The sequence below is a fragment of the Tateyamaria sp. LSS28 genome (assembly GCF_059611725.1).
Window position 1 is genome coordinate 1 of the sequence record NZ_JCAPFI010000012.1, and the last position, 56111, is coordinate 56111.

Annotated in this window: 59 protein-coding genes and 1 tRNA gene (1 of these 60 running past the window's edge); 28 read left to right on the forward strand and 32 right to left on the reverse strand. The window is 58.0% G+C overall.

What is annotated here, in order from left to right; translation table 11 throughout:
* Positions 1-219: 219 nt before the first annotated feature.
* Entirely contained in the window at positions 220-558 is a 339-nt protein-coding gene (locus AC53L6_RS23230; protein ID WP_496909563.1) for a RidA family protein, read from the reverse strand.
* A gap of 16 nt (positions 559-574) precedes the next feature.
* Between AC53L6_RS23230 and AC53L6_RS23235 the strand changes: the two genes are divergently transcribed.
* The 3 genes from AC53L6_RS23235 to AC53L6_RS23245 are packed head-to-tail and all read left to right on the forward strand — an operon-like array spanning position 575 to position 2176.
* Entirely contained in the window at positions 575-1243 is a 669-nt protein-coding gene (locus AC53L6_RS23235) for a type 1 glutamine amidotransferase domain-containing protein (protein ID WP_496909564.1), read from the forward strand.
* Positions 1244-1258: 15 nt separating this feature from the next.
* Complete coding sequence (locus AC53L6_RS23240; RefSeq protein ID WP_496909565.1) at positions 1259-1819, forward strand: EamA family transporter; 561 nt, start codon at positions 1259-1261, stop codon at positions 1817-1819.
* Between the two features lie 9 nt (positions 1820-1828).
* Positions 1829-2176 (forward strand): EamA family transporter, encoded by a 348-nt coding sequence (locus AC53L6_RS23245; RefSeq protein WP_496909566.1) that lies wholly within the window; start codon positions 1829-1831, stop codon positions 2174-2176.
* A gap of 429 nt (positions 2177-2605) precedes the next feature.
* Here AC53L6_RS23245 and AC53L6_RS23250 read toward each other — a convergent pair whose 3' ends face one another.
* Both AC53L6_RS23250 and AC53L6_RS23255 read right to left on the reverse strand, forming a co-directional pair.
* Entirely contained in the window at positions 2606-3625 is a 1020-nt protein-coding gene (locus AC53L6_RS23250; RefSeq protein ID WP_496909567.1) for an IS110 family RNA-guided transposase, read from the reverse strand.
* 591 nt (positions 3626-4216) lie between these two features.
* Positions 4217-4837, reverse strand: coding sequence for a TetR/AcrR family transcriptional regulator (locus tag AC53L6_RS23255; protein WP_496909568.1), 621 nt, complete (start codon positions 4835-4837; stop codon positions 4217-4219).
* Positions 4838-5548: 711 nt separating this feature from the next.
* On the opposite strand from AC53L6_RS23255, the gene AC53L6_RS23260 reads away from it, so the two are divergent.
* Complete coding sequence (locus AC53L6_RS23260) at positions 5549-6841, forward strand: regulator of G-protein signaling domain-containing protein (RefSeq protein WP_496909569.1); 1293 nt, start codon at positions 5549-5551, stop codon at positions 6839-6841.
* Between the two features lie 264 nt (positions 6842-7105).
* On the opposite strand, the gene AC53L6_RS23265 is transcribed toward AC53L6_RS23260, so the two are convergent.
* Both AC53L6_RS23265 and AC53L6_RS23270 read right to left on the reverse strand, forming a co-directional pair.
* Positions 7106-9412: a TRAP transporter fused permease subunit gene (locus tag AC53L6_RS23265; protein WP_496909570.1), complete on the reverse strand. Its 2307-nt coding sequence runs from the start codon at positions 9410-9412 to the stop codon at positions 7106-7108.
* Positions 9413-9443: 31 nt separating this feature from the next.
* Positions 9444-10499, reverse strand: a complete 1056-nt coding sequence (locus tag AC53L6_RS23270) for a TAXI family TRAP transporter solute-binding subunit (RefSeq protein WP_496909571.1) — start codon at positions 10497-10499, stop codon at positions 9444-9446.
* Positions 10500-10634: 135 nt separating this feature from the next.
* Here AC53L6_RS23270 and AC53L6_RS23275 point away from each other — a divergent pair, with 135 nt between their 5' ends.
* From AC53L6_RS23275 to AC53L6_RS23310, 8 genes are all read left to right on the forward strand, one after another.
* Complete coding sequence (locus tag AC53L6_RS23275) at positions 10635-11144, forward strand: MarR family winged helix-turn-helix transcriptional regulator (RefSeq protein ID WP_299606117.1); 510 nt, start codon at positions 10635-10637, stop codon at positions 11142-11144.
* Positions 11141-12787, forward strand: coding sequence for a sulfatase-like hydrolase/transferase (locus AC53L6_RS23280; protein WP_496909572.1), 1647 nt, complete (start codon positions 11141-11143; stop codon positions 12785-12787). Before AC53L6_RS23275 ends, AC53L6_RS23280 begins: the two co-directional genes overlap by 4 nt.
* A gap of 842 nt (positions 12788-13629) precedes the next feature.
* Positions 13630-14496, forward strand: a complete 867-nt coding sequence (locus tag AC53L6_RS23285; protein ID WP_299212072.1) for a DUF2189 domain-containing protein — start codon at positions 13630-13632, stop codon at positions 14494-14496.
* A 233-nt stretch (positions 14497-14729) separates the two neighbouring features.
* Complete coding sequence (locus AC53L6_RS23290; RefSeq protein ID WP_496909573.1) at positions 14730-15560, forward strand: cytochrome c oxidase subunit II; 831 nt, start codon at positions 14730-14732, stop codon at positions 15558-15560.
* Between the two features lie 61 nt (positions 15561-15621).
* Complete coding sequence (locus AC53L6_RS23295; RefSeq protein ID WP_496909574.1) at positions 15622-17388, forward strand: cbb3-type cytochrome c oxidase subunit I; 1767 nt, start codon at positions 15622-15624, stop codon at positions 17386-17388.
* Positions 17385-18068, forward strand: coding sequence for a cytochrome c oxidase subunit 3 (locus tag AC53L6_RS23300; protein ID WP_299601813.1), 684 nt, complete (start codon positions 17385-17387; stop codon positions 18066-18068). The genes AC53L6_RS23295 and AC53L6_RS23300 overlap by 4 nt, the downstream gene beginning before the upstream one ends.
* 9 nt (positions 18069-18077) lie before the next feature.
* Positions 18078-18785: a heme-copper oxidase subunit III family protein gene (locus AC53L6_RS23305; RefSeq protein WP_299702180.1), complete on the forward strand. Its 708-nt coding sequence runs from the start codon at positions 18078-18080 to the stop codon at positions 18783-18785.
* A gap of 9 nt (positions 18786-18794) precedes the next feature.
* Positions 18795-19145, forward strand: a complete 351-nt coding sequence (locus tag AC53L6_RS23310; RefSeq protein WP_496909575.1) for a cytochrome C oxidase subunit IV family protein — start codon at positions 18795-18797, stop codon at positions 19143-19145.
* 44 nt (positions 19146-19189) lie between these two features.
* Here the strand turns inward: AC53L6_RS23310 and AC53L6_RS23315 are convergent, their stop codons facing one another.
* The 5 genes from AC53L6_RS23315 to AC53L6_RS23335 all read right to left on the reverse strand — a co-directional run bounded on the left by AC53L6_RS23315 (position 19190) and on the right by AC53L6_RS23335 (position 24342).
* Positions 19190-20128, reverse strand: coding sequence for a heme o synthase (locus AC53L6_RS23315; RefSeq protein WP_496909576.1), 939 nt, complete (start codon positions 20126-20128; stop codon positions 19190-19192).
* A 518-nt stretch (positions 20129-20646) separates the two neighbouring features.
* Positions 20647-20723 (reverse strand) — tRNA-Arg (locus AC53L6_RS23320).
* Between the two features lie 69 nt (positions 20724-20792).
* Positions 20793-22175: a sensor histidine kinase gene (locus AC53L6_RS23325; RefSeq protein WP_496909577.1), complete on the reverse strand. Its 1383-nt coding sequence runs from the start codon at positions 22173-22175 to the stop codon at positions 20793-20795.
* Between the two features lie 12 nt (positions 22176-22187).
* Positions 22188-23606: a dihydrolipoyl dehydrogenase family protein gene (locus AC53L6_RS23330; RefSeq protein ID WP_496909578.1), complete on the reverse strand. Its 1419-nt coding sequence runs from the start codon at positions 23604-23606 to the stop codon at positions 22188-22190.
* 4 nt (positions 23607-23610) lie between these two features.
* Positions 23611-24342 carry a TVP38/TMEM64 family protein gene (locus tag AC53L6_RS23335; RefSeq protein ID WP_496909579.1) on the reverse strand — a complete coding sequence of 244 codons (732 nt, stop codon included), beginning with the start codon at positions 24340-24342 and terminating at the stop codon, positions 23611-23613.
* Between the two features lie 318 nt (positions 24343-24660).
* On the opposite strand from AC53L6_RS23335, the gene rpmH reads away from it, so the two are divergent.
* Genes rpmH through yidD form a run of 3 tightly spaced genes read left to right on the forward strand, consistent with a single transcriptional unit; the run spans position 24661 to position 25445 of the window.
* Positions 24661-24795, forward strand: coding sequence for a 50S ribosomal protein L34 (gene rpmH / locus AC53L6_RS23340; protein ID WP_005980833.1), 135 nt, complete (start codon positions 24661-24663; stop codon positions 24793-24795).
* A 24-nt stretch (positions 24796-24819) separates the two neighbouring features.
* Positions 24820-25215 carry a ribonuclease P protein component gene (rnpA, locus tag AC53L6_RS23345; RefSeq protein ID WP_496909580.1) on the forward strand — a complete coding sequence of 132 codons (396 nt, stop codon included), beginning with the start codon at positions 24820-24822 and terminating at the stop codon, positions 25213-25215.
* Positions 25212-25445 carry a membrane protein insertion efficiency factor YidD gene (gene yidD / locus AC53L6_RS23350; protein ID WP_299210951.1) on the forward strand — a complete coding sequence of 78 codons (234 nt, stop codon included), beginning with the start codon at positions 25212-25214 and terminating at the stop codon, positions 25443-25445. The genes rnpA and yidD overlap by 4 nt, the downstream gene beginning before the upstream one ends.
* A gap of 145 nt (positions 25446-25590) precedes the next feature.
* On the opposite strand, the gene AC53L6_RS23355 is transcribed toward yidD, so the two are convergent.
* The gene (locus AC53L6_RS23355) at positions 25591-26115 is read right to left on the reverse strand and encodes a DUF3833 domain-containing protein (RefSeq protein ID WP_496909581.1); all 525 of its coding nucleotides are present in this window, start codon (positions 26113-26115) and stop codon (positions 25591-25593) included.
* Positions 26116-26219: 104 nt separating this feature from the next.
* Between AC53L6_RS23355 and ttcA the strand changes: the two genes are divergently transcribed.
* From ttcA to AC53L6_RS23400, 9 genes are all read left to right on the forward strand, one after another.
* Entirely contained in the window at positions 26220-27089 is an 870-nt protein-coding gene (gene ttcA, locus AC53L6_RS23360) for a tRNA 2-thiocytidine(32) synthetase TtcA (RefSeq protein WP_496909582.1), read from the forward strand.
* Between the two features lie 57 nt (positions 27090-27146).
* Positions 27147-28712, forward strand: coding sequence for a putative bifunctional diguanylate cyclase/phosphodiesterase (locus tag AC53L6_RS23365; RefSeq protein WP_496909583.1), 1566 nt, complete (start codon positions 27147-27149; stop codon positions 28710-28712).
* A 177-nt stretch (positions 28713-28889) separates the two neighbouring features.
* Positions 28890-30704 (forward strand): membrane protein insertase YidC, encoded by a 1815-nt coding sequence (gene yidC / locus AC53L6_RS23370; RefSeq protein WP_496909584.1) that lies wholly within the window; start codon positions 28890-28892, stop codon positions 30702-30704.
* Positions 30701-31432, forward strand: a complete 732-nt coding sequence (locus tag AC53L6_RS23375; protein WP_496909585.1) for an MOSC domain-containing protein — start codon at positions 30701-30703, stop codon at positions 31430-31432. Before yidC ends, AC53L6_RS23375 begins: the two co-directional genes overlap by 4 nt.
* Positions 31429-32082 carry a ribosome biogenesis GTP-binding protein YihA/YsxC gene (gene yihA / locus AC53L6_RS23380; RefSeq protein ID WP_299210937.1) on the forward strand — a complete coding sequence of 218 codons (654 nt, stop codon included), beginning with the start codon at positions 31429-31431 and terminating at the stop codon, positions 32080-32082. The genes AC53L6_RS23375 and yihA overlap by 4 nt, the downstream gene beginning before the upstream one ends.
* 86 nt (positions 32083-32168) lie before the next feature.
* Positions 32169-33032, forward strand: coding sequence for an acetylglutamate kinase (gene argB, locus AC53L6_RS23385; protein WP_496909586.1), 864 nt, complete (start codon positions 32169-32171; stop codon positions 33030-33032).
* 57 nt (positions 33033-33089) lie between these two features.
* Positions 33090-33884: a sterol desaturase family protein gene (locus AC53L6_RS23390; protein ID WP_496909587.1), complete on the forward strand. Its 795-nt coding sequence runs from the start codon at positions 33090-33092 to the stop codon at positions 33882-33884.
* On the forward strand, positions 33881-34495 hold the full coding sequence (locus AC53L6_RS23395; RefSeq protein WP_496909588.1) for a ferredoxin: 615 nt from the start codon (positions 33881-33883) through the stop codon (positions 34493-34495). Before AC53L6_RS23390 ends, AC53L6_RS23395 begins: the two co-directional genes overlap by 4 nt.
* Positions 34492-34989, forward strand: coding sequence for a SixA phosphatase family protein (locus AC53L6_RS23400; RefSeq protein ID WP_496909589.1), 498 nt, complete (start codon positions 34492-34494; stop codon positions 34987-34989). Before AC53L6_RS23395 ends, AC53L6_RS23400 begins: the two co-directional genes overlap by 4 nt.
* Positions 34990-35408: 419 nt before the next feature.
* Here AC53L6_RS23400 and AC53L6_RS23405 read toward each other — a convergent pair whose 3' ends face one another.
* The 10 genes from AC53L6_RS23405 to AC53L6_RS23450 form a co-directional block, all read right to left on the reverse strand.
* Complete coding sequence (locus AC53L6_RS23405; protein ID WP_299210922.1) at positions 35409-36176, reverse strand: amino acid ABC transporter ATP-binding protein; 768 nt, start codon at positions 36174-36176, stop codon at positions 35409-35411.
* Between the two features lie 12 nt (positions 36177-36188).
* Entirely contained in the window at positions 36189-37478 is a 1290-nt protein-coding gene (locus AC53L6_RS23410) for an amino acid ABC transporter permease (protein ID WP_299210919.1), read from the reverse strand.
* A gap of 3 nt (positions 37479-37481) precedes the next feature.
* A complete protein-coding gene (locus AC53L6_RS23415; protein ID WP_299548604.1) occupies positions 37482-38696 on the reverse strand; it encodes an amino acid ABC transporter permease in 1215 nt (404 codons plus the stop codon).
* Positions 38697-38863: 167 nt separating this feature from the next.
* Positions 38864-39880, reverse strand: coding sequence for an amino acid ABC transporter substrate-binding protein (locus AC53L6_RS23420; protein ID WP_299751095.1), 1017 nt, complete (start codon positions 39878-39880; stop codon positions 38864-38866).
* 206 nt (positions 39881-40086) lie between these two features.
* Positions 40087-40800: an ATP12 family chaperone protein gene (locus tag AC53L6_RS23425; protein ID WP_299210910.1), complete on the reverse strand. Its 714-nt coding sequence runs from the start codon at positions 40798-40800 to the stop codon at positions 40087-40089.
* Between the two features lies 1 nt (position 40801).
* The gene (locus AC53L6_RS23430) at positions 40802-41455 is read right to left on the reverse strand and encodes an HAD-IA family hydrolase (RefSeq protein ID WP_496909590.1); all 654 of its coding nucleotides are present in this window, start codon (positions 41453-41455) and stop codon (positions 40802-40804) included.
* Complete coding sequence (locus AC53L6_RS23435) at positions 41456-42493, reverse strand: RluA family pseudouridine synthase (protein ID WP_496909591.1); 1038 nt, start codon at positions 42491-42493, stop codon at positions 41456-41458.
* A complete protein-coding gene (gene crcB, locus AC53L6_RS23440) occupies positions 42490-42870 on the reverse strand; it encodes a fluoride efflux transporter CrcB (protein WP_496909592.1) in 381 nt (126 codons plus the stop codon). Before crcB ends, AC53L6_RS23435 begins: the two co-directional genes overlap by 4 nt.
* A 45-nt stretch (positions 42871-42915) precedes the next feature.
* The gene (locus AC53L6_RS23445) at positions 42916-44223 is read right to left on the reverse strand and encodes a replication-associated recombination protein A (protein WP_299606046.1); all 1308 of its coding nucleotides are present in this window, start codon (positions 44221-44223) and stop codon (positions 42916-42918) included.
* 2 nt (positions 44224-44225) lie between these two features.
* Positions 44226-45605, reverse strand: a complete 1380-nt coding sequence (locus AC53L6_RS23450) for a trypsin-like peptidase domain-containing protein (protein ID WP_496909593.1) — start codon at positions 45603-45605, stop codon at positions 44226-44228.
* 145 nt (positions 45606-45750) lie between these two features.
* Between AC53L6_RS23450 and AC53L6_RS23455 the strand changes: the two genes are divergently transcribed.
* Positions 45751-46206: a host attachment family protein gene (locus AC53L6_RS23455; protein WP_299707136.1), complete on the forward strand. Its 456-nt coding sequence runs from the start codon at positions 45751-45753 to the stop codon at positions 46204-46206.
* A gap of 59 nt (positions 46207-46265) precedes the next feature.
* On the opposite strand, the gene rplQ is transcribed toward AC53L6_RS23455, so the two are convergent.
* The 8 genes from rplQ to rplO all read right to left on the reverse strand — a co-directional run bounded on the left by rplQ (position 46266) and on the right by rplO (position 52317).
* The gene (rplQ, locus tag AC53L6_RS23460) at positions 46266-46685 is read right to left on the reverse strand and encodes a 50S ribosomal protein L17 (protein WP_299210888.1); all 420 of its coding nucleotides are present in this window, start codon (positions 46683-46685) and stop codon (positions 46266-46268) included.
* A gap of 128 nt (positions 46686-46813) precedes the next feature.
* Positions 46814-47830, reverse strand: a complete 1017-nt coding sequence (locus AC53L6_RS23465) for a DNA-directed RNA polymerase subunit alpha (RefSeq protein ID WP_039688716.1) — start codon at positions 47828-47830, stop codon at positions 46814-46816.
* 112 nt (positions 47831-47942) lie between these two features.
* Positions 47943-48335 (reverse strand): 30S ribosomal protein S11, encoded by a 393-nt coding sequence (gene rpsK, locus AC53L6_RS23470; protein WP_299210882.1) that lies wholly within the window; start codon positions 48333-48335, stop codon positions 47943-47945.
* 12 nt (positions 48336-48347) lie between these two features.
* Positions 48348-48716, reverse strand: a complete 369-nt coding sequence (gene rpsM / locus AC53L6_RS23475) for a 30S ribosomal protein S13 (RefSeq protein ID WP_299210879.1) — start codon at positions 48714-48716, stop codon at positions 48348-48350.
* A gap of 249 nt (positions 48717-48965) precedes the next feature.
* Complete coding sequence (locus tag AC53L6_RS23480; protein WP_496909594.1) at positions 48966-49595, reverse strand: TylF/MycF/NovP-related O-methyltransferase; 630 nt, start codon at positions 49593-49595, stop codon at positions 48966-48968.
* Positions 49596-49696: 101 nt separating this feature from the next.
* The gene (locus AC53L6_RS23485) at positions 49697-50341 is read right to left on the reverse strand and encodes an adenylate kinase (protein WP_496909595.1); all 645 of its coding nucleotides are present in this window, start codon (positions 50339-50341) and stop codon (positions 49697-49699) included.
* 24 nt (positions 50342-50365) lie between these two features.
* Positions 50366-51730: a preprotein translocase subunit SecY gene (secY, locus tag AC53L6_RS23490; protein WP_299210873.1), complete on the reverse strand. Its 1365-nt coding sequence runs from the start codon at positions 51728-51730 to the stop codon at positions 50366-50368.
* A gap of 116 nt (positions 51731-51846) precedes the next feature.
* Positions 51847-52317 (reverse strand): 50S ribosomal protein L15, encoded by a 471-nt coding sequence (gene rplO, locus AC53L6_RS23495; RefSeq protein ID WP_299210870.1) that lies wholly within the window; start codon positions 52315-52317, stop codon positions 51847-51849.
* Between the two features lie 325 nt (positions 52318-52642).
* Here rplO and AC53L6_RS23500 point away from each other — a divergent pair, with 325 nt between their 5' ends.
* Positions 52643-53338 carry a hypothetical protein gene (locus AC53L6_RS23500; RefSeq protein ID WP_496909596.1) on the forward strand — a complete coding sequence of 232 codons (696 nt, stop codon included), beginning with the start codon at positions 52643-52645 and terminating at the stop codon, positions 53336-53338.
* Here the strand turns inward: AC53L6_RS23500 and AC53L6_RS23505 are convergent.
* On the reverse strand, positions 53295-53939 hold the full coding sequence (locus tag AC53L6_RS23505) for a 2-hydroxychromene-2-carboxylate isomerase (RefSeq protein ID WP_299751074.1): 645 nt from the start codon (positions 53937-53939) through the stop codon (positions 53295-53297). The genes AC53L6_RS23500 and AC53L6_RS23505 overlap by 44 nt on opposite strands.
* 105 nt (positions 53940-54044) lie before the next feature.
* Here AC53L6_RS23505 and AC53L6_RS23510 point away from each other — a divergent pair, with 105 nt between their 5' ends.
* The gene (locus tag AC53L6_RS23510) at positions 54045-54791 is read left to right on the forward strand and encodes a vWA domain-containing protein (RefSeq protein ID WP_496909597.1); all 747 of its coding nucleotides are present in this window, start codon (positions 54045-54047) and stop codon (positions 54789-54791) included.
* A gap of 253 nt (positions 54792-55044) precedes the next feature.
* Positions 55045-55707, forward strand: a complete 663-nt coding sequence (locus AC53L6_RS23515) for a hypothetical protein (protein WP_496909598.1) — start codon at positions 55045-55047, stop codon at positions 55705-55707.
* Positions 55708-55740: 33 nt separating this feature from the next.
* Here AC53L6_RS23515 and rpmD read toward each other — a convergent pair whose 3' ends face one another.
* Together rpmD and rpsE are read right to left on the reverse strand one after the other, a co-directional pair.
* Positions 55741-55929, reverse strand: coding sequence for a 50S ribosomal protein L30 (rpmD, locus tag AC53L6_RS23520; RefSeq protein WP_290557777.1), 189 nt, complete (start codon positions 55927-55929; stop codon positions 55741-55743).
* Positions 55930-55934: 5 nt separating this feature from the next.
* Positions 55935-56111, reverse strand: the 3' end of a protein-coding gene (gene rpsE, locus AC53L6_RS23525; RefSeq protein WP_299210855.1) for a 30S ribosomal protein S5. The gene runs 399 nt beyond the window's last position; the window shows 177 of its 576 coding nt (coding positions 400-576); its start codon lies beyond the right edge, outside the window; it ends in the stop codon at positions 55935-55937.

The window sequence follows — 56111 nt, forward strand, 5'->3', positions numbered from 1 at the left end:
AAGACGCGTCATCTGCGCATCCGTGAGCCAGAAAAGGTCAGACATATTCACCGCTCGTTTTCGAACCGTGAATCACGCCACTAGGCGAAAATCAATGGGTCCTGACCCTAGTCCAAACTTCGCATCACGCACTGCATATCTTCTTCCAATTTCCAATTCCGCATCCAGCTCCGGGTTTGGGCAGCGCCGGGGCAGTGAAACCGGAGCTGCCTCTAGCTGCTATTCGCTCTTGTAGGCTACCATCGAAACTTCAACCAAGACTGGCGCACCGGGCTTACCACCTGGCAGTTCCTTGACGGCGACTGCAGCACGTGAAGGTGGCATATCAGTCTCGCCCCAGTAAGTGCCATAGACCTCATTGAAACCACCATAAAGCGAAATGTCGGACATATAAACGGTTGCTCTGACCGCGTCGTCAAAGTCATAATCTGCTTCGGCAAGAACTGCCCTCAGGTTCTCCATAACAATTTTGGACTGATCCTGAATGTCATTCACGCCATCGTTGGCATGATCCGGAATGGCTACATTCACGTACGGGATCTGGCCTGAGACGTACAAAAAGCCGTTGGCGGTCTTGACCCCTGGGGTATACGGGCAGCAATACCGGCTTCTGGCTGGAAGAGTTCGCTGCCCCTTACTACGTTTTCCCGACGCAGGCGCAGGTGTAACGCTTGCCTCACCGGCAGGCGGGCATCCTCCCATCGACCCCAAAAGTGCCGAGCCCGAGTGGCAGACTGATGCCACCCACCGCTTTGAGGCGGACGACGTAAGTAAGGCTGCTCTGGCAAACACTCTCAAACTGTCAGACGTCGATGCCGGCGATTATGACGCCGTGTTCTTCCCAGGAGGGCATGGACCAATGTGGGAATACCCGGATGACACAACGCTGGCTGGGTTGATCGAGGCCTTCGATGAAGAGGGCAAGCCGATTGGCGCTGTATGCCATGGACCCGCGGCCCTGGTCGGCGCACGCAAGGCGGATGGCCTGCCGTTCGTGGCTGGCCGCCGGGTGACCGGGTTCACCAATGGAGAGGAGGATGCCGTTGATCTCAGTGACGTTGTGCCCTTCCTGCTCGAAGACCGGCTGCGCGACCTTGGCGCGACAATCGACAATGCCACCGACTTCACGGAGCACGCGGTCACGGACGGCAACCTTGTCACCGGCCAGAACCCGCAATCCTCCGAAGCAGGTGCCAAAGCGGTCCTGGCCCTTCTGGCCACCCTCTCCGGCGCTGCGGCTTGAGAGAGAGATGTAAAGATGTCGCTTGTCTTGTCGCCAACCGCCGCGCACAGATCCACCGGTACACGGCTTGGGCTCGTCGCGGGTTTGAGTGCTGCCGCCATCTGGGGGGCCTATCTTGCCCTGTCTCGTGCGGGTGTGGCGGCGGGGCTAGACGGGTTAGATGTTGCCGCGTTGCGCTATCTGGTGGCCGGTCCTGTGATGATCGCGATCGTGTTGGCCCGACATGATGGGCTGCGCCCGCGTATGACTGTCGGACAGGCCATCAGCGTCGCAGTCTTGCTCGGTACACCGTTCGTACTGCTGAGTGTGGGCGGCTATGCGTTCACTCCGCTCGCCCACGGCTCTGTTCTTGTGCCAGCGTCATTGACCTTGGGCGGTCTCGCTTTGTCCCGCCTGGTACTTAAGGAAAAGCTCGGGTCTCAACGTATGATTGGCGTGGTCATCATACTGTTGGGTCTCGCCCTGATCATCAGTTTGGAGTGGGGCCTGTCCGGCACATCCGTGGTCGGTGACGCGATGTTTATCCTCGCCGGCCTATCGTGGGCTACGTTTGCGAACCTTCAGCAACGCTGGTAGCTTCCTGCTATGGATGTCACCGCTGTGGTCGGCATTGCGGGGCTTGTCGCTCCTGTCCCGGCTTATCTTATTGTTCGCGGACCCGATGCGCTGATGAAGTTGTCTCCGGCTATGCTGGTGGCTCAGGTCAGCGTGCAGGGGCTGCTGTCCGGCGTCATTGCGATGATCGCTTTTGCGACCTCCGTGCGTCTGCTCGGGGCCGCTCAAGCGGCGACCTTCCCTGCACTGGTACCGGGCTTTGCCCTCCTGATCGGACTGCCCCTGACGGGCGAAGCTCTTTCTATGCCACAGATCTTCGGTCTGATGGCGCTTGGTCTGGGATTGCTGACCGTTCTCCGTGCGGCGCGAACGCAATGAGGCCAATGTTGGAAGAATCGCCGCGAATGTCTTTGTGGAGCCGCCCTTTGGAGGACCGCAGCGAGAGAGTGAATTGTCGGCGATCTGCTAGTTCGCCAATCATTTGATTTAGCAAGCGCAGCGAATGTCTCCCTGGACGGACCGCACCGCAGCGATGAGGAGACTCGGTCAATGGCATCTGTGGGTGGCTCCTGCATTGCAAGAGTTTTCTCGCGATTTTTTGCGGTCGTTTTCGTCAGTACCGTCGTCTGTCTGGCCTGTTTGTGCGGTGGTGTTCCGCTGGCCATGATGAATTCCGCGAGCGAGGTTCCAATCGGGTTATCGGCCTTAGAAGAGGGCCACTGCCATTCCCGGAGTGTCCTTGCTCTTGGTTGACTTACTTCCGCATCATCACTTCAACGTCTTGCATCTCGTGGGCAGTCGGCGCGGTTAGAACGCAGGCTGCCGGTATTCCTGTTTCTTCGTGAGCATCGCCCAGATGATCCTTGCTGCCTTGTTTGCCATCGCAGTGGTTGCTAGCCGGAACGGCTTGTCCGCGATTATCTTTGCGGTCCAAAGATCGACCTTCTCGGGCGAGCGCTTCGCCATAACTGCCCGCGAAGTCATGCTCACGACCAGCAGCTTTCGTATGTACCGGTCGCCTTTCTTGGTGATCTTGCCCAGTTTCTCCTTGCCGCCGCTCGACTTGTTGAGCGGCGTGAGGCCCGGCCAGGCAGCCAGGTCACGTCCTGTCCGGAACTGATGCGCGTCACCGATCGTCGCGACAATTGCTGAGGCGGTGACCGGTCCGATGCCAGGCATGCGCATCAACCTGCGCGCATCCGTATTGAGTAGCGCGTGTTGCTCGATCATCTTGGAATAGCCTTCGATGCGCTCGTTCAAACCGATGAACTGATAGCATTCGATGCCGAGCATACCATTGGCGATCTCAGGCATGTCCGGGCGATCGCCACTCAAGTGGCGCTTTGCGAAAGCCGTCACCGCTTCGATCCCAATTCGCAAGATGTGCCCGAACTCGCGCAACAGGCTGCGGATCATGTTTGCGATCTGGGTGCGTTGCCGAACGGCTAGGTCTCGAGTGCGGTGAATAGATAGAATGGCTTGCTGTTCCTCTGTCTTGATCTCGACAAACCGCATGGTTGGTCGTCGAACCGCTTCACAGATTGCTTCGGCATCGACAGCGTCATTCTTACCACGCTTCACGTATGGCTTGACGTAACCGGCAGGCATGAGCTTCACATCATGACCCAGCTTGCGCAGCTGGCGGCCCCAGTGATGGGACGACCCACAAGCCTCCATGCCGACCCTGCAGGGCGGGAGTGTCTCAAAGAAGGTCAGCAACTTTGCGCGCTTTATGGCCTTGTTGAAGATCACTCGACCGTTCTCCGAAATGCCGTGCACTTGAAAAACATCCTTGGCCAGATCGAGGCCGACTGTCTTAACTGTCATTGGGTGGCTCCTTTCCTAGCAGTCGTTGACAACTGCACTTTGGCACGTTCGATGCCGGTCGAGCAGGAGCCATCCACCTCATCCGGTTTGGGCCCTGCGCGAGATCCGTTTGAGATGGGGCAAGGGGCAATGCTGTGCCGACTCCGATGGCAGCAGAGAGCCGAACTTGTACATCGCATGATCTCGCTGCGCGCGCGCAGCACGAAATTCGCTGCATCTGACTGCTTAAGGACGCCGCAAGGAGACAGGAAACTCGGACAATCGTGCATGTTTCCAAGGAATATGGTTTTCTCCAAGCCAACCCGGTGAAGCAAACTAGAGTAGAGAGAATGACGTCACTGTTAACTTAAGCACAAGCATCGGCATGTCCCCAACAGACACCGTTTCCGACGCAGATAGATTTATGTGTCTGCATTCCGCTTCAAAACTGAGTAGTCAAGGCGGCAGCGAGAAGTGAATTGTGTACGGCGCGGAAGTGCTCTTTCAACCAAGGTGAAAGATCGGCCGTTGTGGTCAGTTTGAAAGCCAGTTCTCTATTTTAGATTTCAAGAGTGCCCGAGAAGAATTGTATCTTTTTCCTTAAATCGGATTTCAATTGCTCTTGCGAACGTACCCATTCACCAGATTGACGAGTTGGCTCTTTAGCGCGTCAGCGTCAAAGTCATGGGGTGAATACTTCACCGCAGCATTTATTATGCCACTCCATCCGCCCAACATTGCGTGACGTTGGGCATCATCGAGTATGCGATAGGCGTTCGGCTGGTGTTCGACCAGCTTGTTTTCGAGACGAAGCGATATGCGATATCTGAGTGCATGAAGCTCACGCGCAAATCTGTCTTTTTCCTGCAAATGCTTGTGTAAGGACCCCCTGACCCATCTGCGTCCGTGAAAGCTATGGACACCGATTGCGGCGACTTGCCGGATCAGATCGTCACCATCATGCCCAGACCAGTTGTCGATTACGTAGCTTGTGCGGTTTTCCTGTCGTTCAGCTTCTCGCCGCACCACAGCGGTCAGGATGCCTTGCTTGTCCGCAAAGTACCGATAGAGCGACCCTATCGAAACACCCGCCCGCTCTGCGATGTGATTCGTGGTAACAGACGCCTCACGTGGGGTGTCCAAAACCTGAGTAGAGGCTTCGAGTATGACATGAACAGTATCCTCTGAGCGCTTCTGTGCCGGTCTTTTTCTCATAGCCCTGTTGGCTTTCATCTATCTTGCTCCTTGTTTTGGTCACTCATCAAGACGCGAGTAGTCGGTTTCCGTAGAGCGGTGTAGCTCAGCGTGGCTACAACTAAACCGAGTTTTATGTCGTGAAAAACCTAGCAACTCTCTTGCACCACCACAAACGCGCAAAGACGACACCTTCTGTTATCTTTGCCGCGCTCCCCCAGTCCTGGCCTCCGCTTGCTAGGCTTGCCAATACAAGGTTTCGTGATGGTCACACTGGCGTTGGATTCGCCTCGGTCAGAGGCCTGACAGGTTATCCGGACGTTGTGAACCATAGTACTTCTGCACCGCCACACTCAAGGATTCGGAAGCATGCAGAGATAGTGGAATTGGCATTCGGCGCTCGCTTGGAGCTGACGTTTCTGGCTGTGCGCTCGACGTACCTGGAAATTCTTGTCTTGCACGTCTGGAACAAGCTGGTCTGCAGAACCGACTCAATACCGCCGATGAGCCAGCCTGATGTGCCCCATGCCGCGGAGCGCGTGCCTGAAGCAGGACGGACCGAGCACTCTGACATGTCAACGCGTTCCATGCGTCCGGTCTCACCAGATCATCAAACACATTCAGCATCCCTGTCTGTTTTGCGTTCACTCCAACGTTAGAACACATGGGCGAAAAAGCGCACAGGGCGGGATTATTCTCCTGATCTGGGGCGTATCAACTAAGAAGCGATCTCAAATAGGAGAACAGTAAATGATCGGTTTTGGAGAAAAGACCTATCCTGACACCATAGAAACGATTGTCCGGGACAAGGCACTTCTGGGCGTTTTTCAAGACTTCCTTAAAGGCGTGATGGCTGACGAAAACATTAACATGTACTTGGCGCCACACGAGCCAAAGGTCGTATACGAAAGATTCATTAGGGAGGGAAGTGCAGAGCAGGTAAATGTTCCCGGCGGCCTTTTCGCGACAGCGCATGCCCTTGCAGGGCAAGCGGAAGAAGACCCTCAATACTGGCAGCATCCCGATTGGGTAGACATCCTCGAATCGTTTAGGTCCATGTGCGCCGGAAATTTGACAAGTGAAAAGCTGACTCAATTCTGGGGCTCAAAGCAATTCAAAAAGCATCATGTTGCGAACGGCGGCAAACCCGAGGATCTTTCGAGCCCAACGTATAATTTGGTGGATCCCACTGCGCCGCCACTTTGGCAACAGGCCGCAGAGCATTTTCAATTCAAAAATGCTGAAGTAATGAAAGCTTACATTACCGCCTTCGAACGCTACGGCGAGGATAGGACGAGGACCGCAGCAGTCAAAATATTGAAGGCCGAAGGCAGCAAGCTCACGCCTAACATCTTCAACAAGGTTCTTGTCAAATATGGGTTTGCGAAAGGGCCCGCCTCGAGCGATACAAAAAACGAGAAGCCCAAACTTGTCGACGACGGAATTGCTGTAAAAGACTGGCAGAAGAAGATGTGGGCGAATGGGTCCTTCACGATCGCTGTGAAGCAGTTTATTGAGGCGAAACTACAGGGCGATAAGCAAAAAATGGTCTCTGCGCTGGATACTGCTCAGAGCATCGCAGCTGTAACCGTCGATAAAGGCATAACCAAAAAAATGGTTGCCACAGAAATCGCTGCTTATGCCAAGCGCAAGGCGCAAGCCGAGAAACCTCAAAAAAATGAGGCGATCGATGCTGCTGCACAGGGAGATACGCCAGTTCAAGCCGACGGCGGCACGCGTACAGACTTGGATATTTCTCTGGTTCCCAAGGTAGATTGGCAGACGTTTGTTAAACTCCATGACATCGATAATGAAGACACAGAAGATCTCAAGGCGATTGCGCTGCTTCTGATCAAAAAAGGCGAAGATCACGCATTGATGTCGTCAAAGAAGTTGCACCAAAAGCTGAAGAAACAGAAAAGTAAGTCCAAGTTTCAGAGCGCGAGTCATATTTTAGGGGCAATCAGAGATACGATGATCCGTAAGAAAGACGGTAAAAAGCCTAGGAAAGTGTCTAAGGCACCAGAGGCCGCCGACGGCTGAACCCCGCGGGGTATTGCCAAGTGATCTTTTGCGTGCTGGCACTTTCGAACGAAAGCCGAAAGGCTGGCCCGCATCTCTATTTCTACAGAATTTGGAGGTACAATAGCCAAAATGCGGCGAACGGCCGGATTGCCCCGCGACTCGCCCGCTCGAGCATCCCTACCTAATGCCGGCTTTGGGCTGGGGGGTGCCCTTGGTGTCACACGCGGCAGAGGTCGGCAATGAGCCCAATTTACCGGATGCTGCAATTTGTACGAACCTCAGCTAAGCGCTGTTCCGTGCCTTCTTGTCGGCTTTCGAGGTCGCAAAAACATGTACTGAGACCAGCAGAATGGAGAGCGCAACACCCACACCAATCACAACAGGTGCTTTCCAGAGAATGAGGATGGCTGCGACAATACGTAGGAACACTTCCCACGACCTGAGAGCCGCTTGGTCAAAACGCGCCAGCGCAGAGGCGAGCAGATAGAGCGCTGCCAGCAGGCGACAAAGTAGTATTGAAAGCGCGCCGAAATCGGTGTTTTCCGTATACCCATCCATAAGGACGCGCCGCCCGTTCTCGTCTGTGATCGTGACGGCCTCAGGGATGAGCAGCAGTTCGGGATACCACGCAAACACAAAGGGGATTGTGAACATCACGATGCCGACCCGAACGGCAGACAAGGCTGTACGCATCGGCTCGGTCCGGGTAATCGACGCTGCCGCGAAGGCGGCCACCGCAACTGGCGGCGTGATGGCGGAGGCGACGGCAAAATAGAATACAAACATATTGGCGGTGAAGAAGCTGACGCCAAGCTGGGCAAGAAGCGGGCCAAGCAACAACGCCACGTTTACATAGGCCGGGACCGTCGGCATCCCCATGCCGAGGAGGATCGCGCAGAGCATGGCACAAAGCAGCGCCAGCATAAGGTAGACGCCGCCCGTGATGGGTATCTCAAATCCGAACACGCTAACCGACGTGACCTGGGCCAACCAGGATGTCACGGCGCGGGTCAGTTCGCCCGTCAGGCCGCTTTCATTCAGGAATGCCGCGATGATTGAAACCGCGAACAGGAGCAGGAAAAGGCGCGAGATCAGAATGCCGCCCTCCCCGAGCGCGGTCAGAACCTTGCTTGGTTGTGCTCGGGTCTCGGGATCTATGAACATCAGCGGGAGTAGGAAGGCGACGGCCCACCATCCCGCCGAGACAGCATCGCCGGCTGCATTTACAATCGTTTGCACCACCACCTGTGGCAGCAGCGAGGTCATCCAACCCTGACTGATCGTGTCTTTGTTGCCCAGAAGCAGGAACAGGATTGTCAGGATCGGCAGGAAGATGATCCAAAGGTTGCGCCAATCCTGTCGTCCCATGATCAAGTCGCCTGGAATGTCCCGCATCGGCGCAACGTTTTCGCGTCGAGCCTGAAACATCACGGCGAGAAAGATCGAAACAAAGAATGCAATTGCAGGGATGAAGGCCGCAGTGATCACCTTGGTGTAGGGCACAGCCGTCAGCGCCACCAGTACGAAGGCCGCAATGCCCATGACCGGCGGCATGATCTGTCCGCCCGAGGACGCTGCCGCCTCGACCCCTCCCGCAAATTGAGGAGAGAACCCGTTGCGTCGCATCATCGGAATGGTGAGCCGACCCGTAGAGAGCACATTGGTTACAGGGCCGCCAGTGATGGTGCCAAACATCGCCGATGAGACGATGGCAGCATGCGCGGGGCCACCTCTTAAACTGCGCGTCACCCGTACCGCCAGCTTAATCAGCGAAGTGCCGCCTGCTGACGCGCCAAACAGTGCGCCCAGCACCACATAGGGAAAGACCTGGTTTATGATTATGTCCATGAAGCGGCCCATAAACCCATCCGGCGTTATGAAAACATTCGTCGCCTTTTGCACCGCTGCAGCCAAGGCGTCGCCGCCATCCGCCCCCAACTTGGTCAGCAAGAAATTATTGTCGCTCAGGTCAAACACCCATACCAGCGCGGTGACAACGGTATAAAGCACGACCATGCTGGCCACGATGACCAGCGGCAGGCCCCAGACCCGGATATTATATAAGAAAAAGAGCAGGATGATGGTAAAGAGCAGCGGTAAGCTCCAGATCCCAAGCCGGGCCTGACAGGCGGGTACCTCAGCCTCAAGGGTCAAGCCGGGGATCAAACCTGCGGACCTGTTCAGGGCGTCTTCGATCAGGCGTGCGCGCTCGCCTGTGATCTGGTCGATTAAGCAGACAGAGTCGATTTCGATCCAAAACCCCAAAGCCCCTAGAAGCGCTGCCACGACCAGACCGATGTCCAGTGCGGCCCCAAGCCAGGCCCGTTTGGGATGCGCCTCGCGCCAAGTTCGGTACAAGCTCCCATCAAGTGCCACAATCACCATCATCAGCACGAAGAGCGGCGGGAAAAAGTACTCTGTTGGAAAGCCCGAGATACGGAAAAACCGAATGCCGGTGAGCTCGCGCGCCCAGATCTGAAGTCCCGGTATCTCCGGCAGCGTGTTCACCATGCCGACCAAGACGAGCAAAAATGCGAGGAGCAGCGCGATGCGCTGCCCCTTTGGTCTTATCTTGGTCGTATCGTTCATGACCGGACCCTATTGCGAATTGCCGGAGACCTTAAGGTTTTACGCAATCCGCGATGCTGTGCCCCGCTTCCTCATAGGCGCGGACGGCACCAGGGTGCAGCTTCATCGTCACGGCACCGCAAACACCCTGACTTGTGCCGTCGATGTCTCCGAAGCTCAGGAAAAGATAAGGGCCACGGGGCGAGCCGGTTTCGAACCTTTCCTGCCCGGCGAGGTATGATTTGGTAATCTGATAGGCGAGGTCTTCGTCCATCGTCGCGGGCACGATCTGGGCGAATGCCAAGGCAAACGTGTCGAACGTGTCATCGTCAGTCACGATTGTGATGTCGTTTCCTGTGTAGGCGGCCCGGTATTCTTCGATTGGGATCGAGTATGGCGCGTTGCCAGGCGCGTTGACGATCTGTTGCCCCAACTCGCTGTTCAGCAGTTCGGAGGGCATATCATAAACTGTCGTGCCGCCAGCGGCAGCAATCGCAATCTGACGTCCAGACGGTAGACCTTCGGGAAGTGTCCAGCCATCGACCGCACCACCCGTAATCGTCGAAACCGTATCGGGCCAGGGTGTTTGGACGCCCTCATAGCCTTCGCCATCCTTCAAACCGGACAAAAGCTGGATTGCCGCCCGACCCGTTGTCAGAGCGGCACCGCGTGGCGGGCCATTGTAGATGCGCTTGCCTTCAATATCCTCGATCCCCTGAATCGCGCTACTATTGTAGTGACCGAACAATTGGGCAGACGGGGCCGAGAAGAACAATGCCCGAATGTTACCCGCGAGTTCCGCTCCCTTTTCGGCACCAACGCCTGAATAGGGGCCGACTCCGCGCGACAAGAGAAAGGGCAAGATCAGCGGCGCAGGCGCCATATCAAGCTGTCCTTCTGCAACAGCCTGAACCGAGTTCGTCAGCGTGGCCCCTTCGGTGATCTGCATTGTCGCCACACCGTCCGCGTCCAGAACGGCGGCAAGCGTTGTGTCAATGTAATGTGGTGTAGACCCCGGCGAGGTGGTTTCCGCAGTCAGTGTCGCTTGAGCGAAAGCTGCAGCGGGCAACAACGCCAGTATCGCTCCCGCGATGGATGTCTTGATCATTTTTTCCTCCCTGAACGGTGCGCTTGCGGGCGCACAGTATTTCCGCTTGTCACGGGGCTCCGGCCTAAGGTTTGCAAAGATTATGTGACTTGTCACGTAAAATAATTGCTGATTTTATTGCCGGCAGGAGGACCCATGACAACAGCCCAGAATGATCGCGTAGATCGCTACAAAGCGCGGTGTCTCACACAGGAACGTAACCTGTTTGGTCGTCTACAGGCGGCGGCGTTGGCCTCCCGCACGCAAGCCAAGCGTTTGCTCAAATCCAAAGGAGATCTGTCGATTACCGAGTGGCGCGTTCTTTGGGATTTGGCAGAGGCCGGTCCTTTGACAGTGACAGAGATGGCCTCCATCCAGAGAACAGATCACGCCCTGATCAGCCGCACCATCCCGGCCATGATTGAGAAGGGCTATGTCGCAACCAAAACAGGCACAACGGATCGCAGGACGTCTTTGGTCGCGCTGACAGCTGCTGGGCGCTCCGTTTTTGAGGGAACATCCGTGATCATGTCACAGCGGCGGGCTGCTCTTTCAACTGCGTTTTCCGAAGCCGATCTCGACGTATTCCTCGGCCTGATCGACCGTTTCGAGCAGTTCGTAGAAGACCCGAAATCACTCAGTCCGGCGACCGAGGGCACGGCATGACCGATAGACCCAATGTATTGTGGATCATGGCAGATCAGCTTCGTTTCGACTATCTAAGCTGCTACGGACACCCCCATCTTCACACGCCCCATATCGACGCGCTGGCCAAGCGCGGTGTGCGTTTTGATCGTGCTTATGTCCAATCGCCCGTTTGTGGGCCGTCACGCATGTCCGCCTACACAGGGCGTTACGTGCGCAGCCATGGGTCAACCTGGAATGGCATGCCGCTTCGGGTCGGTGAACCCACGCTGGGCGATCACCTGCGCCAGGCCGGTGCCCGTGCTGTGCTGGTCGGCAAAACCCACATGATCGCCGACAAAGAAGGTATGGCTTGGCTCGGTATCGATCCGAAAAGCGAAATCGGAGTGCATCGGTCAGAATGCGGCTTCGAGCCATTCGAGCGTGACGATGGTCTTCATCCCGATAGCCCGCGTCAACAATGGTCTGCCTATGACGACTACCTCGTAGCCCATGGTTACGACAGCGACAATCCTTGGGAAGATTTTGCCAATTCCGGCGTAGACGAGAGTGGAGAGCTCCTGTCGGCCTGGCTGCTCAAGAATTCCCGTCTTCCTGCCAACGTCCCCGAGAAGCATTCGGAAACCGCCTACATGACGGACCGGGCCATGGATTTCATGGAAGAGGCCACGGCAGACGGCCGTCCGTGGATGTGCCACCTCAGCTATATCAAGCCGCATTGGCCCTATATCGTTCCGGCACCCTATCACGACATGTATGACGAGACGCATATTGTTGATCCGATCCGGTCTGATGCCGAACGCGAAACCGATCATCCTTTGATGCGCGCCTACCTCGACGCCCGCGTCTGTCGCAGTTTCTCGCGTGATCATGTGCGCGAACACGTCATCCCAGCCTACATGGGCCTGATCAAACAGTTGGACGACAATCTGGGCCGACTGTTCGCTTGGATGGATGAGAAGGGGCTGAGCGAGAACACAATCATCGCCGTTACCTCGGATCACGGTGACTACATGGGCGATCACTGGATGGGGGATAAGGACTTCTACCACGAAATGGCGGTCAAAGTGCCACTGATCATCGCGGACCCTCGCGCTGAGGCCGATGCGAACCGGGGGACGGTTTCAGACGCACTTGTCGAAATGATCGACCTCGCGCCCACGTTCATGACAGCGCTCGGCTGCGCGCCAAAACCCCACGTGATCGAAGGGCGCGATCTGACGCCGCTTTTACACGTAACCGAAGGGTTTTCTCGCCATTATGTGATCAGCGAGCATGACTATCACTGGTCCGAGATGGCAGCGTCGCTCGATGTGCCGCAGGAAGATGCCCACACGACCATGATCTTCGACGGCCGATGGAAATACATTTCCTGTGAAGGGTTCGCGCCGGTCCTCTTCGACCTTGAGAACGATCCGGACGAACTTGAAGATCTCGGACGCTCGGACGGGCCGACGCACGTCGAGGTGCGCTCGCGAATGAAAGCAGCCTTGCTCAGATGGGCGACCCGTCACCACACGAGGATCACGGCCACACCTGCTGTTTTGGCACGCCAGAAAACGGCCGCGAAAGATGGAATTCTCATCGGGTTCTGGGATGCAAAGGAATACCTAAGTGCGACAGGGCAAGCCTTCAGTGACTTAGAGCCGTCCGGGAATAGTTGAATTCCGAGGCGCGTGTTTCCCAACAATGAACACATTGGCTCAGCAGCAGTACTCCTTCGATTAAACTGGTGTCACAATTTTTTAACCTGTAGCGGTCATTCGAATTGAATTCACTAAAGTCAACCTCGTCCGCTTTGCAGTCTTCGGCTCGGCCAACTTGATGCGCTCAGTTGCCAATGACCGCTTCAGGGAAGCTGCACCGCAGCGTCGCGATCGCCGGCGAATGTCCGCAATGGGCCGTCTTTTTCCGAGCAACAGGCGCTTGATGAGCGGATGCTGCGCCTGCTCCGATGGCGGCAGTGAGCCCAAATTTACCGATTTCTGGAAAGTGGCGAACGGCAGCTTTGCAGCACTTTGCGGACTGGTTAGCGAAGGTCGTTTCGAACGCCGAAATTGCGAGATTGATCAGCCTGGCTTGCCGATAAGTCGTCTTGCTACTGCGATAAAAGGATCAGAAACCCAACATCGGCGTATCAGACCAGGGCCGGAATATCGGGTTCGCCATTCAGGAAGCTGCCACGCCAAGCCTCCTCAGTCGAACAGTGTCGATGTGGGCGGAGCAGCGAGGTACCTCAAAACCTTTGCCAAGAATTTGCATCAACTGAGGACATCATTAGCATGTGTTTGATTATACAGTGTGCTGTCAGATCTACTGAAATTTTGTCCGGGAGAGTAGCGGTTTTGGCGACCGAATGAGGTTCGGTTTGAGCGTATCCAACGACATCGTGGAAATTTGGGTGTGCCGATCGGTCGCATCATGGTATCATGTAAGTAACCGGTGTTCGACCGGCGTACGATTTGATCGGTCGGCGCCTACCTACTCTCGAGAGGGGGGTCTGCAAATGGTGAAGCCAATCAAAACAATCGGAAATCCCCTTTCTTGGGTGCTGCACGTTCTCGGCGATGCTTCACACTATACTCAGGATGCGGCTCATGAAATTGGTGGTGATCCGCAAGCACACCCAACAGTGAATCAGATCAGCATCGAAGATCTACGGATTGCGCTCAGGAAAGGAGCGGAAGACTTTGGGGCGCTTCGCACGGATGTGCTTTTCATCGTTATTCTCTATCCCATTGTCGGGCTCTGCCTTGCAGCCTTCGCCTTCCAGCGCGAACTACTGCCTTTACTGTTCCCGCTGATGTCAGGTTTTGCGTTGCTGGGACCGATTGCCGCCGTCGGTCTATACGAGATGAGCCGCTGCCGAGAAAAAGGAGAGCCGGCAGGCTTTCGCGCCGCTCTTGGTGTCATGGGATCACCGGCCATAGCAGCCGTGCTCACGATAGGTCTTGGTCTGGTGTTAATGTTCATAGCCTGGATGTTGACAGCTTATCTGATCTTTACCTTGACCTTGGGGCCAGAGGCACCTGCTTCCGCAAGGACGTTCTTTGTGGATGTCTTCACGACCGGTCCTGGGTGGACGATGCTGATCGTCGGTTGCGCAGTGGGGTTTGTCTTTGCGGCAGCTACGCTTGCAATGACCGTTGTCTCGATACCGCTGGCATTGCACCGCCATGTTGGTGTCCCCGTCGCAATCGCGACGTCGTTGGAACTGACGCGAAAGAACCCGGTGACCGTGGCGGTATGGGGGCTTATTGTCGCGACATTCCTTGCCATAGGGACGATACCATTGTTCCTTGGGCTTATCTTCGCTTTCCCGATCCTCGGACATGCGACATGGCACCTATATCGGCGGGCGGTAGCCCAATAGGCTGAACGCTCAGGAAAACCGCCCAATGGTGAACTTGGGAAGTTCATCTAGGAAGGTTGGCACGCATCGTCAATATGGCCGCGAACGCCTCAACACGACGCACCTTTTCTCATTTATTTCAGTGCCTTACATCTGAGGTACCCCGAATTCACGATTTGTGATACAATTTGGCGCAACAGTCGCGACAAATGGCTTCTGTGCCTGTGCGCGGTTGAGCCGAGGAAAGGCGCGTCATGGTCGTCGTAATCGCTCTGGTTGTCGTAGTTGTAGGGTCAATCCTGTTCCACCTGCTTAGCCCATGGTGGTGGACCCCTATTGCGTCAAACTGGGGATATATCGACGCGACCCTCGTTATCACCTTCTGGATCACCGGGTTTGTATTTACGGCCGTCATCCTATTCATGGCGTATTGTGTTTGGCGGTTTCGTCACGAACCGGGGCGGGTCGCCGCGTTCGAGCCGGAAAACAGGCGACTGGAAATTTGGCTGACCGTGGTCACAGGGTTGGGAGTGGCCGCGATGCTGGCCCCGGGCCTTGTCGTCTGGAAGCAGTTTGTGACCGTTCCGGATGATGCCACTGAAGTTGAAGTTTTTGCGCAGCAATGGTCGTGGAGTTTTCGCTTGCCTGGTGAGGATGGCCGTCTGGGGACGTCGGATGCAGCTTTGGTCGGTCCGGATAATCCTCTTGGGATCAGTCCATTCGACCGCTTTGGGCAGGACGATATCATCATTGAATCAGACGATTTGTACCTTCCGATTGGGAAACCGGTGAAGATGGTTCTTCGGTCGGTCGATGTTCTTCACAATTTCTACGTGCCCGAGTTTCGCGCCAAGATGGATATGGTGCCCGGGATGGTCACCTACTTCTGGTTCACGCCGACGCGGATCGGTGAGTTCGAGGTTTTATGTGCAGAACTGTGCGGTGTCGGTCACGGCCACATGCGCGGCTACGTGCAAATCCAAGAGGAGACAGATTATCAAGCCTGGCTGCAGGAGCAGCGAACCTTTGCAGAGCTTTGGGAGGAAAGAAGGGTTAGGACCGCGAGCAGCGACCCTGAACAATAGAAACTTTCAAAGTTGCTCCGCCGCCCGACAAGCCAAGCCGTTTCGGCTAGGAGGAGCATAAATGGCCAATATCCCCTATCGGCCCGATGAACAGGTCCCGCCGGCAGAAGTGCCGGACGTCCATCCACCGCATCCGCACACGTGGATCAGGCGGTGGGTGTTCTCGCAAGATGCGAAATACATCGCAATCCAGTACTCAGCCACTGCGATCGCGATAGGGTTGGTGGCCTTGGTCCTGTCCTGGCTGGTGCGCCTGCAACTGGGGTTTCCGGACGTTTTTTCATTCTCGGCCGAGGCCTATTATCAGTTCATCACTATGCACGGGATGATCATGGTGATCTACCTGCTGACCGCGATCTTTCTTGGCGGCTTTGGCAACTACCTGATCCCGCTGATGGTCGGGGCCCGTGACATGGTGTTCCCTTTCGTGAACATGCTGAGCTACTGGGTTTACCTTTTGGCCGTTCTGGTGCTGGTCGCGAGCTTCTTTGTGCCCGGCGGGCCCACGGGGGCGGGCTGGACGCTTTACCCACCACAGGCGATCCTGAGCGGGACACCGGGTGGACAGGATGCAGGCATCATTCTGATGCTGCTTTCACTGATCCTCTTTATTATCGGCTTCACGATGGGCGGTCTGAACTACGTCGTGACTGTTCTTCAGGCACGGACCCGTGGCATGACCTTGATGCGGATGCCCCTGACAGTTTGGGGCATCTTCACCGCGACGGTCATGGCATTGCTCGCATTCCCAGCCTTGTTTGTTGCTTGTGTGATGATGTTATTCGACCGCCTGCTTGGCACAAGTTTCTTTATGCCAACGCTTGTCGAAATGGGTGAGCAGCTGTCATACGGAGGCGGTAGCCCGATCGTGTTCCAGCATCTGTTCTGGTTCTTCGGCCACCCCGAAGTCTACATCGTGGCACTCCCGGCCTTTGGTATCGTGTCGGACTTGATCAGTGTACATGCTCGTAAGAATGTGTTCGGATACCGGATGATGGTCTGGGCCATCGTTATCATCGGTGCACTGTCCTTCATCGTCTGGGCGCATCACATGTATGTCTCGGGGATGCATCCGTATTTCGGTTTCTTCTTCGCCACGACGACGCTGATCATCGCGGTGCCAACTGCGATCAAGGTCTACAATTGGCTGTTAACGCTTTGGCGCGGTGACATTCATCTGACATTGCCCATGCTCTTTGCCCTCAGTTTCGTGGTCACTTTTGTCAACGGCGGTCTTACTGGTCTCTTCCTCGGAAATGTGGTGGTTGATGTGCCGCTGTCCGACACCATGTTTGTCGTCGCGCACTTTCATATGGTGATGGGGGTTGCGCCGCTGATGGTCATTTTTGGCGCAATTTACCACTGGTACCCCCTGATGACCGGTCGCATGTTGAACGAGGCCATGGGGCAAATACATTTCTGGGTCACATTCATCGGAACCTACGCGATCTTTTTCCCGATGCATTACGTTGGTCTGGTCGGTGTGCCACGGCGCTACCCCGAGATTGGTGATCCAGCATTCATCACGACGCCAGTGGACGGGCTGAACGCATTCATCAGCATTGCCGCCTTCATCGTCGGCGCAGCGCAAATCCTGTTTCTGTTCAATATTGCATGGAGCGCACGAAGAGGTCGGGACGCTGGCGGCAATCCCTGGCGTGCAGCATCACTTGAATGGCAGACACCGCAAACACCTCCGCGCCACGGCAACTGGGCTGATGAACTTCCCGTCGTGTATCGTTGGGCCTACGACTACAGCGTGCCCGGCGCACCAGAAGATTTCATTGCGCAGGACGATCCGTGGGTGCAGCAAACGGCACCAACATGACCGTCATACTCGCCTTTTTGGTAACGATCATTGCGCTGGCATTCTGGTGGCTGCTCCAACAAGGTGTGATGTCCAAGCCCTGGCTTGAAACAGGACCCATGGAGGAAGCGGCAGGCAGGTCCGGCTTTCCAGTCGAGCGTCTCGGGCTTGGCGTGTTCCTTGTTGTGATCGGATCGCTTTTCGCACTTTTCGGCAGCGCATTTATCATGCGGATGGATCTGGAAATATGGCCCTCATTGACCCTGCCACCGGTTGTCTGGATCAATACCGCCCTGTTGGTGGTGGCGAGCATTTTTCTGCGGCTGGCCACGCGTCGCAGCGATACGCGTCGGCTAACGCGGGACACGACCATTGCCGGATTGGCGACCGGCGGTTTTTTGGTTGGACAACTCCTCGCGTGGCGAGAGTTGCAGGTGGTGGGAGATGGCCTCACGTCCGGCCCCGCAGCAAGCTTCTTCTACATGCTGAGCGGTCTGCATGGACTGCATATCCTCGGCGGCATCCTCGCACTTGGTGTTTTGATAGCGCGCAGTGGAGGCGACCCGGACCGGACCAAACTCAACGTGGGTCTTTGTGCCACATATTGGGACTTCCTTCTGGTCGTGTGGATTGGGCTGCTGCTTCTATTCATGGGACTGGCCAACCAGTTGCTCGACATCTGTCGCACCATTCTAACGTGAGGGAACACTATGGCTGAGAGCACTTTGCAAACGGACCGCCCAGAAGGCCTCGACGGGTTTGTACGGGACTGGAGCTCTGACCAGCGCACGTTCAAGCGGGTGTCTTGGGGCAAGGCGATGATGTGGATTTTTCTGCTAAGCGATACGTTCGTCTTCAGCATCTTTCTGATCGGGTACATGTCGGCCCGCATGTCCACTAAATCTGACTGGCCCAATACCAGCGAAGTGTTTTCATTGCATGTGGGCGGCGCAGACCTGCCACTTCTTCTGATTGCGATAATGACTTTCGTCCTGATTTCATCAAGCGGGACAATGGCGATGGCCGTGAGGTGCGGTTATGCCCGCGCACGCAAGGCGACAGCCGGGCTCATGTATCTTACTGCGTTTCTGGGTGCGACCTTTGTCGGCATGCAGGTTTTCGAATGGACCAAGCTGATCCAAGAAGGTGTACGCCCCTGGGGCAACCCCTTCGGCGCAGAACAGTTCGGCGCCAGTTTTTTCATGATCACCGGTTTCCACGGTACACACGTTTCGATTGGCGTCCTGTTCCTGATCATCATCGCGACCAAGATCTGGCGAGGTGAGTTCGACCGGCCCGGCCGAACCTGGCTAAAATCGGACGCCGGCGACTATGAGGCGGTCGAAATCATGGGGCTCTATTGGCACTTCGTTGATCTGGTTTGGGTCTTCATCTTTGCGTTTTTCTATCTTTGGTAAGGAACGGTCATGACAGACACGACAACGCTTAAGCCAGCAACAGCTCACGTCGAGGGGCAGCAACATCCTCTCAAACTCTACTTCCTTGTTTGGGGGTTGCTCTTCGTTCTCAGCGCTTTCTCCTACTTTGTCGACTACGTTGGCTTGCAGGGGCTGCTGCGCTGGTCCTTGATTATTGTCTTCATGCTCTTGAAGGCGGGCCTGATCGTCGCCGTTTTCATGCACATAGCGTGGGAACGTCTGGCCCTTGCCTATGCTATCCTGCTGCCGCCGTTGGCCGTGTTGGCCTTCCTTGCGATCATGACTTTCGAGTCCGACTACACCCTTGCAACCCGGATATCCGTTTTCTCCGGCCCCTGAGGCGGACAGATCGGATCAACAGTTCAGAGGCGTCAGTCTCCTCTTCAAATGCCTCCGGACCGCAACAGCCACCGGACGGCTGCGTCGACAAGAAGTGCGGTGAAGACGGCGTAAAGGTAAATGATCGAGAAGACAAAAAGTGACTTTGCCGGCGCGCGCGATACATCAATCGGTGTTCGAAGGAGCAGCCACGCGCGGCGCAGAAATTCAATGCCCAACGCTGTTGCAAGTATGCCGTACAATGGTCCCGCCATGCCCACGAACGACGGTGCAGCACCAATGGGGGAAAGCACGATAGCGTAGGCAAAAATCTGTCTTTTGGTCGCAGCCTCACCCGCCACGACAGGTAGCATCGGTATCCGGGCGGCCGCATAATCGGTCGACTTGAGCAGGGCGAGAGCCCAAAAGTGTGGCGGCGTCCAAAGGAAAGTGATCAGAAACAGCAGCCATGGTTCCCAGTCCAGCGAACCCGAAATTGCGGTCCATCCGATCACCGGCGGCAAAGCGCCCGCAGCACCACCAATCACGATGTTTTGCGGAGTAACGAACTTGAGCCACATCGTATAAAAGACGCTGTAAAAGATGATTGTTGCCGCGAGCAGACATGCAGAAAGCGGGTTGGCAGAGAATGCGAGCACGATGACGGAGATCGTGGCGAGTCCCATACCGAAAACGAGCGCTTCGGTGGACGAAACCACCCCAGCTGGCAAAGGCCGGTTCGAAGTCCGTGCCATCTTTGCGTCAATGGGTGCGTCATACCACATGTTCAGCGCCCCGGCGGCGCCGGCACCTATTGCGATCGCCGAAATCGAAATGACAGCTCTGCCAAAAGACAAATCCCCCGAGGCCAAAGCCATGCCGACAAGTGCCGTGAAGATCGCAAGCGACATGACTCTTGGCTTTGTAAGCGCGATGAAGTGGGCCGCCCGACTGAACCTGAACTTAAGCACAGTACGTGCAAAAAAGCCGTCCGCGATCGGCATTTAATCGCTCCTCCCGAGGCACTTCATCTTAACGCATCAGTGGCCCAGCGGCAATTTTCTTGATCCAGTCGTCCGCAGCGCAAACCAATAGGGTGCTTTCGATAGTGATGCGACGATGCACCGCGCTGATTCCAAAGTGTTCTTCGATGGTAGCGCTCGATAGGGAAGCGTCATCAAGCAGACGTTGGCGCAAATGCGGCGAATGGCAGCTAAGTCCCGCGATTTGGTCGTCCGATGGAAACGATACTGTGCACTTGCGGCGAATGTCAGGTTTGGCGAGCCGCACCGCAGCGTCGGTATTGGGAGATGAATGGCAGGTTTGGGCCGTCTGGCTCGACAATCAGGGCCTCGAACTTAAGAAGGCTCTGGCAGCGCGATATCTCTCGTTTCGCTCAAGCAATAGGTGCGGAAGAAACGAACCGGACGCTTGCGCCCGAGCGACAAACATCTGGTTCGCGGTGGTCAGGTCAGTTTATGACGCAAAAGCCAATTTCGTATGACGTTCGACAATATTGTAGTGGCGGACCGAGGAGGATTCGAACCCCCGACCCCTTGATTCGTAGTCAAGTACTCTATCCAGCTGAGCTATCGGTCCACTGTCGGGCGGTTTAGTCCCGTGGTTCGGGGTTTGCAAGAGCTTATCTCGGCAAAAGTGCACCGCAGGTCAGATGTCATCACCTTTCGGCAATCGGATAGAAAAAACTGTCCCCTTGGGCCCCGTTCGGTCCAACTCAAGTGCACCGCCATGCCCGCGCACCAACTCTTGGGCAATGGCTAGACCAAGCCCTGTACCACCCTTTGCAACACCGCCCTGAAATGGCTGAAACAGATGCTCTTGGGCTTTGGGAGGTAGGCCGGGGCCCGTGTCAGAGATCTCGATCCACCAATTGTCAGCATCCTCGTAGGCGGACACATTAATCTCGCCCGGTTTTCCTGTGGCAATGATGGCTTGTCGCGCGTTGCGCACAAGATTTGATACTACGCGGAACAACTGTTCCGGATCTGCACGAAGCGAGAACAGCGGAGGGATGTTTTCACTCAGCGACAGGTCGTGATCACCGACCGCAAGGCGTTCGCTGTCCAATACGTCCGCCACCAGATCATCGAGAGTGAAGATCATAAGCGTGGGGCTGGGTTCCTCGGCCTTCCCAAACGCCAGCGTACTTTCGCACAGGTGCACAGCTCTTGTCATGGAGTTCACCAGCTTTGGCGCCATGCGCCGCACAAGCGGATCTTCAGACGCCTCGATACGGTCCGTAAATAGCTGAGCCGAGGTCAGGATGTTACGCAAATCATGGCTGATCTTGGACACGGCACTGCCAAGTTGCGCGAGGCGATCTTTTTGGCGCAGGGCCGATATGAGTTCCGTCTGTAGACTGCGCAGGGCTTCCTCGGCCTCGCGCAGTTCAGTCACGCCAGCATTTGGCGTTATGATACGCCTCGCATCCTCAGGTGCCGCCGCATAGCGCTGCATGTGACCGACGACACCGCGGATCGGCTTCACAAGGATCGCACGGACTGCAACGAACAAAAGCCCCGCGGTGACAATCGAGATGACAGCGGAAAGAACAAGGATGCGGATACCATAATCAATCATGGAAGCGCGCAGCGGCGCCGTTTCCATTGTAACTTCGATCAGAAGCCCGGCTTCGCGAGTTGGCGCCCCTATCACACGGATGACTTCGTTGTCGGGTTCAAGGATGCGCATCAATGCATCGCGTATCAGAACCGGGGCGGTGCCATCCCGCAGGTCGAAGGTGTCATCGATGGGTTGGGGCATCGGTGATGACAACATCAATTGCCGCACTTCATCCCGCCGCAGAACGACGTTGAAAACACCCGCGTTCACCAGCAATTCTTCTTCGAGATCGCTGTCGATCATGTCGTCAGCCAGCAAGGCAAGCGATGCAATCTGGGCGCGTTCGAGGCGGTTCTGCAGATATTCCTCCCGGAACCGCGCAATAGACGGCACAAAGATCAAAACCTCGGCCAGCATCACGAAGATCGTGGTCAGGATAAGGAAGCGGCCAGAGAGAGAGTTCATCATCGTGCTATGTGCTCAGGGAATAAGGCGTTGTACAAGACCTACCACCCGCTTAACCGTGTTGCTTTCAAAAAGGCGCGGACTGAAATAGGCACCGGCAACGCGTTTGTTGACCTCGCCGATGGTCGGATACGGCGACACCATCGCGGCGACTTGGCTCATCTTCATATTGTTTGCAATCACCAGTGACCACAGGTTGATCAACTCACCTGCCTGATGACCGGCAATGGAGGCACCAACAGGTCGTCCCTTAACCACCATAACCTTGATCAAGCCTTCGGTTTTGCGTTCCGCGATCGCCCGGTCGTTGTGATTGTAGTGAAACCGGACAACTTCCAGCTTGTTGCCGTGTGTCTCGCGCGCCTGCGCCTCGGTTGGCCCGACCTGTGCCAGTTCGGGGTCGGTATATGTCGCCCACGGGATATGTGCGGTCTTGGCTTTGGACGGCAACGCAAACAGCAATGACCGGATGATGACCCCGGCATGGTAGCCCGCCATGTGTGTGAACTGTAGTCCACCAGCGACGTCCCCAACGGCATAGACGCGGCGGTTGGTCGTGCGCAAGCTATCGTCAACCTTGATCCCTGCGTGGGTGGTTTCGATCCCGGCGGCCTCAAGGTTCAGCTTGTCCGTGTTCGACTTGCGGCCGACAGCCATCAACAGATGCGACCCGGTAAACCTGCGACCGTCCTTGGTGTAAACTGTTACAGTGCCATCTCCACCTTCGATCCTATCGGCCAAGGCACCTTCCGCAATCTCTATTCCCTCACCGCGCAGGTTGTTGAGAACTACTTCGGCCATCTCAGGGTCATCCTTGCCCAGCGCGATGTCCCCTTCGATCACGGTCACCTTGGACCCGAGACGGCAGTGCGCCTGCGCCATTTCCATCCCGATGGGGCCACCGCCGATAATCAGCAGATGTTCAGGGCGTTCGCGCAGTTCCCACAAGGTTTCATTTGTCAGATATGGCACTGTATCAATGCCATCAATCGGCGGCACGAAGGGGCTCGAACCCGTGGCAATGACGATACGACGCGCCGTGATGACCGTGTTGCCCGCCTGCACCTCTTTGTCCGAGATGAAGTGACCAAACTCACGGATAACATGCACACCAAGGCCTTCGAAGCGTTCCTGGCTATCGACCGGTTCGATCTGCGCTATCACCTGGTTCACATGGTCCTTGGCGGCAGCATAGTCGATCTGCGGGACGGCATTGGCGACGCCGTAGTCAGCGCTGTGCTCCTGCCCATATGCCATCTTGCCGCTTGCAATCAGCGCCTTCGATGGGACGCAGCCATAGTTCAGGCAATCACCGCCCATCTTATGTCCTTCGAGCAGGACAACCTTGGCCCCCATCTGGACCGCACCGACCGCAACGGACAACCCGCCTGACCCGGCCCCGATCACCAGGAGATCAGTCTTGATACGTTTCATCGGTTCAAAGACCTTTCTTGCCTGTAACGGCCTTGACCACGACCGGCAGCAGCGATAGCGCCGCGAGCCCAAGGATAGGCAACAGGACATGCGGTTCAAAAATGATGCCAAGGTTCGGCGACTCTCCACGAGCGAACACTTCGCCCAAACCGGCGCCGACCGATGTGTATACGACTGATCCCGGGATGATGCCTAGAAAGGTCGAGATGACATAGCGGTGCAGCGGTACCTGCATGAAAGCCGGGATGAGGTTGGCAACAAAGAACGGAACGACCGGCACCAAACGGATCACAAACAGCATGGACCACTGGTTTTCATCAATGCCGTCCTTGATCTTTTTGATGGTCCCTTTGGACGCTTCCATGCGTTGACCCAAGGTTTCTCCGAAGCCGTGGCGCGCCGCCAGAAAGATGATCGACGCTCCAATTGTGGCCGCCGTCACAGTGAATATCGATCCAAAGACCGTCCCAAAAAGAAAACCGCCCGTCAGTGTGGCGATACTTGCACCGGGCAGTGAAAACCCCACAATCAGGATATAGATCGCAACATACACCAACGCCGTCATCAGGTAGTTGCCGTCGCGAAAGGCAATCAGCGCCTCACGATTGTCTGCTAGGGTCTGGAAGCTAAGGTAGTCGCGCAAGGTAAAAGCGCCAATCGCAGCAACGATCAGAATGCCGATCAGCGGGAGGTTCCGCATCAGGCTGGATTTGCGTGGTTGGCTCGTGTCGGTCATACCAATTCCTCTGAGGCGCTCTTTGCCTTGCGCCATGCGTTGCGGTGGTTGTGACCTGAAAATGCGCCCGTCGCACCTGTCAAAACAGGGTGTTCACGGCCCGTTGAACGGATATGTCCAATTCCGTGAGGTTTTTTGCCGCTCTTGTGCGTCATTGAAACATAGATCGGCCTGCCCGGACCCTTTTGTTGCAATGATGACGAAATTAGGTGTCCAAAGGGTTTACTTGCCCCCCTCGCCGCTTTAGAGGACGGGCTTCGAATACAGCCCCTCCCGAATCCGCGGGACCCGAGGGCCAACAGACCCGGAGCCAATGCGATGAAACGCACCTACCAACCTTCGAATCTCGTGCGCAAGCGGCGCCACGGTTTCCGTGCCCGCATGGCAACCAAAGCTGGCCGCAAAATCCTCAACGCCCGCCGCGCCCGCGGTCGGAAGTCGCTGAGCGCATAAAGCACGCACCCGAAAGGGATGATCATGACCCCGCCGGAGGCCTTTTCGCCCAGCTTTGACGCTGGCGAAGATATGCCGCCGGCGGGGCCATTGCGTTTGGAGACAATGAAAAAGCGGGCAAATTTTCTGCGCGCTGCCCGAGCCAAGCGCGTCGTGATGCCCGGCTTTATCCTTCAGGTGCGCCTGCGGCATGACGATGGCCCAATCCAAATTGGCTTCACGTGCTCAAAGAAGGTTGGCAACGCCATCGCGCGGAACAGGGCCAAGCGCCGCTTGCGCGAAGTGGCGCGGCACGTGCTCAGCCACCGGGGTTCACCTGCAACAGACTATGTGTTTGTGGGACGTGCCACAGAAACAGCCACACGACCTTTTGCTGCGCTTATCGACGACTGCAATGCAGCATTGGACAAGCTGCAATGAGCCCACTTGCCTTTTGCGTCTCCCTACCCGTCCGTGCCTATCGCCTGCTCTTTTCCCCGTGGGTTGGCTTCAATTGCCGCTACCAGCCCACGTGCAGCGCCTATGCAATGGAAGCGTTGGAAAAGCATGGCGCGATCAAAGGAACCTGGATGGCAGCACGACGCATCGGGCGGTGCCATCCCTGGGGCGGCGACGGTTACGATCCGGTGCCAGAACGGGACGATCCGTAGGAAAGTGGCCGCTCCGCTGTCCTGGGGGGCGAGGCGGGAGCGGCCTATTTTCCGCCGCGCAATTCGCAGCGGGGTATGCACGCCACAAGTTTTGATCTTGAGCGCATCAGTTAGATAGTAACGCTCAGAATGAGTTCCAATACTGTCACTGCTTTTCGAAAGTGATGATGACATCGCCGATGTCGATGCCTGCGCGTTTCATGTAGGCGCGGTTCAACAGGCGATCTTCACTCAGTAGCCACATCCAGTCATCGAATGTCACACGCAGCGTCCCATCGGGAACGGGCAGATCAATCGTGTACTGCCAGTTGAAGGTGTCGTCCTTCTCTTGCCCCGTCGCAATTCCGATCACACCCGGTGCGGTGCCTTCCCAACTGTCCGGTCCTGTTTTTCGCAGCGTCCAAACACGCTGTTCGGTGCTGTTGTCTTCATAGACAAAATCCTCGACCAGAGTGAGCGTCTGCCCATCCCAAGTACCGTTGATGTCTACTGTAAATCGACGGCGAACAGTGCCAAAAACATCTTGAAACTGGCCGTATGCCGTGACGCGCCCATCAAAGAACTCTTCGAGGTTCAGCTTCCGCTCAGACAAAGCCGCATCATCTATCGACGGCTTGCCAGTACAGGCCCCAAGAACCACCAATCCCAAGGCCAAGATTGCCCAGCGCATGACCACACCCCTTTTACATTTTGATATGGATACGCTGCACAGGCTCTTTTGGTTCACGGTCTGCTTGGTATATGAGGGCGCAATCGCAGCCCAAAGGTGGCCCTATGCTTGACGACAGCGACGACATTCACCCTCTTTTCGCCGGGGCGCCCGCAACAACCGAATTCAAGAAACTGCGCAAACGGCTCGTGCGGTACGCGCGCGAGGCGATCGACCAATATGGCATGATCGAACCGGGTGGCAAATGGCTGGTCTGCCTGTCCGGTGGCAAAGACAGCTACACATTGCTGGCCGTTCTCCACGAACTGAAATGGCGCGGGCTTTTGCCTGTCGAATTGCTGGCCTGCAATCTGGATCAGGGTCAGCCCGGCTTTCCTGCAACTGTCCTTCCGGAGTTTCTGGAGCGCATGCAGGTGCCCAATCGGATCGAGTATCAAGACACATATTCAATTGTTGTCGACAAAGTGCCTCAAGGCCGAACCTTCTGCGCCCTGTGTTCACGGCTGCGGCGTGGCAACCTATATCGCATCGCGCGCGAGGAAGGCTGCACCGCAGTTGTGCTGGGCCATCACCGCGACGACATTCTGGAAACCTTTTTCATGAACTTGTTTCACGGCGGGCGCCTTGCCACGATGCCGCCGAAACTTGTGAATGAAGAGGGGGATTTGTTCGTTTACCGCCCCCTCGCCCACGTTGCCGAGGCAGATTGCGAGAAGTTCGCGAAGGCAATGAACTATCCCATCATCCCCTGCGATCTGTGCGGTAGCCAGGACGGGCTGCAAAGACAGCAAGTCAAACAGATCCTCGACGGCTGGGAAGCCAATAGCCCGGGGCGCCGTCAGGTCATGTTCCGGGCGTTGATGAATGCGCGGCCGTCCCATCTGCTGGATCCCAAGCTTTTTGACTTCGCAGGCCTCTTGCGCAGTTCCGAAAAATTTGAAGAAAAAAACGTGAACATTCCCGACCTGCGTTAAGCGCTGACTTACCCCGTTCTCCTATTGCTTGACCAACGTGCGGCCGACGCCGTGGGTATGAACAAGGGGTCAAACATGCAGTTCCGCACGCCAGACAAGCTGAAATTATTGCGCGAACACGCAACGACGATGCTGACTGGTCCCCAGATGCTTGCATTCCTTCCTGCAATGATGCTGGCGGCATTCTGGATTTGGGGTGAAGTCGCATTGATTGCCGTCGCCATCGCATTGCCGGTTGCGTGGTTTGTCTTCGGCGGGGTCGAGGATCTGTTGCGCAAACGCATTGCCCGAAACCTGCAGCCGGGTCTCGTCTCGCAGGATGACTTTGCCGACAAGGTCGATGTGATGCTTGCAGACGCGCCACGCGCCGACCGGAACAGCGCCATCTTCTCGATTGAGCTGGACGACCACACCGCCCTCAGCGAACGGTTCGAACCTGCTGCAACGGACCGTATCCTGAAAGCGGTGGCAGACCGCCTGGTCGCCACTATGAGAGATACAGACATAGTCTGTCGCACCGGCGATTTTCGGTTTTCTCTCCGCCTTGGCGCGGTGCAGCATCTCGATCTGGAAAGCTGTATCCAGATGTGCAGCCGCTACCAGCAGGCCATTGAAGAGCCGATCGCCATCGATGGCACCACGATCTATGTGTCCGTCAGTATCGGCTTCTGCCTGCTGAACCGTGCGCCAGGTGCTACAGGACATGACTGGAGCAATGGTGCGCTCGCGGCCCTGACCGAAGCACAGCGCCGCGGCCCATCTTCCGTGCGCGCCTACTCGACCGAATTGCACTCGCGCCTCAAAAGCCGGGCACATTTGCGCGACGAAGTGGCCGCAGCATTGGAACAAGGGCACATCCAGCCCTGGTTTCAGCCACAAATCTCCACGGATACCGGGAAGGTCGCCGGGTTCGAAGCGCTGGCCCGCTGGATACACCCAGACAAGGGCGCAATTTCTCCGGCTGAATTCCTGCCCGCAATCGAAGATGCAGGGTTATTGGAACGTTTGGCTGAGATCATGATTTATCATAGCTTCACGGCGCTTAAGGCATGGGACTCTGCAGGTCTGAATGTCCCTCACGTTGGGGTTAACTTCAGCGGCTCGGAACTCAACAATCCAAAGCTGGTGGACAAAGTGCGTTGGGAACTCGACCGCTTCGACCTGACACCGGACCGGCTTACGGTCGAGATTCTCGAAACCGTGGTCACAGACAATACGAACGACACGATAACGCGCAACATCAACGCATTAACGAAACTCGGGTGCCGGGTCGATCTGGACGACTTTGGTACAGGTCACGCGTCCATTTCATCCATTCGCCGTTTTGGCGTGGGACGGATCAAGATTGACCGCTCCTTCGTCATGAAGGCTGATCGCGATCCGGAACAACAAAGGATGATCAGTGCCGTTCTGACCATGGCAGAACGCCTGAACATCGAAACGCTGGCTGAAGGTGTTGAAACGGTTGGCGAACACGCCCTTCTGGCACAGCTGGGCTGCGACTATGTGCAGGGCTTTGGCATTGCACGCCCAATGCCGTTTGAAAAAACACTGGATTGGGTGCGCGCCCATGAAAGCAAGGTGCAGGATGCGCCGTCCTTGCCCGTTCGCAGGACGAACTGAGGCGCAAACCGGACGCATCGAGCAATGCACGCATAGAGGGTGCTGGGGTCTTGAAGACGTCGGGCCCGCGCCACGCTTGCTGCGCCGCGCCGTACCTAGCGCCCGAATCCGCTTGACCTTTGGCCCTGCACTCTGTTGAACCCGTGCAACGTTTCAGACAGCAGGTGGCAGTCCCCGATGGACGATCAGAACAAGAACCTCATTCTTGCAACGGCGCTCAGTTTCCTTGTAATTCTCGTATGGTTTGTGCTGTTTCCCCCGCCAGAACCGGAGGTTCCGCTTGATACAGCTGCACCAACCACGGCACAGGCGGAAGATCCCGGGACAGTGCCAACGGCACCGGCAATAGGCGACGCGGCCGAACCGGCAACGGAGGTCGCGACAAAGACGGCTGACGCCCCGCGCATCGACATCGAAACACCACGTGTCTCGGGCTCTATCTCCCTGCTGGGTGGCCGTATCGACGATCTGCGTCTGAAAGACTACCGGACAAGCCTTCAGCCAGATGCCGACATCGTTCGGATGCTGTCGCCTGTTGGCACGGCGGACGCATATTATGCCGTCTATGGCTGGGCACCCGGCGGTGGGCTCGACGCTGACGCAGTACCGGGTCCCAACACAACCTGGTCCCTGGCCGCAGGTGACACGTTGTCTGTTGGTGAACCCGTTACTCTGACGTGGAATAACGGGGATGGCCTGGTTTTTGAACGGATCATCAGCATTGATGACCAGTACATGTTCGACATCACCCAATCGGTAGCAAATACCAGCGGGGCAGCGGTTCGGGTCGCACCTTATGGCATGTTGACCCGGCATGGAGAGCCATCCGATCTCAAGAACTTCTTCATCCTGCACGAAGGTGCAGTGGCCATGGCGGACGGAGAACTTGCGGAAACCGATTGGGATGAAATCCCCGACGCTGACGTGGACCCGTCCTGGGGTCGTCCGGCAATCGTGACCGAAGGCGTGACGGATGGCTGGGTTGGCTTTACCGACCACTACTGGCAGTCGATCCTGATCCCGACAGGCGTTCAAAGCTTTGACCAAGCACTGACCTACGCCCCCCGCAGTGATGTCTACCGGGCTGTTACCCGACTGCCGACGCAGGATGTGGCAGACGGTGCAACTGTGGCAGTTCAAACACAGCTTTTTGCAGGCGCGAAAGAGTGGGAAACCATTCGCGAATACCAGTCCGGTGGTGTCCAGGGGTTCATCGACAGCATCGACTGGGGTTGGTTCTTTTTCCTGACCAAGCCGATCTTCTGGCTGCTGCACGAGTTGAACAAACTGATCGGCAACATGGGCTGGGCAATCATCGGCCTCACCCTGATCATCAAGGCCGTTTTGGTTCCGCTTGCATATAAATCGTACGTTTCGATGGCGAAGATGAAAGAACTTCAGCCGCAAATGGAGAAACTGAAAGAACAGGCCGGCGACGACAAGCAGAAGCTTCAGCAAGGTATGATGGAGCTATATAAGAAGGAAAAGGTAAACCCGGCCGCTGGTTGCCTGCCGATCCTTTTACAAATCCCGATCTTCTTCTCGCTCTACAAAGTGATCTTCGTCACGATCGAATTGCGGCATGCGCCCTTCTTTGGACCATTCCAGGACCTCAGCGCGCCTGACCCGACGTCGATCATCAATCTCTTCGGCCTGCTGCCCAACGCAGCGCCCGATCCCAACAGCCTGATGGCCCTGGTCTTTATCGGCATCCTGCCGCTTCTACTGGGTATTTCGATGTGGCTACAACAGAAGCTGAATCCGGCGCCCACCGACCCCACTCAACAGATGATCTTTGCGTGGATGCCGTGGGTCTTCATGTTCATGCTGGGCAGCTTTGCCAGCGGGCTGGTCGTGTACTGGATCGCCAACAACGTGATCACCTTCACGCAGCAATACCTGATCATGCGCAGTCAGGGGTACAAACCCGATCTGCTGAGCAACATCACCGGCAGCTTCAAGAAGAAAGCAGCCGAGGAACCCAAGAAGTGACAGGCACGCTCGCCCATATTTGGCGGCATCCGATCAAGGGGATCGGTTGCGAAGCCTGTGAGCAGATCGACCTGACCCGGGAAGAGGCAGTTGTTGGTGATCGGGCCTGGGCACTTCTGAATGCCGAGGCCGAGGACACGGATGATTGGCAACCACGACGCAACTTCTTGCAGGTTGCGTCCGGTCCTGCCTTGGCCGCGGTGGGTGCTGTCAGCACACAGACGGGCGTGGTCCTGACTCACCCCTCTCGCGACCCACTTGATTTTAATCCATCCACCGAGCCCGTTGCGCTTGGTGCTTGGATCGGGGATTTGTGGCCCGACAACCGGCCCGGTCCCGCAAGGCTGGTCAAGGCTCCACAGCAGGGTATGACAGACGTGCCCTTTGCCTCAGTCTCGATCGGAAACCTGTCTTCGCTGCGCGCCCTCAGTCAGAAGGCTGGCATGCATGTTGATATGAGGCGGTTCCGGATCAATCTATGGCTGGACGACCTGGCGCCATGGGAAGAGATTGACCTGCTTGCTGGCGATATCACCCTCGGGGGTGCAACACTTTCTCCGGTTGAGCCAATTGAACGGTGCAGGGCACCGGACGCCAATCCGCAAACCGGCACGCGGGATATCGGCATGCTGCGCGCGCTTGAAGATGGCTGGGACACGCGAAACTTCGGTGTCTATTTCAAGGTCAAATCGGGCGGAACCGTAGCAATCGGCGATCAACTCTCATGACAACCCTGCCCTTTCCCGTCGCCGAAGAACCGGATCCGCAAACTGCCGAGCGTGGCCGGCTTCTGTTCGCAGGCGAAACAGAGTTTGTTAAAGGCGTCGTAGCCATGTCCGGCTTGCCGCCGGCAGATCGGATGGAAGTGTGCTTTGCCGGGCGGTCAAATGTCGGAAAATCCTCGTTGATCAACGCCTTGACGGGTCGTAAAGGGTTGGCACGTGCGTCAAACACACCCGGTCGCACGCAGGAAATCAACTACTTCACGGCGGGGGATGACCACTATTTGGTCGACCTTCCCGGCTATGGCTATGCGAACGCCCCCCTACCGGTGGTCGAGAAATGGCAACGCCTGCTGAAACAGTACCTGTCAGGTCGCCAGACTTTGCGCCGTGCCTTTGTCCTGATCGATGCGCGGCATGGGATCAAAAAGGTGGACGAAGAAATTCTGAAACTGCTGGATACGTCTGCCGTCACGTTCCAATGCGTGCTGACCAAAACGGACAAGGTGAAGGCCAAGGACCGCGACGCCGTTCTGGCGCAGGTCCGGTCCGCCCTGTCAAAACATCCCGCCGCCTTCCCCGAAATCGTGCTGACCAGCAGCGAAAAGGGCGACGGTATCGCAACTCTGCGCGCCATCATCGCAACGCTCGTCTGACGCAGACGATTTTTCGTACGAAAAATCTTGGCCCTGCTCCAAGGCTGGGGCAAGACAGTGAACAGCGCAATCATCACAGACCCGAGATGAAGACCCAAGATATGAACCGCGACTGGATCGCCACTGCCCGCACCCTCAGCCAAGCGTTGCCTTACATGCAGCGCTACACTGGGGCCACCGTCGTCATCAAGCTCGGCGGTCACGCCATGGGCTCGGACGAAGCAATGGCAAGCTTTGCCAACGATGTGGTTCTGATGCGACAGGTCGGTGTAAACCCGGTCATCGTGCATGGCGGCGGGCCGATGATCAACGACATGCTCAAGCGTCTCGATATTCAATCGGAGTTCGTGAACGGCAAGCGTGTGACAGACGCCGCGACCATGGAAGTGGTCGAGATGGTGCTGTCCGGGGTCGTCAACAAGCGCATCGTACAAGCCATCAACCGCGCGGGCGGCAAGGCCGTGGGTCTGTCGGGCAAGGATGCGAACCTGATCAGCTGCGACCAGACGGATGCGGCTCTCGGCCTTGTTGGCACGCCCGCGCAGATGGACCCGACGATCCTGTCGACGCTGTTCGAACAGTCAATGATACCGGTGATCGCGCCTCTTGGCTCCGGCCAAGGCGGAGAGACCTTCAATATAAACGGTGACACGGCCGCAGGCGCTATCGCGGGTGCGCTCAAGGCGGACCGCCTCTTGCTGCTGACCGATGTATCCGGAGTTAAAAACGCGGAGGGCGAGGTTGTCACCGAACTTACCGCCGACCAGATCCGTGACCTGACAGCGGATGGCACCATCGCGGGGGGCATGATCCCAAAGACGGAAACCGCGCTCGACGCCATTGCCAGCGGCGTACGCGCCGTCGTTATCCTCGATGGACGCGCCCCGAATGCCTGCCTGCTTGAGCTTTTTACGGACCACGGTGCCGGGTCCATCATCCGCCCCCGCTGACGCAAACGTGTCTGCACGCCGCATTGCGCAACGGCAACCCGGCGGTAGATATGGGGCATGGAAAACGAAACGCTCATTCGCTTTGGTGTCTTCCTCGGTCTGTTTGCGCTCTTTGCATTGACCGAAGCCGTGCTGCCGCGCCGGGCACGCACTCAAAGCCGGTCGCGGCGCTGGGTCACCAACTGGGGCATCACTATCGCGAATACGCTGTTCATCCGCGTCATGGCGTTCGTACTGCCCGTGCTGGCTGTTGGCGCGGCGGTTGATGCGGCCAACCAGGGGTGGGGATTGTTCAATGCCCTGTCCCTGCCCACTTGGATCGAGGTTGTCGCGGCTATCCTGATCCTCGACTTCATCATCTGGGCCCAGCATCTCATCACACACAAGGTTCCGCTTTTGTGGCGCCTGCACCGGGTGCACCACGCCGATGTGGACATGGACGTGACCACGGCCATCCGCTTTCATCCCATTGAGATCGGCCTGTCCATGCTGATCAAGATTGGCGCTGTATATCTGCTTGGCCCCGCTGCCGCCGCGGTGATCCTGTTCGAGATCATCCTGAACGGCACTGCCATGTTCAATCATGCCAACATCCGCCTGCCCCTGTGGCTCGACGCCATCGTCCGGCGCTTGCTTGTGACGCCAGACATGCATCGTGTGCACCATTCCGTGCACCGGCATGAACATGACAGCAATTATGGTTTTTCGCTGTCGATCTGGGATCGCATGTTCGGCACCTATATTGCCCAACCCGAAGCCGGGCATGACGACATGCAAGTGGGCCTGGAATGGCAAGATGACCGCCCCTCGAGGCTTGGTTGGTCCCTGTCCTTGCCCTTTGCCCGGAAATGATCCTCAAGGCTGTTTCAGCCGCAGTTGACCCACATGGCTTGATGGTCATGGGGCACACGTCGAACAAGGTTCTCGTCGGCACAGACGCGCATTGGTGGTCTGTCTTCACCCAAAGCACCGAGTATATCGACGCGGCCGAAAACCCCGTCGACACCTGGTCCAAACGCGTTCTGAACGGGATAGCAGACTGTCTTGCGGCAACAGCGCATTTTCCATCCGACGGGCCACCCTATGCCCCCTTCATAGCGTGGGCATTGGACACGGGGCGCTTCTGGCAAAGCCCAACAGGCATGATGATCCATGACCGCGCCGGTCTGATGATTTCGATCCGGGGGGCACTGGAATTCACGCATGAATTCAAAGATGCATCCGAAGGGTCGCGTCCTTGCGATGCGTGCACAGATCGCCCCTGTGTTACGGCCTGCCCGGTGGGTGCATTATCTGCCGAAACGCCCTATGATGTGCCTGCCTGTAAGGCGTATCTTGATACGCCTGCCGGTGTTCAATGCATGACCCGGGGCTGCCATGTGCGGCGGGCTTGCCCGGTCAGTCAGAGCTTTGACCGGCCCGATGCCCAAACCGCGTTTCACATGAAAGCCTTTCACCGATGACCCGCACTCTGATCTTGATGCGCCATGCCAAATCAAGCTGGGATCATCCTGCATTGATGGATCACGACCGGCCATTGAACGCGCGGGGCAAGGCCTCTGCACAGGCCATGGGCGATTGGTTGCGGCGGAAGGGCCATGTCCCCCAAGCGGCTGTCAGCTCGACCAGTGAGCGGACCGGACAGACCTTTCTGGGGTTGGCGTTTGATATACCGGTGAAGTTTTCGCGCGCCCTGTATCACGCCGGGGCCGAGACAATGATGACGGTGCTGAAAGAGCAAACGGAACAGGCCGTTCTAGTGCTGGGCCACAACCCTGGCATTGCCGATTTCGCGGAACGGGTCGTGGAGCAACCGCCGGAACACCCGCGCTTTCTGGACTACCCGACCTGTGCAACCGCCATCATCCGCTTTGACGTGGACAGCTGGGCCGAGATTGATTGGCGTGTCGGGCAAGTGGTCGACTTTGCTGTGCCACGTGAGGTGATGGTGGGGTGATTCGCCCCACGCATTCACCGCGTTTTCATAGAGATTGACGGCTTGAGACAGGGTGCACCCCCCGTGCAGCATCCGTACACCCCCTGTACACCCCCACCGGGCGGATGTTGGGCGGTTAACGCAACGCGCGGTGATCTCGGATGTTTCCGAAATCACCTTAAAACCTCTGATCGAAAATGTCCCGAGAGCGCTTAAGCGCGGCAGGGTATTTTCGGTTCCAGACTTTCGGAAACATCCAATGGCCGCCTGACGGCGACGCGATGCAGTTTTTGATGGGGCTTTGCCCCAAACCCCAAGGTATTTTTAGCCAGAAGAAGGAAGTTGGTTATGCCTCATAACCATCGTCGAGGCTGAGGTCAGGCCGCTCCGGGTTTGCTCGGGCGGCCTTGTAAGGCGGGGGTGTCCCCCGCCCCGCTTGATCAGTGACCGAGGATCTGGCTGAGGAACAGCTGGGTCCGGGGGCTTTGCGGGTTGTTGAAGAACTCTTCGGGTTCGTTCTGTTCCACGATCTGCCCTTCGTCCATGAAGATCACCCGGTTCGCCACCTGACGGGCAAAGCCCATCTCGTGCGTCACGCAGAGCATGGTCATGCCCTCTTCGGCAAGTTCGACCATGGTGTCGAGCACTTCCTTGATCATCTCCGGGTCAAGCGCCGATGTGGGTTCATCAAACAGCATGATCCGGGGACGCATGCAGAGCGAGCGGGCAATCGCCACGCGCTGTTGCTGACCACCAGACAACTGACCGGGATACTTGTCGGCCTGATCGGGGATCTTCACCTTTTCCAGGAAGTGCATCGCGATCTCTTCGGCTTCCTTCTTGGGCGTCTTGCGCACCCAGATCGGGGCCAACGTGCAGTTTTCAAGGATCGACAGGTGCGGGAACAGGTTGAAGTGCTGGAAGCACATGCCAACCTCGGACCGGATCTTGTCGATATTCTTGACGTCCGAGGACAGCACGGTGCCGTCCACGGTGATCGTACCCTGCTGGTGTTCCTCGAGCGCGTTGATGCAGCGGATCAGGGTCGATTTGCCAGAGCCCGAAGGCCCGGCGATCACGATCCGTTCGCCTTGATACACCGTCAGGTCGATGTCGCGCAGCACGTGGAATGTCCCGTACCACTTGTTCATCTTGTCGATTGAAATCGCGACTTCGTTTGAGACGTTCATTGCAACTTGTTCAGTCATATCAGCCACTCCTTAGCGGTGATCGGTCGCAAGCTGGCGTTCCAGCCACTGCGAGTATTGAGAGATGCCGTAGCAGACGACAAAGAAGAGAAGCGAGGCAAAGCCCAGAAGTTCCCAATAGACCCCGTTCCATTCGGTGGAGGCGAGGATGGGACCGCGGATCATGCCCAACAGGTCAAACATCGAGATGACCGAGACCAGCACGGTGTCCTTGAACAGACCCACCGCCACGTTCACGATGCCCGGAATCGAGATCTTGAGCGCCTGTGGCAGGATGATCAGCCGCATGGCCTGGGGGTAGTCGAGGCCGAGGCTGTCCGCCGCTTCGTACTGGCCGCGTGGCAGGGCGGCGAGGCCACCCCGGATCACTTCGGCGATGTAGGCCGCCGAGAACATCGTGATCATGATCACAACCCGCAGGAATAGGTCGGTCGTTGTGCCCGGCGGGAAGAAATACGCCAGCATCACGCTTGCCACGAACAGCAGGGTGATCAGCGGCACGCCGCGAATGAACTCGATAAAGACCACGCAGATCCATTTGATCAGCGGCATGTCCGATTGCCGGCCCAGCGCCAGTGCGATGCCCAGAGGCACCGATAGCGACACACAGGTCACGCCCAGCATCATGTTGAGCATGAAGCCCCCCAGATCGCGGCTGGGCACGGTGCTGAGCAACGCGCCTTCGTTCGCGTTTGCAGGGATCAGCATCCCGCCGATGATCCAGACGACAAAGGCCGTCGCGATCCCGCCAAAGAAACCGGCGGCAAAGCTGCCCGCCACAAAGTGTTGGTAGACAAAGTAGCCCGCCACGAACCCGACCAGCGCCAGGATCGGAGTGAGGATCGTGCCCCCCCAGATCAGGTAGAAGGCGATGAACGGAAAGAGCGCCGTAAACAATAACAATTGGCGCGGCAATTTGAAGAACAGCACCGGTGCGGCGGCTGCAAAGAACAGCAGGAAGGTCAACGCGGGGCGCCAGTACTGATCCGCCGGGTATTTGAACCCGAACAGCAGCTGGTTCCACCGCTCGGTCAGCACCGAGAAGCAGCCCCCCGACACTCCGTTCAGCGCTTCGCGGCATTCTGCCAGGCTGGACGTGCCCCAGACGCCGTTGGCGATCCACGGCAGTGTGTTTGCGAGGATCAGGTAGATGAAATAGAATGCGGCAATCGTCAGCAGACTATAGAGCGGTGTCGAGAACAGGTTGTCCTTGGCCCATTTGACAGGTCCCGTTGCCGAGGCCGGCGGTGGTGAAGGTGGCACTTGTTCGGTGCGCACAAAGGCAGCAGATGTATCTGACATGGCTCAGCGCTCCTTCAACTTAACGGAATTGTTGTAGACGTTCATGACCGCCGAGATGCACAGCGAGATCGTGAGATAGAACAGCATCAGCAGCAGAACGCATTCGATGGCACGCCCGGTCTGGTTCAGGGTGATCCCACCCAGTGTGGCCGTGACATCGGCGTAGCCTACGGCGATGGCCAACGATGAGTTCTTGGTGATGTTGAGGTATTGCGAGATGAGCGGCGGGATGATGACCCGCAGCGCCTGTGGCAGCACCACAAGGTTCATGATCCGGCCCTGGCGCAGACCCAGCGCGCCTGCGGCTTCAGACTGCCCTTTGGAAATGGCCTGAATACCCGCTCGGACGTTTTCCGCGATGAAGGCGCCTGTATAGATCGACAAAGCGAACCACAGGGCGATCAGCGGTCCACCGACCTTGATCCCACCGGAAAAGTTGAAGCCCTTGAGCACCGGATAATCGAGCCCGATCGGCATGCCCATGATGAAATAGACCAGCAGCGTTGGCACAAACAGAATGGCCAGGCTGGGCCAACCCATGGGCAGCAAACGGCCCGTATCGTAGAGCAGTTTGGTGGCATAGCGGCGATAGGCAATCACGCCAACGATTGACAGCAGGAACGTGGCCACAACCAACAGTGATCCTGCGCCCCACACGGGTGCGGGAATGTAAACGCCGCGGTTGGTAAAGGCGATGGCATCGAACACCATGCTTGCCGCCGGTTCGTCCCCGCGGAACGCCCTTGGCCCTGGCAGGACCGCGATCATGATGGTGAAGATGATGATGATCCAGATCAGCACAGGGATGTTCCGGAAGATCTCCACGTAGAAGGACATCAGCTTGCTGACCAGCCAGTTGTTGGACAGGCGCAGAACCCCGGCGATCACGCCAAAGATGGTCGCCGTCACACAGGCCAGAAAGGCAACAAGCAGCGTGTTCAGGATGCCCACCAGTGCGGCGCGCGCATTGGTCGACTGGCTGCTGTAGTCAATCAGAGTTTGGTTTATGTCATAGCCCGCTGGGGTGCCCAGGAATTGATAGGAGATGTTCAAACCCGCGGCAGCCAGATTGCTGAACAGGTTGCTCATCAAAAAGGCGGCAGACGCGATCAGTACGATCAGGGCAATGAATTGGAATGTGTATGATCTGTACCGCGTGTCGTTCAAAAGCATCGACAGGCGGAACGACTCCTGTGGAGGGTCGGTCATCGTTGTCATGAGGTTTTCCCCGTGGTTCCGGCCTTGGTTTTTGCGCGTCAGTGACGCGGGGCCGGGTTTTCATAACTGTCTGCATTTTCAGGCAGCTGCGCCGCTGTTTTCAGCGATCTTGTGCCCCAGATGCGCAAGGGGCGCAGGGTTTAACCTGCGCCCCTCGGCTTGGTATCTTAGCGGAAGGGCGGGCTGTAAAGCAGGCCGCCATCGGTCCACTGAGCGTTCAGGCCACGGGCCAGACCGATCGGAGTGGCTTCACCGATGTTCTTCTCGAAGATTTCGCCATAGTTGCCGCCGGCGTTGATGGCTTTCATCGCCCAGTCAGCGTCCAGACCCAGCATCTCGCCCAGGGTACCTTCGGTGCCCAGGATACGGTTGATTTCCGGGTTGTCGGTGCCACCGGACATTTCAGAGATATTGGTCGACGTGATACCCAGCTCTTCTGCCGAGATCAGCGCGTTCAGGGTCCAGCGAACCACATCGCCCCACTCGTTGTCGCCGTGACGGACCAGCGGGCCCAGCGGCTCTTTCGAGATGATTTCGGGCAGCAGAACGTGATCACCGGGGGCTTCGAACGTGGCGCGTGTTGCGGCCAGGCCCGATGCGTCGGTGGTGTACACGTCACAGGCACCTGCAAGGTACTGCTGTTGCGCTTCGGCATTGGTTTCGATCGGAACCGGCTCATAGCTGATGTTGTTCGAGCGGAAGAAGTCCGCCAGGTTCAGCTCGGTCGTGGTGCCGGTCTGGATGCAGACGGTTGCGCCGTCCAGATCCTTGGCCGAGGACACGCCCAGATCCTTGGGAACCATGAAGCCTTGGCCGTCGTAGTAGTTCACGCCAACAAAGGTGAACTTGAGGTCCACATCGCGGCTGAACGTCCACGTGGTGTTGCGGGCCAGCATGTCGATTTCGCCTGAAGCCAGCGCGGTGAAGCGCGTCTTGCCGGTTGTGGGCACGAATTCAACTGCGGTGGGATCACCCAGCACAGCAGCAGCCACAGCGCGGCACACAGCCACGTCGAAGCCGTCCCATTCGCCGTTTGCGTCAGGTGCGGCGAAGCCGACCAGACCGGTTGTCACGCCGCAGTTCAGCGTGCCACGTGCTTTCACGTCATCGAGCGTGCCAGCAGCCGCAGCGCCGGCAGCCATGCCAGCGGCGGTCAGCGCGCCAAAGATTACGGTTTTTTTCATTTTTACCTCTTCCTGATTTTCCGCCGTATTTTGGCGGTTCGATCAGCGCAGCCTGAGTGTCCATGCTCCGCCGAAGGCTATCCAGCCGGAGTTGTCCCCAACCAGTGGGCCATAGTTTGGAAGGATTCATCGCAGAACGTCAAGGGCTGCGTCACCAAAAACGATGCATTATTGTGCGGTTTGACAGGCCGCAACATGCCCTAGCGTCAACCATATTTTGCCACATCAAAAAAGGCTTTCGCGTGCAAAAACGACGCTTGCTTGATCTGCGCGACCTCTCGGGCCTCTTCATCCTCACCCCATTGCTCTTCCTGCCAGATTTCATCAAGCCGCGACGCCGCCCAAATTGTGGGCGCCGGGTGCAGGTCTTGGGCGGCGGCAAAACCCAGGATCAGCGATCCAGAGAGGCTGACAAGGTCATGAAAGGCCGCAAGTTCAAACTCAGATAGAACGTGGACCCGTTGAGACAACGATGCGAGCGCTTGCGCATCCTGTGATTCGTGCATCAAACCCGTCCGTGGCTGAAGCCGCGCACCCAAGGTATCAGCGGCCCAATCCAGATAGGGATCCCATTCTGCCACCTGCCTGTCGATCAGCTCCTGTGGCCCATCCGCCCGGTAACACAGCAGGTCCGCATCGCCATAGGCTGCAAGCATATCGGCCACTTCGCTGCGCTGCACGGCCACCTTGTCGATGGCCGCATTGGCGCTGCGGGTGAACGGCATCGACAGCGGGTTCACCGCTTCATCCTGCGCGTTCCATTCGGCCGCGACGGCATCGGCCATCTTTTGCGTCGGCAGGATCAGCCCCGCCTTGGCCGGTGTTTTCACGGCCCGTCCATCCAGCGTAACGGTCCAACCCGTATCCGTCTGTTCAGCTGTCGCCGTTTTCCAGAACCGTTTTTGCTTCCATTCGCTCATGTCAGTCGGTCCATAGCGCGTTCAGCGCATCATCGAGTTCAGAAAAGTCGTTCAAAATGGCGCGGGCACCATCAAGCTGGCTGGGGGCATGGTAGCCCCAGCCGACGCCCAGGAACGGCATGCCTGCCGCATGCGCCATCCGCGCATCAAAGCTGGTGTCGCCGATCATCACGGCGTCTGCCGTTTCCACCCCGGATTCCTCCAGCGCGGCGCGCAGCATCGATGGATGCGGCTTGGACGGATGGAAATCCGCGACCTGCCGGGTCACAAACATGCCGTTAAGCCCGTGGGCTTCGATCAGCCCATCGAGACCGCGCTTGGATTTCCCGGTCGCCACACCCAGCAGGATGTCGTCCTGCGCCTGCAACCGATCAAGTGCCGCCCGTGCACCCGGATAGAGCGGAGAGGATGAAGCCCCCTTTGACAGCCGCAGCTTGGCATAGCTGTCCTTGTAGGCCTCGACCATCCGCGCATGATCGGCATCCGCGACCAGCGCCTCCATCGCCACGGGCAAAGAAAGGCCAACAATGCCCAGGATGTCTTGTCGGGCCGGTGCGTCCAGCCCCACGGAATCAAAGGCTTCAGCCATGCTGGCCAAGATGTCGGCCTGGCTGTCGACCAGCGTGCCGTCCACGTCAAAGACTACCAGACGCATCTACAGCGCCTCGAACGGGTCTTCTGCTGCCAGGTCCTCGGTCCAACCGAAGGTGTCCCAGCTTTGCGCCATGTGGTCCGGCAGGGGGGCGGTCACCGTGATGACCTTGCGCGTTTCGGGCTGTTCAAAGCGCATCATGCGCGCGTGCAGGTGCAGTTTTTGCGAGATGATGCCACCAACCTTGGCACCCCAGCCGTCGCCCATGTTTTCCTGGCTCGACCCACCATATTTACCGTCACCGACAATGGGGTGCCCAATCTCGGCCATATGCGCGCGCAGCTGGTGGGTGCGCCCGGTGATCGGCTCCATCGCGACCCACGCCGCACGGGATGCAACGCGGTAGAGCGTGGCGTACATCGTATGTGCCCGCTTGGCGCCGCGCGTATCGTCGATATCACGCGGGTGCACGGCGATCATTTTTTCGCCCTCACCGCTGCGGCCATGGCCCGGCGCCTTGACCAACCCGTACTTGATTTCACCCAAGTAAGGCGTGGGCACACCGGCGACGAGCGCCCAGTAGATCTTGCGCGTTTCGTGATGGCGCATGGCGGCTGTCAGGGACTTGGCCGCAGCCCGGGTGCGCGCCAGCAGCAGGACACCCGATGTGTCCTTGTCCAGCCGGTGCACGAGGCGCGGTTTTTCGTCGAGGTCAAACATCAGCGCCTCGGCCAGCCCGTCCACGTGCTTGGTCTGCCCGGACCCCCCTTGGGTGGGCAGGCCGGACGGTTTGTTGATCGCTATGATCTGGTCATCCTTGTAGATCACGCTGTCGCGCATCATCTGCGCGTCCTTGTCCGAGATGCGCGTTTTCTGCACGGGCGGCGCGGGACGGTCAGGCAGCGGCGGGATGCGCACCTTTTGCCCCTCTTCCACACGGGTCGAGGATTTGACCCTGCCCCCATCCACACGGCATTCGCCCTTGCGGCACATCTTTTCGATCATGCCCTGGCTCACCTGCGGAAAGCGGCGCTTCATCCAACGGTCAAGGCGCTGGTCGCCCTCGCCCTCTTCCACGGTGACAGTCTGTACGCCGCTCATGCGAAAACTCCTCGGGCCAGGATGAGGCCAAGGGCCAATGCGCCGACCGACAGGCCGACCGACAGCAGGATATAGAGGCTGGCCGACGCCACCTGTCCGCGTTCGATCAGCGTCATGGTTTCAAGAGAAAAGGCGCTGAACGTGGTGAACCCGCCCAGCACACCGGTCATCACGAAGGGGCTGAGATGGGTCAGCCCCCGATGGGCGGCGGCCACGACAAAGACCCCCATCAGGAAGGAGCCGATGACGTTGACCGTGATGATGGCCAGCGGGAAGTCGGACGGACCCAGTGCGCGCAGCACGGCCACGCCCGTCAGCCAACGCAGGGACGCGCCGATCGCCCCGCCAAGGGCCACAAGGGAAAGGGCTGAAAACATGCGCGGTCTGTCGTCGGTTCGCCGCAAAGAGTCAAGGTCGGCGGCCTAGCTGTTCCGCTTGGTTCTGAGCCGTGCGAAGTAGTCGAGCCGTTTTTTCAGATCGCGTTCGAACCCACGTTCCACCGGTTGGTAGAGGTCTGGGCGTTCCATACCGTCAGGAAAGTAGTTCGCCCCGGAAAACCCGTCTTCGGCGTCGTGGTCATAGGCATAGTCCTTGCCATAGCCCTGATCCTTCATCAGCGATGTCGGCGCATTCAGGATGTGTTTGGGCGGCGGGTGCGATCCGGTCTGCTTCGCCGCCCGTCGTGCGCCCTTGTAGGCGACGTAGGCCGCGTTCGATTTGGGCGCGAGGGCGAGGTAAACAAGCGCCTGTGCCAGTGCCAGCTCGCCCTCGGGACTGCCGAGGCGTTCATAGGTTTCCCAGCTTTGCAGGCAGACCGCCTGCGCTTGCGGGTCAGCAAGGCCAATATCTTCGACCGCCATACGCGTGATACGGCGGGCGAGGTAGCGTGGATCTTCTCCGCCCTCCAGCATCCGGGCGAACCAGTACAGTGATGCATCGGGGTCTGAGCCGCGCACCGATTTATGCAGGGCCGAGATGAGGTTGTAATGCGCATCGCCCGACTTGTCGTATTGGGCGGCACGGCGCATCAGGCGGGCAGCAAGGGCGGTCTTGTCGAGCTTGCTGTCCACCGTCCAGGCCGTAACCTGTTCGATCAGGTTCAAAAGCGCGCGCCCGTCCCCGTCGGCCATTTCAAGAAGCGCCTCACGCGCAGGACCATCGAGCGGGAGCGGTTTGTCCAACTCTTGTTCGGCCCGCTGGGCCAGCAGTTCGAGGTCCTTGAGATCAAGCCGTTCCAGCACCAGCACTTGCGCGCGGGACATAACAGCAGCGTTCAGCTCGAAACTGGGATTCTCTGTGGTGGCCCCAACCAGCAGGATCGTCCCATCCTCCATATGCGGCAGGAACCCATCCTGCTGCGCCTTGTTGAAGCGGTGAATCTCATCCACGAAGAGCAGCGTCCCCTGCCCGTTCTGGCGGCGGATCTTGGCCGCCTCGAACACTTTCTTGAGGTCCGGGACACCTGTGAAAATCGCCGAAATTTGGACGAAATGCAGGTCCGTCTCATGCGCAAGCAGCCGGGCGATGGTCGTTTTGCCGACGCCGGGTGGGCCCCAGAACACCAGCGAACTCAGCGCGCCCGAGGACAGCATGACAGTCAGCGGCGCCTCTGGTCCCAGCACCTGTGACTGTCCGATGACGTCGGAGAGTTTTTGGGGGCGCAACCTATCGGCCAGAGGCCGTGGTCCCCTGTCTTGCTCCGATGGGGAAGAGGCGAACAGATCACCCATTGCTAGAACCGCAACACGATGCGGCTGTTGCCGCGCACCGCGCGTACGGTGGTGCCACGGCGCGCTTCGGACAGGATGGCCGCAGCCTGCGCAGGGGTCTCAATGTCCTGCCGGTCGATCCGTTGCAGCACATCGCCACGACGCAATCCGACACGGCGGCCTATCGGGCCTTCGTCCAGAACCACCACGCCGTCCGCCGCGATGGGCAGGTTCAGTTCGGCCAGAATAGCCGGATTGATGCGCGCCAAGGTGAGGCCCGGCAGGCTTGCATCTTCGGAGAGTGTCGTCTCTTCACGCGGCGGGCTGTCTGGCGGTGGGATGAGGGCGACGGTCAACACGTCTTCCTCACCATCACGCAGGCGGGTCATTGTGGCACTGTCCTGATCGCTGGCAACGCTCATACGGAACAGCATTTCGCCAGGGCTGCCCACGGTCGCGCCATCAACGGCCAGCACCACGTCGCCCACCTCAAACCCGGCGTCGGCCAGCGGGCTGGCCGGGTGCAGACCGGCAAGCATGATGCCACCGGGTCGGTCACGGCCGAGCGTCTCGGCCAGATCGACGTCAACCGCCTGCCCTGTAGCCCCGGCCCAAGGCCGAATGAAACGGTCATTGCCGTCCCGTGCCTGTTTGACAAACGCCGCCACCAGATCAGCCGGAATGGCAAAGCCGATCCCGTTCGACCCGCCCGAACGGCTGAGAATGCGGGTGTTGATGCCCAGAAGTTGGCCGCGCATGTCGATCAGCGCACCGCCAGAGTTGCCCGGGTTGATCGGTGCGTCGGTCTGAATGAAATATCCTGCCCCGCGCCCATTGCTGCCGCCCGAGCGCGCAAGGCCCGACACAATGCCCGACGACACGGTCTGCCCCACGCCAAAAGGGTTGCCGATGGCGAGGGTCAATTCGCCCACCTCAACCGTTTCACTGTCGCGTAAGGATAGAAACGGAAGGTCCTTTGCATCGTCGATCTTGAGGATCGCCAGATCACTTTCCTGATCCCCGAGCAGCACGCGGGCATCATATTCACGCCCGTCATTCAGCACGACCCGGATATCGGTCGCTTGCCCCACCACGTGGTAGTTCGACACGACAATCCCATCCTCACCAAGGATGACGCCGGACCCGAGCGAGTTCTGCACACGCAGTTGAGGTTGCCCGAACCCTTCGAACAAACGTTCGAAGAACGGATCGTCCATGAAGGGCGTGCGCGCACGCGCCTGGGTGACAAAGCGCACATAGATATTCACGACCGCCGGGGCCGTTTCGCGCACCAGCGGTGCAAAACTGAGGGTGATTTCCGACTGGTTTTGCGGCACGCGCGTTTCTGCCTGCGTACCTTGGGCAAACAGGCCAAGTAAAATGATCAAAAACAGGTGTTTCATGGCCGTCCTCGTCTGCGTCTGGATATGCGCCCTGCCCCGGACAAATGCAACAGAACTGACCGAACGCAATTCCGGCCCCCAGCTGAGAGATACAATGAGGGCATGCATATATTGCTCGGAGACAGAGCAAAGGAGAACCAAAGAAATGGCAAAACTAGATCGGGGCACCTTGGTCGTCGTGGCTGACGGTGAAAAGGCGCTGTTCCTGCGCAATCTGACAGATCGGCGAAACCCCAAATTCGAAGTGACGGACGTGGAAGCGCAAGAGAACCCTCCGTCCCGCGCGCAATCGACCGACCGGCCCGGGCGCATGAAGGATGGTGGACCGGGTCAATCGTCCGCCCTGGAGGATACGGATTGGCACACCTTGGCCAAGGATCGGTTCGCCAAGGAATTGTCCAGCATGTTGTATGCTGAAGCGCACAAGGGCGCATTCGACAAGCTGGTTCTGGTGGCATCACCGCAGGTGCTGGGCGTGCTCCGCGCCGACATGCACATCGAGGTCACGGCCAAGATCGTTGCCGATATCCCCAAGACGCTGACCAATCACCCGGTGCACGAGATCGAGAAGATCGTGAAGGCCGAACTTGGTCTCTTTTGAAACGCAAAACGCCGCCCCGGATCAGGGGGCGGCGTTTCCGCTTCGCTGTGCGCAAAGCCTTATTCTTCGGCAGCGTCTTCTGCTGCGACGCGGGCCTTGTCAGCGGCGCCCTTGGCGTCGCGGTCGCGGTCCACGAATTCGATGATCGCCATGGGCGCCATGTCGCCATAGCGGAAGCCAGCCTTCAGAACACGAATGTAGCCGCCTTGGCGCTCGGCATAGCGTGGGCCAAGGACGTCAAACAGCTTGGCAACGTATTGCTCTTCTTTCAACTTGGACGCGGCCTGACGACGGGCGTGCAGATCACCGCGCTTGGCGAGCGTGATCAGCTTTTCAACGATAGGCTTCAGTTCCTTGGCCTTGGGCAAGGTTGTCTTGATTTGCTCATGTTCGATGAGCGAGCCTGCCATGTTTGCGAACAGAGCCTTGCGGTGCTCATGTGTCCGGTTCAGGCGGCGGTAACCACGTGCGTGACGCATTTTTCTTCTCCAAATCGTGCCCTCTACGGGCTGTTTTGCTTTGTCTGGCCCGCGATGCGTGTCTTGGGCTCTCCTTGGGGCGTTATGCCCGGTCGTCGGGTGGGCGTGACCGCCCACCCTAATGGCTATTAGAAGTTGTCTTCGAACTTCTTGGCCAGATCTTCGATGTTGTCCGGCGGCCAGTCCTCGACATCCATGCCAAGGTGCAGCCCCATGCCCGACAGCACTTCCTTGATCTCGTTCAAGGACTTGCGGCCAAAGTTCGGCGTGCGCAACATCTCTGCTTCGGTCTTCTGGATGAGATCGCCGATATAGACGATGTTGTCGTTCTTCAGGCAGTTTGCCGAACGAACGGACAGTTCCAGCTCGTCCACTTTCTTCAGCAGAAGCGGGTTGAACTCGAGGCCATCGTCATCGTCTTGACGGCTTGCCGATTCCGGTTCGTCGAAGTTGACGAAGATGCCCAACTGATCCTGCAGGATGCGCGCAGCAAAGGCCACGGCATCGTCAGGGCTGATGGAGCCATCGGTTTCGACCTTCATGGTCAGCTTGTCATAGTCCAGCACCTGGCCCTCGCGGGTGGGCTGCACGTCATAGCTGACCTTCTTGACCGGCGAATAGATCGCATCGATCGGGATCAGACCGATAGGCGCGTCTTCCGGCTTGTTCTTGTCCGCCGACACATAGCCCTTACCGGTATTCACGGTCAGTTCCATGTAGACATCCGCACCATCGTCGAGGTGACAGATGACCAGATCGCGGTTCAGGATCTCGATCCCGGCGCTTTCCGAGATGTCACCAGCCGTCACAACGCCCGGACCCTTGGCAGAAATCGACAGGCGCTTGGGCCCTTCGACTTCCATGCGCAGGCTGACCTGCTTGAGGTTCAGGATGATGTCGGTGACGTCTTCACGCACACCGGCGACAGACGAAAACTCGTGCAATACGTTGTCGATCTGCACAGACGTGATGGCCGCGCCTTGCAGCGACGACATCAGCACGCGGCGCAGCGCGTTGCCCATGGTCAGGCCAAAACCGCGTTCCAGCGGTTCAGCAACAACGGTGGCCTGTCGTGCGGGTTCATTGCCCGGCTTGACGTCAAGCTGCTGCGGCTTGATCAGTTCGGCCCAGTTCTTATGGATCATGCGTCCCTCCATTCCTGTCGACGCGCCATGTCCCAACGCGCGACTCCCGAGGTTTCAAAAAGCAGATTGGGGCCGTGCAAAACACGCGGCCCCAAAAGGTGTTGGATGTCGCTTAGACGCGGCGACGCTTGGGTGGGCGGCAGCCATTGTGGGCAATCGGCGTCACGTCGCGGATCGACGTGATGTTGAAGCCAACAGCAGCCAACGCGCGCAAAGCCGATTCACGACCCGAACCTGGGCCCTGCACTTCGACTTCCAGCGTTTTGACGCCGTGATCCTGAGCTTTCTTGCCAGCATCCTCTGCTGCCATCTGGGCCGCATAGGGTGTCGACTTGCGCGAGCCTTTGAAACCCATGGTGCCAGCAGACGACCATGCGATCGCGTTGCCTTGCACGTCCGAGATCAGGATCTTGGTGTTGTTGAACGAAGAGTTCACATGCGCCACGCCTGCGGCGATGTTCTTGGAGACCTTTTTCTTGGCTCCACGGCGGGTATCACGTGCCATTGGTGCGTCTCCTTATTTCTTCTTGCCAGCAATGGCCTTTGCGGGGCCTTTGCGGGTGCGAGCGTTGGTGTGTGTGCGCTGACCACGGACGGGCAGGTTGCGACGGTGGCGCAGGCCACGGTAGCAGCCCAGGTCCATCAGGCGCTTGATGTTCATCTGTGTCTCACGACGCAGGTCACCCTCGACGGTAAAGTTCTCGTCGATGTGCTCGCGGATTTTCAGAACTTCAGCATCGCTGAGTTCGTTCACACGGCGGCTGGCATCGATACCAACTGCTTCGCAGATTTTCTGAGCTGAGGTGTTGCCGATACCCGTGATATAGGTCAGGGCGATCGGAACGCGTTTGGCTGTGGGGATGTTGACCCCTGCAATACGTGCCACTTGGGCTTTCCTTTCGTTGCGAGCCCGTCATTCCAGGCCCTTTTTTCACAACATAAGGCCCAAGGATTTTGCCCCCGGGCCTGCAGCTGATCAGGTGATCCGACCGGACGCGTTCCGGTCTTTGATTCTCGTTAGAGATGGCGTGAAATAGGCGTTGATTCAAAGGGCGTCAACCCCTGCGGTGTAGCGAAACCCCTGAAGCGCTGGGTGAAATCTAAACGAATGAGACATCAACGGGGAAACAGACCGCTAAGCAGTTTTTTCGAGGAAGGGATTGTCGCCTCTCTTCAATTCAAAGCCGGGGTTTGCAGCCAGAAATTCGTCCGTAGCGGTGCGGCAACCGCCATAGGCGTGGTAGTCGTCTATGACAATTACTCCGCCTGTACACATGCGCGGCGCGATGTAGTCCAAGCAAAGCTTAACGGGATCATACCAATCGCAATCAACATGTGCGAAACAGATCGTTTCAATATTGGTTTGTGGCAGCGTGTCTTCAAACAATCCTTTGGTCAGTTTTGTCATACCGTCTGTCAGATCAAGATTGTTGGAACGGAAGGTTGCGCAAACACTGCCGTACAACTCCTCCTGATATCCATAGTATGTCTTACCGCCCAGCCCAACGGATCCGCCCGATTTGATGGTCTGATACCGAGACTTCGATTTCTCATCGTCTTTGACAGAGGCAGGTGCCGGGATCATGCCAAAGACATCGAATCCTTCAAACGACTGGCCAACGTTTCGCGCGTGTTTTGCGATGACCACGGCCGAACCACCCAATGCAACCCCAAACTCAAGATAGTGCCCGGGCAAACCTGCGCGACCAAGGCGGTGAAGTACCGACTCGATCCGCAGCAGCTTTTCATCTGTCAAATAGGTCAAGCCCTCACTCTGCATGCGTTTTGCAAGTGGCGACAACCGCGGCCTAAGCGCTTTCCTCACTCGGCGCTCAATGCCCTTTAGCAGAATACGCACAGCCAGACTTAATTGAGGTGCGCGGCTATCGCCGCTTTCACATCGTCAATCTCGCCCAGCCCATCAACCTTCGTCAGCTGGCCCTTGGCATAGTAGTAGCCGATCAGCGGAGAGGTCTTCTTGTAGTACTCCATCAGGCGGGTCTTGAGGCTTTCCTCGTTATCGTCCGCCCGGCGCTTGAACTGGTTTTCGGCGCCGCAGTTGGTGCACTTGCCGTCCGACGGGATCGGCTTGGTATTGTCGTTATAGACCTCACCGCATGCGCCACATGTCGAGCGGGCAACGATGCGGGCGACAAGCGCCTCGTCATCCACTTCCATCTCGATCACAGCGTCCAGGGTCTCGCCCTTCTCCGCCAGCAGATCGGCCAAGGCATCGGCCTGCGCCAAAGTGCGGGGAAAGCCGTCAAAGATGAAACCGTTGGCTTTGACTGTTTCAAGCTGTTCGCGGATCAGGCCAATCACGATCTCGTCCGTGACAAGCGCACCGCGGGCCATGACATCGGCCACGATCTGGCCCATCTCAGTCCCGCTATCCTTGGCAGCGCGGAGCATGTCGCCTGTCGACAATTGCACCATGCCCCGTTCTTCAACCAGAAAACGCGCCTGCGTTCCCTTGCCCGCGCCCGGCGGGCCCAAGAGAATAATGTTCATCAGCTGTCCCCTCCCTGGACCGCCTTAGCGACGGACAGGGCTCCTTTTGCGGCGGGTCTTGTTGCCCTTACCGCGCAGTTGCGATTTCTCGATCAAGCCTTCGTACTGGTGGGCCAACAGGTGGCTTTGTACTTGCTGGATCGTGTCCATGGTCACAGATACCACAATCAGCACGGATGTCCCGCCAAAGTAGAACGGAATGGCGAACTCACCGCGCAGAATTTCGGGCAGCAGACAGACCAGCGCCAGGTAGGCTGAACCCAGAACCAGCACGCGGTTGACCACGTATTCGAGGTATTCGGCAGTTTTCTTGCCGGGGCGAATACCAGGGACAAAGCCGTTCTGGTTCTTGAGGTTGTCGGCCACGTCATCGGGTTTGAAGCTGACGTTGAACGTATAGAAATAGGCAAAGAAGACGATCATCGCTGCAAAGAACAGCAGGTACAGCGGCTGACCGGGGCCAAAGTTGGCCAAGAGCCACGACATGATCGGGCTGGTCGAGTTGCCAGAGAAGGTCGAGATCGTCACGGGCAGCAGCAGCAGCGACGAGGCAAAGATCGCAGGGATCACGCCCGCAGGGTTCACCTTGACCGGCAGGTGCGAGGACCCACCGTCATAAACCTTCATCCCCACCTGACGGCGCGGATACTGGATGTGGATCTTGCGCAGCGCGCGCTCCATGAACACCACGAAGGTGATGGTCACCACGACCATCAATATCACACCCACGATGATCGCAGGGCTCAACGCGCCCGAGCGACCACTCGCAAAGAACTGCGCCAGCGCCGCAGGCACCTCGGCAATGATGCCGACAAAGATGATCAGTGAAATACCGTTGCCGATGCCGCGTGCGGTGATCTGCTCACCCAGCCACATCAGGAACATGGTGCCGCCCACCAGCGTGATCAGGCACGACATACGGAAGAACATGCCCGGATCGGTCACCAGATCGCCGGATTCCAGCGATACAGCAAGGCCATAGGCCTGCAAGGTCGCCAGTGCCACCGTGCCGTAGCGGGTGTATTGGTTGATCTTCTTGCGCCCCTGCTCGCCCTCTTTCTTGAGCTGTTCGAGCTTGGGTACCATCGAGGTCAGTAGCTGCACGATGATCGAGGCCGAGATGTAAGGCATGATGCCAAGGGCAAAGATGCCCATCCGGCCCAGCGCACCACCGGTGAACATGCTGACCATGCCGCCAATGCCTTGGCCTGCACTTTCCATGAACTCCCGCAGGGCAGCCCCGTCGATGCCGGGCACCGGGATAAAGGTGCCAAGGCGGTAGACGATCAGCAGACCGAGGGTGAACAGGATGCGGTTGCGCAGGTCGGTGGCTTTACCAAGAGCGCTCCAGCTCGTGTTGGCGGCCATATTCTCGACGGCAGATACCATGCGGGTGTGTTCCTTTATGGCGAAACGCCGCCCAAACCGTTTTCCGGCGGGCGGCGTAGGAAAAACTAGAGACTATGTAAGCCGCATATTCGCGGCTCACAAGGCGTCAAACTGGCTTACTCGGCGGCCGCCGCGGCTGTGGTCAACGACCCACCCGCTTTTTCAACGGCTTCGACGGCCGATTTGGACGCGCCAGTCACAGCAAGTTCAACTTTCGAGGTGATCTCACCTTTGGCCAGAACGCGGATACCGTCCAGCTTGCGGCGCACCAGGCCCGAAGCGATCAGCGCATCTTCATCGATGGCTTTTTTCGCGTCGATCTTGCCGGCGTCGATGAATTTCTGGATCAGGCCCAGGTTCACAACGGCAAATGCCTTGCGGTTCGGCTTGTTGAAGCCGCGCTTGGGCAGACGTTGGTAGAGGGGCATTTGCCCGCCTTCGTAGCCGTTGATGGCCACACCCGAACGAGATTTCTGACCTTTGATACCACGGCCACCCATCTTACCGGTGCCGGAGCCAGGACCACGGCCCACGCGCTTGCGGGGCTTTGTTGCGCCAGGATTGTCGCGCAGTTCATGCAGTTTCATATCGCTTCTCCTTGCCGGATGTGCCCCACGAAGCGTGAACGGGACAACCACGGCGTTTCTTGGTTTTGATTCTCGTGGCGCAAGACGCCACCGGGGGCGTATAGACCCAGCACCCGGACGGATCAAGCCCCGTCCACCTCATCCATGGGCCGTATATCTGTGGCGCAAAGCCTCTACACCTCGCCGCGACAGCCCGTTTTGCACACTGTGTCGCAAGATTTTGATTCACAGACCAGAATTTGGCCGATAGAGGTGAAAATCACATAACAAAAAACAGCCCTCGCAATGGGGGCGCGCAGTCAACAGGCCATCGGAGACGCACAAAGTGCTCCAAGACTTTCTTCAGCATCCCGGTGTTGTGCACCGCGCGGGCATCGCCGCGGCGGTTCTGAGCGTCTATGCGTTCTGGCCTTACATCCGTGACATACTGACAAACCGGACCCGGCCCGAACGCGCGTCCTGGCTGATCTGGGCCGTGCTAAGTGCCGTGTCCCTGCTAAGCCAGATCTATGAAGGGGCTGACGGATCACTGGGTTTTGCCATCGCGCAAACGGCGGGCACGGTCATCATCTGCGGCCTAACCTTCTGGAAAACCACCGGCCTGCGGTTCAAGACCGACGACAGCCAGGTGCTGACCGCCACCGCCGTGGGCATCTGGCTGTGGGCGGAAATGGAAAGTGCCGCCTATTCGCTGTTCGTCACGATAACCATGTCGATGATGGGCGGGCTTCTGACCATGCAAAAGGCCTTCCTTGATCCCAAGTCTGAAACATGGGCAACCTGGGCCGCCTTCTTCGTGTCGGCGGCGCTGGCCGTTGTGGCGATTGGCGGGGCGGACTGGCTGCTCTTGGCGTATCCGCTTTATGTCATGGTCCTGTCAGGTGGCATCATGCTGTGCATGGGCGCAGGTCACGTAAGGGCGGCGCGGCGTGCCCCCACCCTGCCCGACACCCCTCACCAGCAGCTGACCCTGTCTGTCATGTCGTTTCAACGGGCGGGTTCACCCAGCGTGTCGGAGTAAACGGCCGCGCAATAGCGCCCTCCAGAAGCTCAAGCCGGTCCTGCCCATAGAACACCTCGCCCTCCAGAACATATGTTGGCGATCCGAAAACACTGGTCGCAAGGGCCGCCTGGCTGTTGGCTGCATATTGGGCCGCAACCTCTTCGGATCGTGCCCGCGCAAGCAACTCATCGGCGTCATGCCCCAGACCCTTGGCAAGCGCACGCAGCGTCGGCACATCTGACAGGTCCGCATCGTCGCGCCAATGCGCTTCGAGGATCGCATGGGCCATGGCGTCCACCTGATCCCCACGATCACCAAGGGCGAGGATCATGCCGCTGGCTAGCGTGTAGTCCGCGTCGTGATGGGTCGGGCGAAATGACACCACCGGCACATCGCGCAATTCGGCCCACCGCTCGATCTCGCGGCCAAAGAAGTAATCCACATGCGCCTGCGTGCGCGCCCGGAAGGGCAGACTGCCCTGCGCCTCGACCACAGGGGACAAGGCAATGGGTCGGTGCACAAGGGTCAGACCATGGGTGGCACAGATCTGCATGACCTTGGCGGAGCCAAGATAGGCAAAGGCGGAATGGGCGGAGTAGTAGTAGGTGAGGTCTGTCATGCGACGCAGGCTAGGCGTCAAATCCATGTTCCACAACGCTTGCGACATTGCTTTTGGTTTGCGGGTGGTGCCATCCTGCCGTCGATGATTGCCCTCCGTCCCCTGATGGTGGCCACTGCACTTGCGGCCACCCTGCCCACGATGCTGTCCGCGACGGGATGCGCACGGGACGCGATGCTGGTGTTTGACGGCTCGGCGTCGATGGACGAACTCAGCTTCGATGTCTCACGCAAGACGCGGATCGTGGATGCCCGCACGGCGCTGCGGGATACCCTGCCCGACATCACACCGTTTCGCCGGGTTGGTCTGCTGACCTACGGGCCCGGTGCAAGTGCCGACAGTTGCGCCAATATCGACCTGCGCTTTGGTCCACGGGCCGATGCGGCAGCCGCCATTGTGGATCAGATCGACACCCTGCAACCCAAAGGGCTGACAGCTCTGGCCGCGTCCGTTCGGGCCGCCGCCGATGCGCTCGATCACCGCAACCGGTCGGGTATCGTCGTGTTGGTCACGGATGGCAACGAAACCTGCGGCGGGCGCCCCTGCGCCCTGGGCACCGCGCTCGCCCAAGAGGCAACGGACCTGACCGTGCATGTCATCGGGTTTCAGGTCGTTGTGGATTTCTTCAGCTGGGACAACCCCGAGCAGGTGGACGTGGGCGCAGGCAACACGGTCGCCAAATGCCTCGCCGATCGGACGGGCGGGCTCTATGTCTCAACAGATACAGTGGACGAGTTGGCGGACGCACTGCGCGCAACATTGGGCTGTGCGTTGATCGGGTCCGTCCCTCCGGCACCGATCCCTCCGTTCAGTGCCTTCGAAACATCAACCGCCCCACGCCGTCAGACATGAACCAACACTGACTGTCGGCCTGCCCTTCGAGGACGGACCCAAAAGGGGTGATGCCTTTCCAGTAAATCGCACGTCCCTGCGCCTACTCCACCCAAACGGGAAGGTATGGAAAACCGGACTGGCGTGAAACGCGCGGGTCGGGCCTACTCCCCCCATAACACTTCAGCCGAACCACATTATCGGCATCCGCAATTTATTTTTTAAGGAGCCGCGCCCGGTCAAACCGGGCGCGCATTTCAGGACACCTACGGTATTGTTTGACGTCATCTTTCAGGATCCCAACCTGCTATGGCTGATCGGGATCGCATCCGCATTGCTCAGCACCTATGCCTATCTGCCCTATGTCTTCGACACACTGTCGGGTCGGACACGGCCGCAACGCGCGTCGTGGATGATTTGGTCTGTTTTGGGCAGCATCGCGCTGGCGTCCCAGATCTACGAGGGGGCCAGCGCATCGCTTTGGTTCGCAGCCATACAGGTAGGCGGCACGGTCCTGATCTTCCTTCTGTCGCTCAAGCACGGAACCGGCGGCTTCCTGAACCGCTCAGATGCTTGCGTGCTGGCCGCAGCCGCCGTGGGCGTGCTGGCCTGGGCGCTGACCGAAACAGCCGTCTACGCGCTGGCCATCACGATCACGATTTCGATGATGGGCGGGGCCATCACGGTGACCAAGGCCTTTCGCACCCCCGAGACCGAAACACTAACCACGTGGTCGGCGTCCTTTGTTGCGGCCACACTCGCCATCGTCGCCGTGGGTGGTCTGGACTGGGTGCTGCTAGCCTATCCGCTGTACCTTTGGGTCCTGAACGGGGCCATTGTCGCCGCCATCCTGCTGGGGCGTGCCCATCAGGCGCGTGCACCAATCTTTGTCCCACGCCATACGAAAAACGCCGCGCAGGTCCTGCGCGGCGTCTAAGTTCAGTAGGATCTTGCGATCCGTCCGGGGCGTTTAGCCCTTCTCTTCGATGATCTCGACCATGTGAGGGATCGAGTTGATCATACCGCGCACGGAAGGTGTGTCTTCCAGCTCGCGGGTTTTGTGCATCTTGTTCAAGCCCAAGCCGATCAGGGTCGCGCGTTGTTTCGCGGGACGACGGATGGGGGAGCCGATCTGCTTGACGACGATTGTCTTAGCCATGGATCTCAGGCCTCCTCGGTTGCCGCTTCGGCAGCGGGTGCTTCATCGCGCTTGGGCAGGATGTCCGAGACTTTCTTGCCACGACGCTGCGCAACACCACGGGGCGACTGCTCTTTGCGCAGGCCGTCCATCGTGGCGCGGATCATGTTGTAAGGGTTCTGCGAGCCGATGGATTTGGACAC

Bases quoted from the DNA above. Each gene is read 5' to 3' on its own strand.
- AC53L6_RS23240 (WP_496909565.1), top strand. From the start codon at position 1,259: ATGTCGCTTGTCTTGTCGCCAACCGCCGCGCACAGATCCACCGGTACA.
- AC53L6_RS23245 (WP_496909566.1), top strand. From the start codon at position 1,829: ATGGATGTCACCGCTGTGGTCGGCATTGCGGGGCTTGTCGCTCCTGTC.
- AC53L6_RS23250 (WP_496909567.1), bottom strand. From the start codon at position 3,625: ATGACAGTTAAGACAGTCGGCCTCGATCTGGCCAAGGATGTTTTTCAA.
- AC53L6_RS23255 (WP_496909568.1), bottom strand. From the start codon at position 4,837: ATGAAAGCCAACAGGGCTATGAGAAAAAGACCGGCACAGAAGCGCTCA.
- AC53L6_RS23260 (WP_496909569.1), top strand. From the start codon at position 5,549: ATGATCGGTTTTGGAGAAAAGACCTATCCTGACACCATAGAAACGATT.
- AC53L6_RS23265 (WP_496909570.1), bottom strand. From the start codon at position 9,412: ATGAACGATACGACCAAGATAAGACCAAAGGGGCAGCGCATCGCGCTG.
- AC53L6_RS23270 (WP_496909571.1), bottom strand. From the start codon at position 10,499: ATGATCAAGACATCCATCGCGGGAGCGATACTGGCGTTGTTGCCCGCT.
- AC53L6_RS23275 (WP_299606117.1), top strand. From the start codon at position 10,635: ATGACAACAGCCCAGAATGATCGCGTAGATCGCTACAAAGCGCGGTGT.
- AC53L6_RS23280 (WP_496909572.1), top strand. From the start codon at position 11,141: ATGACCGATAGACCCAATGTATTGTGGATCATGGCAGATCAGCTTCGT.
- AC53L6_RS23285 (WP_299212072.1), top strand. From the start codon at position 13,630: ATGGTGAAGCCAATCAAAACAATCGGAAATCCCCTTTCTTGGGTGCTG.
- AC53L6_RS23290 (WP_496909573.1), top strand. From the start codon at position 14,730: ATGGTCGTCGTAATCGCTCTGGTTGTCGTAGTTGTAGGGTCAATCCTG.
- AC53L6_RS23295 (WP_496909574.1), top strand. From the start codon at position 15,622: ATGGCCAATATCCCCTATCGGCCCGATGAACAGGTCCCGCCGGCAGAA.
- AC53L6_RS23300 (WP_299601813.1), top strand. From the start codon at position 17,385: ATGACCGTCATACTCGCCTTTTTGGTAACGATCATTGCGCTGGCATTC.
- AC53L6_RS23305 (WP_299702180.1), top strand. From the start codon at position 18,078: ATGGCTGAGAGCACTTTGCAAACGGACCGCCCAGAAGGCCTCGACGGG.
- AC53L6_RS23310 (WP_496909575.1), top strand. From the start codon at position 18,795: ATGACAGACACGACAACGCTTAAGCCAGCAACAGCTCACGTCGAGGGG.
- AC53L6_RS23315 (WP_496909576.1), bottom strand. From the start codon at position 20,128: ATGCCGATCGCGGACGGCTTTTTTGCACGTACTGTGCTTAAGTTCAGG.
- AC53L6_RS23325 (WP_496909577.1), bottom strand. From the start codon at position 22,175: ATGATGAACTCTCTCTCTGGCCGCTTCCTTATCCTGACCACGATCTTC.
- AC53L6_RS23330 (WP_496909578.1), bottom strand. From the start codon at position 23,606: ATGAAACGTATCAAGACTGATCTCCTGGTGATCGGGGCCGGGTCAGGC.
- AC53L6_RS23335 (WP_496909579.1), bottom strand. From the start codon at position 24,342: ATGACCGACACGAGCCAACCACGCAAATCCAGCCTGATGCGGAACCTC.
- rpmH (WP_005980833.1), top strand. From the start codon at position 24,661: ATGAAACGCACCTACCAACCTTCGAATCTCGTGCGCAAGCGGCGCCAC.
- rnpA (WP_496909580.1), top strand. From the start codon at position 24,820: ATGACCCCGCCGGAGGCCTTTTCGCCCAGCTTTGACGCTGGCGAAGAT.
- yidD (WP_299210951.1), top strand. From the start codon at position 25,212: ATGAGCCCACTTGCCTTTTGCGTCTCCCTACCCGTCCGTGCCTATCGC.
- AC53L6_RS23355 (WP_496909581.1), bottom strand. From the start codon at position 26,115: ATGCGCTGGGCAATCTTGGCCTTGGGATTGGTGGTTCTTGGGGCCTGT.
- ttcA (WP_496909582.1), top strand. From the start codon at position 26,220: ATGCTTGACGACAGCGACGACATTCACCCTCTTTTCGCCGGGGCGCCC.
- AC53L6_RS23365 (WP_496909583.1), top strand. From the start codon at position 27,147: ATGAACAAGGGGTCAAACATGCAGTTCCGCACGCCAGACAAGCTGAAA.
- yidC (WP_496909584.1), top strand. From the start codon at position 28,890: ATGGACGATCAGAACAAGAACCTCATTCTTGCAACGGCGCTCAGTTTC.
- yihA (WP_299210937.1), top strand. From the start codon at position 31,429: ATGACAACCCTGCCCTTTCCCGTCGCCGAAGAACCGGATCCGCAAACT.
- argB (WP_496909586.1), top strand. From the start codon at position 32,169: ATGAAGACCCAAGATATGAACCGCGACTGGATCGCCACTGCCCGCACC.
- AC53L6_RS23390 (WP_496909587.1), top strand. From the start codon at position 33,090: ATGGAAAACGAAACGCTCATTCGCTTTGGTGTCTTCCTCGGTCTGTTT.
- AC53L6_RS23395 (WP_496909588.1), top strand. From the start codon at position 33,881: ATGATCCTCAAGGCTGTTTCAGCCGCAGTTGACCCACATGGCTTGATG.
- AC53L6_RS23400 (WP_496909589.1), top strand. From the start codon at position 34,492: ATGACCCGCACTCTGATCTTGATGCGCCATGCCAAATCAAGCTGGGAT.
- AC53L6_RS23405 (WP_299210922.1), bottom strand. From the start codon at position 36,176: ATGACTGAACAAGTTGCAATGAACGTCTCAAACGAAGTCGCGATTTCA.
- AC53L6_RS23410 (WP_299210919.1), bottom strand. From the start codon at position 37,478: ATGTCAGATACATCTGCTGCCTTTGTGCGCACCGAACAAGTGCCACCT.
- AC53L6_RS23415 (WP_299548604.1), bottom strand. From the start codon at position 38,696: ATGACAACGATGACCGACCCTCCACAGGAGTCGTTCCGCCTGTCGATG.
- AC53L6_RS23420 (WP_299751095.1), bottom strand. From the start codon at position 39,880: ATGAAAAAAACCGTAATCTTTGGCGCGCTGACCGCCGCTGGCATGGCT.
- AC53L6_RS23425 (WP_299210910.1), bottom strand. From the start codon at position 40,800: ATGAGCGAATGGAAGCAAAAACGGTTCTGGAAAACGGCGACAGCTGAA.
- AC53L6_RS23430 (WP_496909590.1), bottom strand. From the start codon at position 41,455: ATGCGTCTGGTAGTCTTTGACGTGGACGGCACGCTGGTCGACAGCCAG.
- AC53L6_RS23435 (WP_496909591.1), bottom strand. From the start codon at position 42,493: ATGAGCGGCGTACAGACTGTCACCGTGGAAGAGGGCGAGGGCGACCAG.
- crcB (WP_496909592.1), bottom strand. From the start codon at position 42,870: ATGTTTTCAGCCCTTTCCCTTGTGGCCCTTGGCGGGGCGATCGGCGCG.
- AC53L6_RS23445 (WP_299606046.1), bottom strand. From the start codon at position 44,223: ATGGGTGATCTGTTCGCCTCTTCCCCATCGGAGCAAGACAGGGGACCA.
- AC53L6_RS23450 (WP_496909593.1), bottom strand. From the start codon at position 45,605: ATGAAACACCTGTTTTTGATCATTTTACTTGGCCTGTTTGCCCAAGGT.
- AC53L6_RS23455 (WP_299707136.1), top strand. From the start codon at position 45,751: ATGGCAAAACTAGATCGGGGCACCTTGGTCGTCGTGGCTGACGGTGAA.
- rplQ (WP_299210888.1), bottom strand. From the start codon at position 46,685: ATGCGTCACGCACGTGGTTACCGCCGCCTGAACCGGACACATGAGCAC.
- AC53L6_RS23465 (WP_039688716.1), bottom strand. From the start codon at position 47,830: ATGATCCATAAGAACTGGGCCGAACTGATCAAGCCGCAGCAGCTTGAC.
- rpsK (WP_299210882.1), bottom strand. From the start codon at position 48,335: ATGGCACGTGATACCCGCCGTGGAGCCAAGAAAAAGGTCTCCAAGAAC.
- AC53L6_RS23485 (WP_496909595.1), bottom strand. From the start codon at position 50,341: ATGAACATTATTCTCTTGGGCCCGCCGGGCGCGGGCAAGGGAACGCAG.
- secY (WP_299210873.1), bottom strand. From the start codon at position 51,730: ATGGTATCTGCCGTCGAGAATATGGCCGCCAACACGAGCTGGAGCGCT.
- rplO (WP_299210870.1), bottom strand. From the start codon at position 52,317: ATGAAACTGCATGAACTGCGCGACAATCCTGGCGCAACAAAGCCCCGC.
- AC53L6_RS23505 (WP_299751074.1), bottom strand. From the start codon at position 53,939: ATGACAGACCTCACCTACTACTACTCCGCCCATTCCGCCTTTGCCTAT.
- AC53L6_RS23510 (WP_496909597.1), top strand. From the start codon at position 54,045: ATGGTGGCCACTGCACTTGCGGCCACCCTGCCCACGATGCTGTCCGCG.
- rpmD (WP_290557777.1), bottom strand. From the start codon at position 55,929: ATGGCTAAGACAATCGTCGTCAAGCAGATCGGCTCCCCCATCCGTCGT.